Origin of the sequence: Massilia agilis (genome assembly GCF_024756255.1) — a bacterium.
GTDB classification, from domain to species: domain Bacteria; phylum Pseudomonadota; class Gammaproteobacteria; order Burkholderiales; family Burkholderiaceae_D; genus Telluria; species Telluria agilis.
Genome location: NZ_JANUHB010000007.1, coordinates 113481 through 170327 on the forward strand (window position 1 = coordinate 113481; position 56847 = coordinate 170327).

General features: G+C 66.2%; 50 protein-coding genes and 1 tRNA gene. 32 read left to right on the forward strand and 19 right to left on the reverse strand.

Translation table 11 applies throughout. The features are described from left to right. The first annotated feature begins 181 nt into the window (after positions 1-181). The 3 genes from NX774_RS22040 (at position 182) to NX774_RS22050 (ending at position 3204) form a co-directional block, all read left to right on the forward strand. Positions 182-1297 carry a Re/Si-specific NAD(P)(+) transhydrogenase subunit alpha gene (locus tag NX774_RS22040; RefSeq protein WP_258824440.1) on the forward strand — a complete coding sequence of 372 codons (1116 nt, stop codon included), beginning with the start codon at positions 182-184 and terminating at the stop codon, positions 1295-1297. 117 nt (positions 1298-1414) lie between these two features. Then, on the forward strand, positions 1415-1750 hold the full coding sequence (locus NX774_RS22045) for an NAD(P) transhydrogenase subunit alpha part 2 (protein WP_258824441.1): 336 nt from the start codon (positions 1415-1417) through the stop codon (positions 1748-1750). Next, positions 1747-3204 carry an NAD(P)(+) transhydrogenase (Re/Si-specific) subunit beta gene (locus NX774_RS22050; protein WP_258824442.1) on the forward strand — a complete coding sequence of 486 codons (1458 nt, stop codon included), beginning with the start codon at positions 1747-1749 and terminating at the stop codon, positions 3202-3204. The genes NX774_RS22045 and NX774_RS22050 overlap by 4 nt, the downstream gene beginning before the upstream one ends. A 488-nt stretch (positions 3205-3692) precedes the next feature. On the opposite strand, the gene NX774_RS22055 is transcribed toward NX774_RS22050, so the two are convergent. The 6 genes from NX774_RS22055 to NX774_RS22080 form a co-directional block, all read right to left on the reverse strand. Further along, positions 3693-4688, reverse strand: coding sequence for a TRAP transporter substrate-binding protein (locus tag NX774_RS22055; protein ID WP_258824443.1), 996 nt, complete (start codon positions 4686-4688; stop codon positions 3693-3695). A gap of 82 nt (positions 4689-4770) precedes the next feature. After that, complete coding sequence (locus NX774_RS22060; RefSeq protein WP_258824444.1) at positions 4771-5577, reverse strand: HpcH/HpaI aldolase/citrate lyase family protein; 807 nt, start codon at positions 5575-5577, stop codon at positions 4771-4773. A gap of 3 nt (positions 5578-5580) precedes the next feature. Continuing rightward, on the reverse strand, positions 5581-6945 hold the full coding sequence (locus tag NX774_RS22065) for an MmgE/PrpD family protein (RefSeq protein WP_258824445.1): 1365 nt from the start codon (positions 6943-6945) through the stop codon (positions 5581-5583). Positions 6946-7109: 164 nt separating this feature from the next. Then, the gene (locus tag NX774_RS22070) at positions 7110-8288 is read right to left on the reverse strand and encodes a CaiB/BaiF CoA transferase family protein (protein WP_258824446.1); all 1179 of its coding nucleotides are present in this window, start codon (positions 8286-8288) and stop codon (positions 7110-7112) included. 10 nt (positions 8289-8298) lie between these two features. Further along, complete coding sequence (locus NX774_RS22075) at positions 8299-9456, reverse strand: acyl-CoA dehydrogenase family protein (RefSeq protein ID WP_258824447.1); 1158 nt, start codon at positions 9454-9456, stop codon at positions 8299-8301. 34 nt (positions 9457-9490) lie between these two features. Continuing rightward, positions 9491-10351 (reverse strand): HTD2 family dehydratase, encoded by an 861-nt coding sequence (locus tag NX774_RS22080; protein ID WP_258824448.1) that lies wholly within the window; start codon positions 10349-10351, stop codon positions 9491-9493. A gap of 146 nt (positions 10352-10497) precedes the next feature. Between NX774_RS22080 and NX774_RS22085 the strand changes: the two genes are divergently transcribed. Then, the gene (locus tag NX774_RS22085) at positions 10498-11391 is read left to right on the forward strand and encodes a LysR family transcriptional regulator (protein WP_258824449.1); all 894 of its coding nucleotides are present in this window, start codon (positions 10498-10500) and stop codon (positions 11389-11391) included. Between the two features lie 110 nt (positions 11392-11501). Here the strand turns inward: NX774_RS22085 and NX774_RS22090 are convergent, their stop codons facing one another. Genes NX774_RS22090 through NX774_RS22105 form a run of 4 tightly spaced genes read right to left on the reverse strand, consistent with a single transcriptional unit; the run spans position 11502 to position 15796 of the window. Beyond that, positions 11502-12683 (reverse strand): UbiH/UbiF/VisC/COQ6 family ubiquinone biosynthesis hydroxylase, encoded by a 1182-nt coding sequence (locus NX774_RS22090; protein ID WP_370660468.1) that lies wholly within the window; start codon positions 12681-12683, stop codon positions 11502-11504. After that, entirely contained in the window at positions 12683-14014 is a 1332-nt protein-coding gene (pepP, locus tag NX774_RS22095) for a Xaa-Pro aminopeptidase (RefSeq protein WP_258824451.1), read from the reverse strand. The genes NX774_RS22090 and pepP overlap by 1 nt, the downstream gene beginning before the upstream one ends. Next, a complete protein-coding gene (gene murU, locus NX774_RS22100; protein WP_258824452.1) occupies positions 14011-14727 on the reverse strand; it encodes an N-acetylmuramate alpha-1-phosphate uridylyltransferase MurU in 717 nt (238 codons plus the stop codon). Before murU ends, pepP begins: the two co-directional genes overlap by 4 nt. A 10-nt stretch (positions 14728-14737) precedes the next feature. Further along, entirely contained in the window at positions 14738-15796 is a 1059-nt protein-coding gene (locus NX774_RS22105) for an aminoglycoside phosphotransferase family protein (RefSeq protein WP_258824453.1), read from the reverse strand. A 95-nt stretch (positions 15797-15891) separates the two neighbouring features. Here NX774_RS22105 and NX774_RS22110 point away from each other — a divergent pair, with 95 nt between their 5' ends. From NX774_RS22110 to rsmA, 4 genes are read left to right on the forward strand one after another with little or no spacing between them, the layout of a single operon-like run. Then, positions 15892-18153 (forward strand): LPS-assembly protein LptD, encoded by a 2262-nt coding sequence (locus NX774_RS22110; RefSeq protein WP_258824454.1) that lies wholly within the window; start codon positions 15892-15894, stop codon positions 18151-18153. Positions 18154-18178: 25 nt separating this feature from the next. Beyond that, complete coding sequence (locus NX774_RS22115) at positions 18179-19582, forward strand: peptidylprolyl isomerase (protein WP_258824455.1); 1404 nt, start codon at positions 18179-18181, stop codon at positions 19580-19582. Positions 19583-19586: 4 nt separating this feature from the next. Next, entirely contained in the window at positions 19587-20633 is a 1047-nt protein-coding gene (pdxA, locus tag NX774_RS22120) for a 4-hydroxythreonine-4-phosphate dehydrogenase PdxA (RefSeq protein WP_258824456.1), read from the forward strand. Positions 20634-20654: 21 nt separating this feature from the next. Further along, complete coding sequence (gene rsmA / locus NX774_RS22125) at positions 20655-21425, forward strand: 16S rRNA (adenine(1518)-N(6)/adenine(1519)-N(6))-dimethyltransferase RsmA (protein ID WP_258824457.1); 771 nt, start codon at positions 20655-20657, stop codon at positions 21423-21425. Positions 21426-21678: 253 nt separating this feature from the next. On the opposite strand, the gene NX774_RS22130 is transcribed toward rsmA, so the two are convergent. After that, positions 21679-22308 (reverse strand): hypothetical protein, encoded by a 630-nt coding sequence (locus tag NX774_RS22130; RefSeq protein ID WP_258824458.1) that lies wholly within the window; start codon positions 22306-22308, stop codon positions 21679-21681. Positions 22309-22341: 33 nt separating this feature from the next. Then, the gene (locus tag NX774_RS22135) at positions 22342-22932 is read right to left on the reverse strand and encodes a hypothetical protein (protein WP_258824459.1); all 591 of its coding nucleotides are present in this window, start codon (positions 22930-22932) and stop codon (positions 22342-22344) included. Positions 22933-23125: 193 nt separating this feature from the next. Between NX774_RS22135 and NX774_RS22140 the strand changes: the two genes are divergently transcribed. The 4 genes from NX774_RS22140 to NX774_RS22155 all read left to right on the forward strand — a co-directional run bounded on the left by NX774_RS22140 (position 23126) and on the right by NX774_RS22155 (position 27054). Beyond that, the gene (locus NX774_RS22140; protein WP_258824460.1) at positions 23126-23839 is read left to right on the forward strand and encodes an HAD family hydrolase; all 714 of its coding nucleotides are present in this window, start codon (positions 23126-23128) and stop codon (positions 23837-23839) included. A gap of 61 nt (positions 23840-23900) precedes the next feature. Next, positions 23901-24914, forward strand: a complete 1014-nt coding sequence (gene hrcA / locus NX774_RS22145; protein WP_258824461.1) for a heat-inducible transcriptional repressor HrcA — start codon at positions 23901-23903, stop codon at positions 24912-24914. A 157-nt stretch (positions 24915-25071) separates the two neighbouring features. After that, complete coding sequence (locus NX774_RS22150; protein WP_258824462.1) at positions 25072-25764, forward strand: RNA polymerase sigma factor; 693 nt, start codon at positions 25072-25074, stop codon at positions 25762-25764. Between the two features lie 87 nt (positions 25765-25851). Next, complete coding sequence (locus tag NX774_RS22155; protein ID WP_258824463.1) at positions 25852-27054, forward strand: c-type cytochrome; 1203 nt, start codon at positions 25852-25854, stop codon at positions 27052-27054. Positions 27055-27142: 88 nt separating this feature from the next. Here the strand turns inward: NX774_RS22155 and fur are convergent, their stop codons facing one another. After that, positions 27143-27571, reverse strand: coding sequence for a ferric iron uptake transcriptional regulator (fur, locus tag NX774_RS22160; protein ID WP_258824464.1), 429 nt, complete (start codon positions 27569-27571; stop codon positions 27143-27145). Between the two features lie 79 nt (positions 27572-27650). Between fur and NX774_RS22165 the strand changes: the two genes are divergently transcribed. The 3 genes from NX774_RS22165 to NX774_RS22175 are packed head-to-tail and all read left to right on the forward strand — an operon-like array spanning position 27651 to position 29388. After that, entirely contained in the window at positions 27651-28241 is a 591-nt protein-coding gene (locus tag NX774_RS22165; RefSeq protein ID WP_258824465.1) for an outer membrane protein assembly factor BamE, read from the forward strand. Between the two features lie 9 nt (positions 28242-28250). After that, entirely contained in the window at positions 28251-29057 is an 807-nt protein-coding gene (gene dapB / locus NX774_RS22170; protein WP_258824466.1) for a 4-hydroxy-tetrahydrodipicolinate reductase, read from the forward strand. Between the two features lie 4 nt (positions 29058-29061). Then, complete coding sequence (locus NX774_RS22175) at positions 29062-29388, forward strand: barstar family protein (protein WP_258824467.1); 327 nt, start codon at positions 29062-29064, stop codon at positions 29386-29388. A gap of 4 nt (positions 29389-29392) precedes the next feature. On the opposite strand, the gene NX774_RS22180 is transcribed toward NX774_RS22175, so the two are convergent. Further along, positions 29393-29833: a hypothetical protein gene (locus NX774_RS22180; RefSeq protein WP_258824468.1), complete on the reverse strand. Its 441-nt coding sequence runs from the start codon at positions 29831-29833 to the stop codon at positions 29393-29395. A gap of 149 nt (positions 29834-29982) precedes the next feature. On the opposite strand from NX774_RS22180, the gene leuS reads away from it, so the two are divergent. From leuS to NX774_RS22235, 11 genes are all read left to right on the forward strand, one after another. Then, entirely contained in the window at positions 29983-32628 is a 2646-nt protein-coding gene (gene leuS / locus NX774_RS22185; RefSeq protein ID WP_258824469.1) for a leucine--tRNA ligase, read from the forward strand. Between the two features lie 3 nt (positions 32629-32631). Next, positions 32632-33180 carry an LPS-assembly lipoprotein LptE gene (locus NX774_RS22190; protein ID WP_258824470.1) on the forward strand — a complete coding sequence of 183 codons (549 nt, stop codon included), beginning with the start codon at positions 32632-32634 and terminating at the stop codon, positions 33178-33180. Between the two features lie 9 nt (positions 33181-33189). Continuing rightward, the gene (holA, locus tag NX774_RS22195) at positions 33190-34203 is read left to right on the forward strand and encodes a DNA polymerase III subunit delta (protein WP_258824471.1); all 1014 of its coding nucleotides are present in this window, start codon (positions 33190-33192) and stop codon (positions 34201-34203) included. Positions 34204-34321: 118 nt separating this feature from the next. Beyond that, on the forward strand, positions 34322-35587 hold the full coding sequence (locus NX774_RS22200; protein WP_258824472.1) for a glutamate-5-semialdehyde dehydrogenase: 1266 nt from the start codon (positions 34322-34324) through the stop codon (positions 35585-35587). Positions 35588-35603: 16 nt separating this feature from the next. Beyond that, complete coding sequence (locus tag NX774_RS22205; protein ID WP_258824473.1) at positions 35604-36014, forward strand: CopD family protein; 411 nt, start codon at positions 35604-35606, stop codon at positions 36012-36014. 163 nt (positions 36015-36177) lie between these two features. After that, positions 36178-37392 carry a THUMP domain-containing class I SAM-dependent RNA methyltransferase gene (locus tag NX774_RS22210; protein ID WP_441294964.1) on the forward strand — a complete coding sequence of 405 codons (1215 nt, stop codon included), beginning with the start codon at positions 36178-36180 and terminating at the stop codon, positions 37390-37392. Between the two features lie 3 nt (positions 37393-37395). After that, a complete protein-coding gene (locus tag NX774_RS22215; protein WP_258824474.1) occupies positions 37396-38676 on the forward strand; it encodes a multidrug effflux MFS transporter in 1281 nt (426 codons plus the stop codon). 186 nt (positions 38677-38862) lie between these two features. Continuing rightward, positions 38863-41016 carry an HDOD domain-containing protein gene (locus NX774_RS22220; RefSeq protein WP_258824475.1) on the forward strand — a complete coding sequence of 718 codons (2154 nt, stop codon included), beginning with the start codon at positions 38863-38865 and terminating at the stop codon, positions 41014-41016. A gap of 8 nt (positions 41017-41024) precedes the next feature. Beyond that, positions 41025-43238, forward strand: a complete 2214-nt coding sequence (locus tag NX774_RS22225) for a putative bifunctional diguanylate cyclase/phosphodiesterase (RefSeq protein ID WP_370660466.1) — start codon at positions 41025-41027, stop codon at positions 43236-43238. A gap of 2 nt (positions 43239-43240) precedes the next feature. Next, positions 43241-44845, forward strand: a complete 1605-nt coding sequence (locus NX774_RS22230) for an SEL1-like repeat protein (protein WP_258824476.1) — start codon at positions 43241-43243, stop codon at positions 44843-44845. Between the two features lie 39 nt (positions 44846-44884). Continuing rightward, positions 44885-46252: a UdgX family uracil-DNA binding protein gene (locus NX774_RS22235; protein ID WP_258824477.1), complete on the forward strand. Its 1368-nt coding sequence runs from the start codon at positions 44885-44887 to the stop codon at positions 46250-46252. A 1-nt stretch (position 46253) separates the two neighbouring features. Here NX774_RS22235 and NX774_RS22240 read toward each other — a convergent pair whose 3' ends face one another. Next, positions 46254-47003, reverse strand: a complete 750-nt coding sequence (locus NX774_RS22240; RefSeq protein WP_258824478.1) for a CPBP family intramembrane glutamic endopeptidase — start codon at positions 47001-47003, stop codon at positions 46254-46256. 157 nt (positions 47004-47160) lie between these two features. Between NX774_RS22240 and NX774_RS22245 the strand changes: the two genes are divergently transcribed. The 3 genes from NX774_RS22245 to NX774_RS22255 all read left to right on the forward strand — a co-directional run bounded on the left by NX774_RS22245 (position 47161) and on the right by NX774_RS22255 (position 49087). After that, positions 47161-47234 (forward strand) — tRNA-Gly (locus NX774_RS22245). A gap of 675 nt (positions 47235-47909) precedes the next feature. After that, positions 47910-48482, forward strand: coding sequence for a hypothetical protein (locus NX774_RS22250; protein ID WP_258824479.1), 573 nt, complete (start codon positions 47910-47912; stop codon positions 48480-48482). 14 nt (positions 48483-48496) lie between these two features. Further along, positions 48497-49087, forward strand: coding sequence for a YajG family lipoprotein (locus NX774_RS22255; protein WP_258824480.1), 591 nt, complete (start codon positions 48497-48499; stop codon positions 49085-49087). Between the two features lie 251 nt (positions 49088-49338). Here the strand turns inward: NX774_RS22255 and NX774_RS22260 are convergent, their stop codons facing one another. The 3 genes from NX774_RS22260 to NX774_RS22270 all read right to left on the reverse strand — a co-directional run bounded on the left by NX774_RS22260 (position 49339) and on the right by NX774_RS22270 (position 51193). Continuing rightward, positions 49339-49551: an HP1242/YdcH family protein gene (locus NX774_RS22260; RefSeq protein ID WP_258824481.1), complete on the reverse strand. Its 213-nt coding sequence runs from the start codon at positions 49549-49551 to the stop codon at positions 49339-49341. Positions 49552-49653: 102 nt separating this feature from the next. Next, entirely contained in the window at positions 49654-50310 is a 657-nt protein-coding gene (locus NX774_RS22265) for a glutathione S-transferase family protein (RefSeq protein ID WP_258824482.1), read from the reverse strand. Between the two features lie 94 nt (positions 50311-50404). Further along, positions 50405-51193: a LytTR family DNA-binding domain-containing protein gene (locus NX774_RS22270; RefSeq protein ID WP_258824483.1), complete on the reverse strand. Its 789-nt coding sequence runs from the start codon at positions 51191-51193 to the stop codon at positions 50405-50407. A 124-nt stretch (positions 51194-51317) separates the two neighbouring features. On the opposite strand from NX774_RS22270, the gene NX774_RS22275 reads away from it, so the two are divergent. Next, the gene (locus tag NX774_RS22275) at positions 51318-51809 is read left to right on the forward strand and encodes a nuclear transport factor 2 family protein (RefSeq protein ID WP_258824484.1); all 492 of its coding nucleotides are present in this window, start codon (positions 51318-51320) and stop codon (positions 51807-51809) included. Between the two features lie 175 nt (positions 51810-51984). After that, the gene (locus tag NX774_RS22280; protein ID WP_258824485.1) at positions 51985-53463 is read left to right on the forward strand and encodes a vanadium-dependent haloperoxidase; all 1479 of its coding nucleotides are present in this window, start codon (positions 51985-51987) and stop codon (positions 53461-53463) included. Between the two features lie 3 nt (positions 53464-53466). Here the strand turns inward: NX774_RS22280 and NX774_RS22285 are convergent, their stop codons facing one another. Beyond that, on the reverse strand, positions 53467-54168 hold the full coding sequence (locus tag NX774_RS22285; RefSeq protein WP_258824486.1) for a glutathione S-transferase N-terminal domain-containing protein: 702 nt from the start codon (positions 54166-54168) through the stop codon (positions 53467-53469). A 187-nt stretch (positions 54169-54355) separates the two neighbouring features. Between NX774_RS22285 and NX774_RS22290 the strand changes: the two genes are divergently transcribed. Beyond that, complete coding sequence (locus tag NX774_RS22290; protein ID WP_258824487.1) at positions 54356-56770, forward strand: FG-GAP-like repeat-containing protein; 2415 nt, start codon at positions 54356-54358, stop codon at positions 56768-56770. Positions 56771-56847 lie beyond the last annotated feature (77 nt).

The window sequence follows — 56847 nt, forward strand, 5'->3', positions numbered from 1 at the left end:
CCCCGGCCGGAACCGTGCAGGTTAGCTTGATTTGATACAAAAAACCGTGGGATATGACTGCAGTTGAATCATGTTTGGCCTGAAAATGGCAGATTCAGCCATTACCAACATTGATACTTGGATAACAAGAGGTTTTCAGGTGTAAGATGGTGTGCATACATTCAACTGATCGGAGGGATTGATGAGAATTGGTATTCCGGCTGAAACCCGGCCGGGCGAGACCCGCGTCGCCGCGACCCCTGAAACGGTCAAGAAACTGGCTGCGCGGCACCAGGTGGTGGTGCAGGCCGGGGCCGGGCTGTCGTCGTCGGTGACCGACGCCGCGTTCGAGGCCGCCGGCGCCACCATCGGCAGCGCTGCCGACGCGCTCGGCGCCGACCTGGTGCTCAAGGTCCGCGCACCCGACGAGCACGAGCGCGGCCAGATGAAGGCGGGCGCGGTGCTGGTGGGCATGCTCAATCCTTTCGACCAGGACAACCTGGCCGCGATGGCCGGCGCGCGCCTGACCGCGTTTGCGCTGGAGGCCGCGCCACGCATTACCCGTGCGCAATCGATGGACGTGCTCTCGTCGCAAGCCAACATTGCCGGCTACAAGGCGGTGATGATGGCGGCCAATACCTACCAGCGCTTCATGCCGATGCTGATGACCGCGGCCGGCACCGTCAAGGCCGCGCGCGTGCTGATCATGGGCGTGGGCGTGGCCGGCCTGCAGGCGATCGCCACCGCCAAGCGGCTGGGCGCGGTGATCGAGGCGTCCGACGTGCGCCCGCCGGTCAAGGAGCAGGTCGAATCGCTCGGCGCCAAATTCATCGACGTGCCCTACGTTACCGACGAAGAGCGCGAGATCGCGATGGGCACCGGCGGCTACGCGCGGCCGATGCCCGCCGACTGGATGCGCCGCCAGGCCGAGCTGGTGGGCGAGCGCGCCAAGCTGGCCGACATCATCATCACCACCGCGCTGATCCCGGGCCGCAAAGCGCCGGTGCTCATTACCGAGGCGATGGTCAAGGCCATGAAGCCGGGCTCGGTGATCGTGGACATGGCGGTCGAGCAGGGCGGCAACTGCGAGCTGTCCGAGCCAGGCAAGACGGTGGTCAGGCACGGCGTCTCCATCATCGGCGAGCCGAACCTGGCCACGCTGGTGGCGGCCGACGCCTCGCAGCTATACGCGCGCAACGTGCTCGACTTCCTCAAGCTCATCATCGATAAGGAAGACAAACTGGTCATCGACCGCGAGGACGAGATCGTGCGCGCCACGCTGATGTGCGTGGATGGCGAGCTGCTGCGCAAACAATAACGTAGGGTGGGCAAGTCTCTTGCCCACGCGTCCAACGCACGCAAGCACGATGTGAACGCGTGGGCAGCGAAGCTGCCCACCCTACGGGTTACCGATTACAGAATAGGGGTGGAGGCAATGGAAGTCAGTCACATCATCATCAACCTGGTCATCTTCGTGCTGGCCATCTACGTGGGCTACCACGTGGTCTGGAACGTCACGCCGGCGCTGCATACGCCGCTGATGGCGGTCACCAACGCGATCTCCGCGATCATCATCGTCGGCGCCATGCTGGCCGCCGGCCTCACTGAAGGGCTGGCCGGCCAAGTCGCCGGCACGCTGGCCGTCGCACTGGCTGCGGTGAACGTGTTCGGCGGCTTCCTCGTCACCCAGCGCATGCTGGAGATGTTCAAGAAGAAGGAACCCAAGGCCGCGCCCGCCGCTGCTGCCAAAGCCAAGGAGGAAATGGCATGAGCGCGATCAGCATGAACATGGTCACCCTGCTGTACCTGGTCGCGTCGGTGTGCTTCATCCAGGCGCTCAAGGGCCTGTCCTCGCCCGCCACGGCGCGCCTCGGCAACGTGTTCGGCATGAGCGGCATGGCCATCGCGGCCGTGACCACCATCGCGCTGATGATGAAGCTGCGCGAGCAGCTGGCGCAGGGCGGCATGGGCTTTGGCCTGGTGCTGCTGGGTGTGGTGGTGGGCGGCGCGATCGGTGCCTACGCCGCGAAAAAGGTCGAGATGACCAAGATGCCGGAGCTGGTCGCGGCCATGCACTCGCTGATCGGCCTGGCCGCGGTGTGCATCGCGATCGCGGCGGTGTCCGAGCCGTGGGCCTTCAACATCGTCGAGCGCAATGGCGTTCTCCCGTTCGGCAACAAGCTCGAGCTCTTCATCGGCACCTTTGTGGGCGCGGTGACGTTCTCCGGTTCGGTGATCGCGTTCGGCAAGCTGTCGGGCAAGTACAAATTCCGCCTGTTCCAGGGCGCCCCGGTGCGCTTCGCCGGGCAGCACATGCTCAACCTGGCGCTGGCGATCGCCATCATCGCGCTGGGCCTGATGTTCTGCTTTGCCGACGCGGGCGGCGTGCACTGGACGCCGTACATCCTCATGGCCGCGCTGTCGTTCCTGCTGGGTGTGCTCATCATTATCCCGATCGGCGGCGCCGACATGCCGGTGGTGGTCTCGATGCTCAACAGCTATTCGGGCTGGGCGGCGGCGGGTATCGGCTTTTCGCTCAATAACGCGATGCTGATCATCGCCGGCTCGCTGGTCGGCTCGTCGGGCGCGATCCTGTCGTACATCATGTGCAAGGCGATGAACCGCTCGTTCTTCAACGTGATCCTCGGCGGCTTTGGCGGTGAAGCGGCGGCGGCCGATACTGGCGGCGCCAAGGAGCAGCGCCCGGTCAAGTCCGGCTCGCCCGAGGATGCGGCCTTCCTGCTGCAGAACGCCGAGTCGGTGATCATCGTGCCGGGCTATGGCCTGGCGGTGGCGCGCGCGCAGCACGCGGTCAAGGAACTGGTGGACAAGCTGACTGAACACGGCGTGACGGTGCGCTATGCGATCCACCCGGTGGCCGGCCGCATGCCGGGGCACATGAACGTGCTGCTGGCCGAGGCCGAGGTGCCGTATGACCAGGTGGTCGAGATGGAAGACATCAACAGCGAATTCAGCCAGACCGACGTGGCGCTGATCCTGGGCGCGAACGACGTGGTGAACCCGGCGGCCAAGGACCCCAAGTCGCCGATTGCCGGCATGCCGATCCTGGAGGCGTACAAGGCCAAGAGCATCATCGTGAACAAGCGCTCGATGGCCTCGGGCTACGCGGGGCTGGACAACGAGCTGTTCTACCAGCCGAACACGATGATGGTGTTTGGCGACGCGAAGAAGGTGATCGAGTCGATGGTGAAAGCCGTCGAGTAAGCCAGACGATGTTCTTCTTCCGGCATCCGCGGCCTGTATGGGATACCCGTCCGGTAGCCGTACAGGTCGCGCAGCAAAAAGCCAGGACCGACGTGAACACATTGGTCCTGGAGGTGAAGGACGCGCGGGAAGGTGCGAAGGGCGGCGCCGTACCCGATCCAGAATCGGGCGACGGCGCCGCCAAGTGAGGCGCCTTACTTGCCCGCCACCGCCTTCTCGATCGCCTGCCTGCCCACACGTCCCTCCATCTGCTCGACGGTCAAGGCCGTCGAATAAACCTCCGTCCTCAAAACCGTCGTCCCGGCGAAGGCCGGGACCCATGCTGAATCTCCGAAGTAGCATGCTCAGTATGGATCCCGGCCTTCGCCGGGATGACGCTTGCTGATTGTGACACTGCGCTGAGGCCTCGGGCTTCGGGAAGTCAGCATGGGTCACGGTGGGGACGCCCAGCCTTTCGCCGGGGCGACGGTGACTGACGTAGCGGTGGCTTATTTGCCGGCCACCGCCTTCTCGATCGCCTGCAACGCCTCCTTGCCCACACGTCCCTCCATCTGTTTGTACACCGGCGCCATCGCCGTGCGCCACTGCGCCTTCTCGGCCGGCGTGAGCGTGTAGACGGTGGTCTTGCCCGCCTTCCTGATCCCCTCCACCGCCTGCTCGTTTTCCTCGCTGGCGATCTTATTGGTGTAGGCGGTCGCCTCCTTCAGTGCGCCTTCGAGCTCGGTGCGGATATCGCCCGGCAGCTTGTCCCAGAAGTTCTTGTTCACGATGACCGCGTAGCCGATGTAGCCGTGGTCCGAGATCGTCATGTGCTTTTGCACCTCGTGGGTCTTCTGCGTGAAGATGTTCGACGGCGTGTTCTCGGTGCCGTCCACCACGCCGGTCTGCAGCGCCTGGTACACCTCGGAGAAGGCCATCACCTGCGGATTGGCGCCCAGCGCGCGGAACTGCGCATCGAGCACCTTGGACGACTGGATGCGCATCTTCATGCCGCGAAAGTCCGCCGGCACGCGCAGCGGCTTGTTGGCGGTCATGTCCTTGAAGCCGTTGTCCCAGTACGCCAGGCCGTGGATGCCCTTGGCTTCAAGCTTGTTGAAGAACCACTTGCCCACCGGTCCCGAGGTCACGCGGTACAGCGCCTGCTTGTCCGGGAAGATGAACGGCATGTCGAACGCTTCGAACTCCTTCACGCCCAGTGGCCCGAACTTGGCCAGCGACGGCGCCAGCATCTGCACGGAGCCCATCTGCAGCGCGTCGATCTCTTCCTTGTCCTTGTACAGGGTGCTGTTCGGGTACACCTCGACCTTCACGCGGCCGTGGGTCGCCTTCTCGGCGAGCTCCTTGAACTTCAGCGCGCCCTGGCCCTTCGGCGTGTCGTTGGCGACCACGTGGCTGAACTTGATGACGATCGGCTCCTGCGCGAAGGCGCTGGCGCTGACGAGGGCGGCGGCCAGCAGCGCCGCATGCATAGGCTTGAATTTCATAGAATGTCTCCAGATGGTTGTAAGTAATGCGGCTTGGTGTGTGATCGCGCCCGATGCCGCTTCAGGCACGCGATTTGTTATTTCATGCGCGGCCGCGACGCCGTGCTTCGTCCAGCATTTGCTGCGCGATGCGCACCACGGGGCGGTCGACCATCCTGCCGTCCACCGCCACCGCGGCGCCGCGTGCCGCGTCGTTTGCCGCCAGCACGCGCCCGGCCCAGGCCAGCTCATCAAGCGTTGCGACGAAGGCGTCGTTCACGGTGACGACCTGCTTTGGATGAATGCACAGCTTGGCGCCGAAGCCAAGGCCGCGCGCGCGCAGCGTGTCGGCGCTCACCAGGTCAAGGTCGTCGAACGCCGTGGTCACGCCATCGACCGGCGCCGCAATGCCCGCCACGCGCGAAGCCAGCACCAGCTGCGAGCGCGCGTACAGCAATTGTTCGTGCCCTTCCCGGATGCCCAGGTCAAGGCAGAAATCGATCGCGCCGAACACCAGCCGCTCGACGCGCTCCATGCGCGCCAGCACCGAGCAGTTCCACAGCCCGAGCGCGGTCTCGACCAGCGGCAGGATGGCCGGGGCACCGGCCGCGGCGAGCGTGGCCAGGTCGGCCGTCCGCTCGGCCTTGGGCAGCACGACGCCGGCCACGCCAGGCATGGCACACAGGGTCAGGTCGTCCTCGAACCATTCGCTGTCGGCGCCGTTGATGCGCACCAGTACCCGGCGCTCGGGCGACAGCCATGCGGCCAGTTCCGCGCGCGCCGCCACCTTGTCCGCGGGGGGCACCGCATCCTCCAGGTCGATGATCACCTGGTCGGCGCCGGCCGCGCAGGCCTTGTCGAAGCGGTCCGGCCGGTGGCCGGGCACGAAGAGATAGGAACGCGACAGCATGGATCAGCGCGCGGCCAGCAAGGTGTCGATCCGGTCGCAGTGCTCCAGGTCCCAGATGCGCGCAAAGGCGGCGCGTAATTCGGCAGGGCTGGCGGCGTCCGAGAACTGCGCCAGGCGCAGTGCCTTCGCTTCGAGTTCTTCGCGCGACAGCGTATTGCCCGGGTCGCCCTTCGGCTCGTCGACGCGGCCATCGAAGCTGCGGCCGTCATTGGTGCGCACCGTGACCTTGCCGATCCAGCGCGCCGGGTAGGCGTTGTCCACTTCCTCGTCCAGCACCATCTCCACCTTGTCGCGGAACGCGATCACGCGCGGGTCGCGGAACGATTCGTCGAACTCCTTCAGCCCCGCACTGCCGAACACGGCGGCCAGGCCAAGCACGGTCCCCATCGAGAACTTCGCCTGGTGCACGGTCTTCGGATCGACCACCGGGCCGAGCACGTCGATCGCGCCCTGGTGCACGCGGGTGGTCACCTGCGCGACGTCCTCCGCCGTCAGGCCGTGCGCGGCCAGCACCTGCAGCAGCGCGTCGGCCGCGGGATGGGTGTGGCGGCACGAAGCGTGGAACTTGAACGAGGTTTCCGCCAGCGTCCAGCGCTGGCCCAGGCCCGCGACCAGCTTTGCCGGGTCGGCGTCGCGCGACATGCCGGCGCCCATGCCCTGCGCGCCTTCCAGGATGCGGCGCGCGCCGGTGAAGCCTTCGCTGGCGATGTAGGCCGCCATCAGGCCGGTGCTTGCCGCGTGCGCGGTGTGCAGCTGCTTGGAGTCGGCGGCGTCGCGCAGGAATTCCCACAGTCCCGCGGCCTGCGTGCCGGCCGAACCGAAGGCATGCAGCATTTGCTCGGGCGTGAGCTTGAGCAGGCAGCCGACGGTCGCAGCGGCGGCAAGGCTGCCGGCGGTGCCGGTGGTATGGAAGATCTTGTAGTGCGAGCGGCCGAGGAATTCACCGACGCGGATGCCGACCTCGTAGCCGGCGACGGAAGCGGCCAGCAGCTCGCGCCCGCTGGCGCCGGTCGATTGCGCCACCGCCAGCGCCACCGGGAACACCACGGTCGCGGGGTGGAACACCGAGCCATTGTGCACATCGTCCTGCTCGACATAGTGTGACGAAGCGGCGTTGACCATCGCGGCGAACAGCGGGCTGGTCTTGCGGCGCAAGGCCAACACTTCGGACGGGCCGTCCTGCGGACCCATGCGGCGCGCGAACGATTCGATGATCTGCACCGGTTTGCCGGTCTTGCCGGCGAGGGCGGAGCCGAACCAGTCCAGGAACAGGTCCTCGGCGCGGCGGATCACCGGCGCGGGAATGTCTTCGAAGCGCAGGCCGGCGGCGAAGGTGGCCAGTGTCAGGCTGGGGTGGTCGTCATGCATTCAAATGTCTCCTCAAATTCTTTTCGCTACCCTCAATACCGTCGTCCCCGCGAAGGCGGGGACCCATGCTGAGGCTGGGTCGCAGCAAACGTGCGCCGCGTGGCCGCAAGCTCAGCATGGGTTCCCGCCTTCGCGGGAACGACGGGCAGGGGGGCACACTTTTTTCAAACAGCCTTCTGCTCGCGCAGCGCCGCGATGTCCTTGTCCCCATACCCCAGCTCCGCCAGGATCGCCTCCGTCTGCGCTCCCAGCGCCGGAATCGGGTCCATGCGCGCGCTCCAGGTATTGGGCACGCCGGGCGGCACCAGCGCGGGCAGGGGGCCGGCGGGCGAATCCACCTCGGCCCAGCGATTGCGCGCCCTGAGCTGCGGGTGCTCCCAGATGTCGTGCATCGTGTTCACGTGCGCGTTTGCGATCTGTGCCGCGTCGAGCCGCTCGATCAGCTGTTCGGCGCTCAGGCTGGCGAAGGTTTCGTTGATGATTGCGCGAAGTGCGTCGCGCGAAGCGTTGCGCGCCGAGTTCGAGTTGAAGCGCGGGTCGGTCGCCAGCTCCGGCTGCAGCAGGACCTTGGCGCAGAACAGCCCCCATTCGCGCTCGTTCTGCAGCCCGAGCATCACGATACGGCCATCGCCAACCGGGAACGGCCCGTACGGGTAGATGGTCGCGTGCGCCGCGCCCGCACGTGGCGGCGGCGAGGCGCCGTCCATGCTGTAGTAGAGCGGGTAGTTCATCCACTCGGCCATGCACTCCAACATCGACACGTCGATCTCGCAGCCCTGGCCGGTTTTGCCGCGCTGGATCAGGGCCGCCAGGATGTTCGAGTACGCGTACATGCCGGCCGAGATGTCCGCGATCGAGCAGCCGGCCTTGGCCATCTCGTCGGCCGTGCCGGTGATCGACAGGAATCCGGCTTCGCTCTGGATCAAGAGGTCGTAGGCCTTCTTGTCGCGGTACGGACCATCCGAGCCATAACCCGAGATATTGCAGACGATCAGGCGCGGAAAGCGCTCGCGCAGGGCTTCGTACGACAGGCCAAGGCGCGCGGCGGCGCCCGGCGCCAGGTTCTGCACCAGCACGTCCGCGCCTTCGAGCAGCTTGCCGAGGATGGCCTGTGCCTGTTCGTGCTTGACGTCCAGCGTCAGGCTTTCCTTGGAGCGGTTGGTCCACACGAAGTGCGAGGCCAGGCCGCGTGCGCGCTGGTCGTAGGCGCGCGCAAAGTCGCCGACGCCGGGGCGCTCGACCTTGATGACGCGCGCGCCGAGGTCGGCCAGCTGGCGCGTGCAGAACGGCGCGGCGATCGCGTGTTCCAGCGTGATGACGGTGATTCCATCCAGTGGTCGCATGGCGGTCTCCTCAGAACGAGCGCGGCATGCCGAGCACGTGCTCGCCGATGTACGCGAGGATCAGGTTGGTCGAGATCGGCGCCACCTGGTACAGGCGCGTCTCGCGGAACTTGCGCTCGACGTCGTACTCGCAGGCGAAGCCGAAGCCGCCGTGGAACTGCAGGCAGGCGTTGGCCGCCTCCCACGACGCGTCCGCCGCCAGCATCTTGGCCATGTTGGCCTCGGCGCCGCAGTTCTTGTGGGCGTCGAACAGCGCCGCCGCCTTGTAGCGCATCAGGCTGGCCGCTTCCACGTTCACGTAGGCTTTCGCGATCGGGAACTGCACGCCCTGGTTCTGGCCGATCGGGCGGCCGAACACCTCGCGCTCCTTCACGTATTTGGTCACCTTGTCGATGAACCAGTAGCCGTCGCCGATGCATTCGGCCGCGATCAGCGTACGCTCCGCGTTCAGGCCGTCGAGGATGTACTTGAAGCCCTTGCCTTCTTCGCCGATCAGGTTCTCGGCCGGGATCTCCAGGTTCTCGAAGAACAGCTCGTTGGTCTCGTGGTTGACCATGTTCAGGATCGGCTGCACGGTCAGGCCCTTGCCGATCGCTTCCTTCAGGTCGACGATGAAGATCGACATGCCCTCGGATTTTTTGGTCACGTCCGACAGCGGCGTGGTGCGCGCCAGCAGGATCATCAGGTCCGAGTGCTGCACGCGCGAGATCCACACCTTCTGGCCGTTGATGACGTAGCGGTCGCTACGGCGCACGGCCGTGGTCTTGATCTTGGTGGTGTCGGTGCCGGTGGTCGGCTCGGTCACGGCCATCGACTGCAGGCGCAGCGCGCCGCTGGCGATCTGGGGCAGGTAGCGTTCCTTCTGCTCCTTCGAGCCGTGACGCAGCAGGGTGCCCATGTTGTACATCTGGCCGTGGCAGGCGCCCGAGTTGCCGCCTGCGCGGTTGATCTCTTCCATGATGACCGATGCTTCGGTCAGGCCCAGGCCCGAGCCGCCGTATTCCTGCGGGATGAGGGCGGCCAGCCAGCCGGCCTGGGTCAGCGCGTTGACAAATGCCTCGGGGTAGCCGCGCTCTTCGTCGATCTTGCGGAAGTACTCGGCCGAGAATTCGCCGCACAGGGCGCGCACCGCATCGCGGATGTCTTCGTAGTTGTCGTGGTGGTTCATTGGTGTCTCCAAAAATTATTCTTGGTCTGGCGCGTCAGGCCAGCGTGGCCTCGGCCTGCATGGCGAGCTCGCCGCGCATGTTCTGCGCCCACAGGTGCACCGTGCGGCCATCGGCGTCGGGCCGGCCGCACAGGGTGAAGGGCTCGATGTCGAACAGCGAGCCAACCGCGCGGAACGAGAACGTGGCCATGCGCGCATCGGGCATGTGCCGGCGCAGCAGGTCGGCCAGCAGGGTGGCGATCAGCGGGCCGTGCACGATCAGGCCGGGATAGCCCTCGACCTTGGTCACATATCTGCGGTCGTAGTGGATGCGGTGGCCGTTGAAGGTGAGCGCCGAGTAGCGGAACAGCAGCACCGGGTCGGGCGTGACGATGCGCGACCAGGCTGCGTCAAGCGGGGCCATCTTCGGGGCCGGGGCAGCCGCGCCGGGCGTGGGCAGCGGACGGTAGACGATGTCGTGTTCCTCGGTTACGCACACGCGGCCGGCATGCGCCAGCTCGTGCTTCACGGTGACGAACACCAGGCTGCCGCTTGCGCCGCTCTTGGGCGTCACGCTCATCACCTGCGAGGTGCGCGTGGCCATGCCTTCGACCGGCAGCGGTTCGGCAAAGCTCAGGCGGCCGCCGGCCCACATGCGGCGCGGCAGCGGCACCGGCGGTAAAAAGCCGCCACGCCTCGGGTGGCCGTCCGGACCGATTTCCGATTGCGGCGCGGCGGACCAGAAGTAGGCCCAGTGCCACAGCGGCGGCAGGGCGTCGCCTTCCTTGAACGTGTCGGCACGGTCGAGCGTGGCCGCCATCGCGTTGGCGGTTGCCGCGCCGACCCGGGTGTCGAGCGTCTCGGTCTTGCCGACCCATTGTTGCAGTAAGGAATTGTCGAGGGCGTCAGCAGTCATGGATGTCAGGGTCATCAGTAACAAGGTGGCCAGTGTGGGGCGGGGACCCCGAACGCACAATCTGTGCTTTTGGAAGGGGGGCTACGGTTTCGGCGTAGGCAAGGCGCTTGGGCTAGAATGCCTTAGTGAAATAAGGAAGTGGCCACATGCTTTTCGACCTGACCGACCTGCGCCTGTTCATCTTCGTCGCAGAACTAAAGAGCCTGACCCGCGCCGCCGAACGGATGCACTTGTCGCTGGCGGCGGCCAGCAACCGGATCAAGGAACTCGAATCGCGCTTTGGCATGCGCCTGCTGTATCGCGAGAACAAGGGCGTGAGCCTGTCGCCGGCCGGCGAGACGCTGCTGGCGCACGCGCAGCGCTTCATGCAGCAGGTCGAGCTGCTCAAGAGCGACATGCAGCAGTACAACAACGGCATCAAGGGCCATATCCGCATCTTCGCCAATACGACCGCGGTGACGGAATTCATGCCGCACGTGCTCGGCACCTTCCTCGCGTCGCACCCGCAGGTGAACGTGGCGCTGGAAGAGCGGCTGAACCACGACATCGTGCGCGGCGTACAGGAAGGCACTGCCGACATCGGCGTTGCCGCCGGCACGGTGCAGGGGCAGGGGCTGGAGATCATCAATTTTTCCACCGACCGGCTGGTGCTGGCCACGGCCGCAGGCCACCCGCTGGCGAAGGCCGGCAGCATCGGCTTTGCCGAGACGCTGGAATATCCCCACATCGGCCTGCACGAGGGCAGTACGCTGCAGCACTTCCTGAACCGGGTGGTGAGCGACAGCGGGGACCGCCTGAACCTGCGCATCCAGGTGCGGGGCTTCGACGCCATGTGCCGCATGGTGGAGGCGAACGTGGGTATCGGCATCCTGCCGCAGTCGGCGGCGCGGCGCCACAGCCAGAGCATGAAGCTGGCGCTGGTGGAGCTGTCCGACGACTGGGCCGTGCGCGAGCGCAGTGTGGTGGTGCAGAAGCTCGACGCGCTGCCGGCGTATGCGCGCGAGCTGGTGGAGATGATCAGGCTCGAGGCGTCGGGTTAGCCGACAGCCTCAAACCGTCGTTCCCGCGCAGGCGGGAACCCATAGGCCGCGTGAACGGACGTTCAGTATGGGTCCCCGCCTTCGCGGGGACGACGTTTTTGGGTTGCGGGCTAAGGGGTCTGCGTATAGCGCGGCGCGCGCCCGCCGCGGTGGCCGAACATCATCAGCTCGGCCAGCAGCATGCGCGCCGGCTTGACCGTGTCCAGCACCGCCAGCGACAGCCCGAACAGCGATTGCAGCGGCCCGGTGTCGGTGAAGATGCGCGCCATCGCATCGGTCACGCTGATGGTCAGGCGCCGGTCATGCTGGCGCTCGTCCACGAAGCGCTGGACCGCATGCGGGCCCGCTCCTTCAGTGGCCAACACGCGCGCCAGCACCGCGGCGTCGCGCAGGCCCAGGTTCATGCCCTGTCCCGCCACCGGATGCAGCGTCTGCGCCGCATTGCCCACCGCGACCGTGCGCGCGGTGGCGCGCGCGTCCGCGTTCAGCCCCAGCGGATACGCCACCCGCGTCGATGCGGCGGTAAAGCGTCCCAGGCGCGACCCGAAGGCGTCGCCCAGCTGCGCCAGGAAGTGCTGGTCGTCCAGCTCCAACAGCTGCGCCGCGCGCTCGGGTTTGACGCACCATACCAGCGCGTACTGGTGGCCATCGGCGCCGTCCTGCGGCAGCAGCGCCAGCGGCCCTTCCTCGGTGAAGCGCTCGAAGGCGCGATGGGGAATCGGGTTGCTGGCGCTGATGCGCGCGATCACGCCGGTCTGCCCGTAGTCGCGCTTGATCGAGCGGTCCTGCTGCTGCCCGAAGATGCCGCCTTCGGCCTGCACCGCCACCAGCGCGCGGATGGTGCGGCCGTCGTCCAGCGTAAGGGTGACGCGGTCGCTTTGTTCGTCCACGCCCACCACGCGCGCCGGCCGGATCACGGTCACGCCCGCACGCTCGCAGGCACGCGCCAGCGCATCGACCACGTCGCCGTAGCGCGCCACGTAGCCCAGCGCGGCCAGCTTGTGCTCGGCACGGTCCATCAGGCTGCGGCCAAGTCGCCCGCGCCGGCTCACGTGGATCTGGTGGATCGCGGTGGCCGGCAGCGGCCAGGCGCCCAGTTCTTCCAGCAGCAGGCGGCTGCCCCAGGCCAGCGCGATCGAGCGCGGGTCCGAGATCGCCTGTCCCAGCGATTTGGCATCGACCAGCGCAATGCGCTTGCCGGGCACGCCGCGCTTGGCCATCAGCGCGGCCAGCGCCATGCCCACCGGGCCGGCGCCGCAGACCGCCACGTCCACTTGCAGTTCTTCGTTCATCATGGTTTGCGCATCAGTTCTTCAATCTCGGCCACCTGCTTGGGCGCGGCGCCGGTCAGGATGCGGCAGCCGCCCTCGGTGACGACCACGTCGTCCTCGATCCGGATGCCGATGTTCCAGTATGCCTCGGGAACGCCCTGGGCCGGGCGCACATAGATGCCCGGTTCCACGGTCAGCACCATCCCCGGCAGCAGGCTGCGCGAGGGCTTGCCCTCGCGCGCGGTGTCGCGGTAGCGGCCCACGTCGTGCACGTCCAGCCCGAGCCAGTGCCCGGTGCCGTGCATGTAAAACTCCTGGTAGGCGCGCTCTGCCACCACATTGTCCACGCTGCCATACTTGCCCTTGTCGAGCAGGCCCAGGTCGAGCATGCCCTGCGCCAGCACCCGCACCGCCGCGTCGTGGATGTCGCTGTACGGCCGGCCAGGGGCGACCGCATCGAGCGCGGCCTGCTGCGAAGCCAGCACCAGTTCGTACAGCGAGCGCTGCGCGGGCGAAAAGCGGCCGTTGGCCGGGTAGGTGCGCGTGATGTCGGCCGCGTACGAATCCAGCTCGCAGCCGGCGTCGATCAGCACGAGCTCGCCGTCGGCAACCTGTGCGTTGTTGGCGATGTAGTGCAGCACGCAGGCGTTCGCGCCGCTCGCCACGATCGGCGTGTAGGCCGGAAACTGCGCGCCGCAGCGCCGGAATTCGTGCAGCAGCTCGGCCTCGATCTCGTACTCGAACATGCCGGCTCGCGTGGCGCGCATCGCGCGTGCATGGGCGTTGCCGGAGATGGTCCCGGCGCGCAGCATCGTGGCCAGCTCGGTCTCGTCCTTGTGCAGCCGCATCTCGTCGAGCACGGGCAGCAGGTCGTGCGCGGCCGGCGGCGCGGTGATGCCGCTGCGGCTTTGCGCGCGCACCGCGGCCAGCCAGCCGGCCAGGCGCTGCTCGACCGGCAGACCGCGCCCGAGCGGATACCAGACGGCCGGGCAGTCGGCCAGCAGGCGCGCCATGTGCGCATCGAGCTCGCCGATCGCATATGCCTCGTCCAGGCCGAAGGCGTCCTTCGCGCCCGGCGGGCCGTAGCGAAAGCCGTCCCAGATCTCGCGCTGCACGTCCTTTTCGCGGCAGAACAGGATCGAGCGCGCCGGCTTGTCGCCCTGCGCCGCCACGATCACGAGCGCGCTTTCGGGCTCGGTAAAACCGGTGAGGTAGTAGAAGTAACTGTCGTGGCGGTAGGGATAATCGCTGTCGCCGTTCCTCGGCGCTTCAGGTGCGGTGAACAGCACGGCCACCGCGCCCGGCTGCATCGCTGCGGCCAGGCGCGCGCGGCGAGCAGCGAACTGTTTCATGACGCAGCCTTCGCAAACGGCGCGTTCAGCTCCTCGAGCTGGCTGGCCACGCCCACGTTGACCCATTGGCCGTTGTAGATCTCGCCGCCCACCCGGCCCTGGTCCACGTACTTGCGCACCAGCGCGCCGAACTTGACGAAGTCGCCCGGCTTGATCGCCTCGAACATCTCCGGGCGGTACACGCCGATGCCGGCGTAGTTCCACATCGGGCTGCCCTCGTTCGCCACCTCGAACATCGTCAGCGCGAAGTCGCCTTTCGGGTTGTGCCACGGGTTCGGCGCCAGGTACAGCCAGGCGATGTCGCGTTCGTCCTTCGGGTACGGGTTGCCCAGCACGTCCGCGTCCTTGAGCGCATCGAGCGCCAGGGTGAAATCGAAGTAGGGCGCGTAGATGTCCCCCGAGACCGCGAGGAAGGGTTCGTCGCCCAGCAGGGGCAGCGCATTGGCGATGCCGCCCGCCCATTCGAGCGGCGTGGGCTCGTGCGAGTACACGATGCGCGCGCCATGGCGGCTGCCGTCGCCCAGCTCGGCCTCGATCATGTGGCCCAGGTGCGAGTGGTTGATCACGATGTCGGTGATCCCCGCGCGCACCAGGTTCAGCACATGCCAGGTGATCATCGGACGGCCGCGCACCTTGAGCAGCGGCTTGGGGCAGGTGTCGGTCAGCGGGCGCATCCGCTCGCCGCGGCCGGCGGCCAGAATCATGGCTTTCATCGGGAATTCTTCAGAAGGTGTAGCCGACCTTAGGCGCTTCGCCCTCGAACGCGTCGAGCAGGCGCAGCAGCGGCTTGAGTTCTTTGTAGCGGTTGGCGGTCTTGCGCACGTAGTCCATCACGGTCGGCAGGTCGCCCATGTAGATGGTCTTGCCGTCGCGGTAGTTCAGGCGGCAGAAGATGCCGAGGATTTTCAGGTGGCGCTGCAGGCCCATGAATTCAAAGTCGCGGTAGAACGCGTCGATGTCCGGGTTCACCGGCAGGCCCAGCTTCTTGGCGCTTTGCCAGTAGCGCACCACCCAGTCCAGCACCAGTTCCTCGTCCCACTGGATGTAGGCGTCGCGCAGCAGCGAGGCCAGGTCATAGGTGACGGGGCCGTACACCGCATCCTGGAAGTCCAGCACGCCGGGGTTGCCTTGCTCGAGCCACATCAGGTTGCGCGAGTGGTAGTCACGGTGCATGTACACCTGTTGCTGGGCCAGCACGTTGGCGCAAATCGCGTCGAACACCTGGTCCAGCTGCGCCTTTTGTTGATCCGTCATGGTGATGCCCAGGTGCTTGCCGACATACCATTCCGGGAACAGGTTCATCTCGCGCAGGGCGAACGCGCGGTCGAACTCGGGCAGCACGCCTGGCTGGCTGGCCAGCTGGAACTTGAGCAGGGCGTCCACCGCGCTTGAATACATGAAGGCGGCGTTGTCCGCGTCCAGGCGCTGCAGGTAGGTAGTGGTGCCAAGGTCCGACAGCAGCAGAAAGCCGCGCTCCACGTCGCGCGCAACGATCGCCGGCACCGTCACGCCGGCGGCCATCAGCAGGCCGTCCACGTGGATAAAGGCCGGCACGTTCTCGCGCTCGGGGGGCGCGTCCATCGCGACCAGGGTGTCGCCCAGCTTGTCGCGCATGGGCTCAAGCACGTCCAGCCGGAAGTAGCGGCGAAAGCTCGCATCGGAAGAAGCCGGGCGCCGCGAGCCCGCGTCCACCAGGCCGAGGCCCGCCAGCCACTCGGTCAGGAGGGCCAGGCGCGCATCTTTTTCAGCGGAAGTGGGGGAATTTTGAGACAGAGAAGACATGAAGCGGGCTGGGGAATCCGGTTGATTGTGAAGTTCCCATATAATAAGGGATTCAATCCAAAAAATCGCCTGTTTATGGTGCAGCAAGTCGTTTCATGAGCTGGTTTTCGGCCCTTCCACCTTCGCGCAAAGGCGCCTTCGCGCTGACCGCGCTCGTCACCGTGGCCACGGGGCCGCTGCACGCACAAACGGCGCCAGCCGCCAAGCCGCCAAGCACCGATGAACAGGACCAGCCGGTCACCATCCGCGCCGAGGAAATCACCGGCCGCCCCGACCGCGAACTGAATTTAAAAAGCAACGTCGAGATCACCCGCGACGGCACCGGCATGACCGCCGATACCGCCTGCTACATGCGGGTCGAGGACGAAGTGACCGCGCAGGGCCACGTGACGATGTGGCGCTTCGGCGACCGCTACAAGGGCGACGCGCTGCAGCTCAATCTGGAGACCGGCAAGGGCTGGGTGCTCAATCCCCAGTACCACATGCAGCTGAATAACGCGCAGGGCCGCGCCAACCGCATCGATTTCCTGTCCGAGGAAGTCGGCGTGGTCTCGGATGGCACCTACAGCACCTGCGAGGGGCCGGACCCCGACTGGTACCTCAAGTCGTCCAAGCTGCGCCTGGACCAGGGCCGCGACGTCGGCACCGCCGCCAACACGGTCATCTACTTCAAGGGCGTGCCGATCATCGGCACCCCGGCGCTGTCGTTCTCGCTGTCGGGCGCGCGCCGCTCGGGCTGGCTGCCGCCGTCGATCGGCGCGGGCTCCAAGGGCAATGCGGAACTGATGGTGCCGTACTACGTCAACATCGCGCCCAACCGCGACCTGACGCTGTTCCCGCGCGTGATCTTCAACCGCGGCGTGCAGCTGGGCGCCACCTTCCGCTACCTTGGCCTGACCGACCGTGGCCCGTACAGCGGCGAGACCCACGTCGAGGCGCTGCCCAACGACCGCATCCGCCACCGCAACCGCTGGCTGGTGCAGTCGCTGCACAACCAGACCGTCGCCCCGGGCTGGACCTACGGCTGGACCATCCACGCGGCGTCCGACGACAACTACCCCAGCGACTTCTCGCGCACCGTGGCCGCGTCGGCCGAGCGCCAGCTGCTGCGCGAGCTGCGCACCGATTACGGCACCCAGTACTGGAGCCTGTCGGCGCGGGTGCAGAACTACCAGGTGCTGCAGGACCCGGCCGCCATCGGCCCCACCGGCAACCCGGCGCTGTTCGTGCCGCGCCCGTACGACCGGCTGCCGCAGCTGAACTTCCACGCCGGCCGTTACGACGTGCTGGGCGGGTTCGACTGGGCAGTCGATGCCGAGGCGACGCGCTTCTCGCAGCCGGGCGATATCGTGCAGGGCAACCGTTTCGTGTTCGTGCCGCAGGTCAGCCTGCCGTTCGTGCGCCCGGGCTACTTCATCACGCCCAAGCTGATGCTGCACGCGACCAAGTACGACCTGACCGACAACCGCGACCAGCTCGGCCGCCCCGCGCCCAATGAACAGGATCGCGCGGTGCCGACCTTCTCGCTCGACAGCGGCCTGATCTTCGAACGCGAGGGCAGCCTGTTCGGCCGCCCCGCCACCCAGACGCTCGAGCCGCGCCTGTTCTACGTGCGCACGCCGTTCCGCGACCAGACGCAGATCCCGAACTTCGACACGGCGATCGCCGGCTTCAACTACGCCCAGCTGTTCACCGAAAACCGCTTCGTCGGCGCCGACCGCGTGTCGGACGCCAACCAGCTGACCGCGGCCGTGGTGTCGCGCTTCATCGAGAGCAATGGCGCCGAGCGCCTGCGCGTGGCGGTGGGCACCCGCTATTACTTCAGCAACCCGCGCGTGACCCTGACGGCCAACGACGCCAAGAACCAGAGCCGGTCGGACGCGCTGTTTGCCGCCGGCGGGCGCATTTCCGATCACTGGAACTTCGATACCGGGGTACAATACGACGCCCAGGGCCACAGCCTGTACAGCTCGAACGCTGGCTTGCAATGGCAGCCGGCCCCGATGAAGGTGGTCAACGCCGAGTACCGTTACCAGCGTGACAGCTTCCGCAACGCCGACCTGTCGGGCCAGTGGCCGCTGTCGGCGCGCTGGTATGGCGTGGGCCGGGTCAGTTATTCGCTGAAGGACAAGAAACTGCTCGAAAGCCTGGTCGGCCTGGAGTACAAGGCCGATTGCTGGGTGTTCCGGTTCGGCGCCTCGCGCTTCGTGACCGCCGCCCAGACCACCTCGACGCCGATCTTCTTCCAGATCGAGCTGAACGGACTGTCGCGCCTCGGTTTCGGCAACCCGCTGGAATCGTTTAACAAGAGCATCCCCGGCTACACCCGGCTGAACACGAACGTCGGCCGCCCCTGACCGGTGAGCAATGGATCAACCTGAAATGAGTGCTTCCCAGATGATGCGTACTACCCGTTTGCAACAGATCTCGCTCGCAGCGGCGCTGCTGTGTGCGCTCACCGCCGGTTCCGCGCATGCGCAAGCCGGCAAGACGGACGCGGCCCCGAAGGCCAGCACTGGCGGCTTCCTGCCGCCGGCATCCGCCGACGCCAAGGTGATCGATTCGATCTACGTGGTGGTCAATGACGACGTGATCACCAAGAACGAGGTGAAAGGCCGGGTCGACCAGGTGGTGCAGCGCATGCGCGCCCAGGGCGCGCAGGTGCCCGACCTGGCCGACCTGCAGCGCCAGGTGGTGGAGGCGATGATCGTCGAGCGCGCCCAGATCCAGCTGGCCAAGGAATACGGCGTCAAGGTCGCCGACATCGAGCTCGACCGTGCCATCGCGCGCATCGCCGAGAACCAGAAGATGTCGGTGCAGGACATGCGCAACCAGATGGAAAAGGAAGGCCTGCCCTTCAACCAGTTCCGCGAAGAGATCCGCAACGAGATCATGCTGCAGCGCCTGCGTGACCACGAGGTGGACGCCAAGATCCAGGTCTCCGAGGCCGAGATCGACACCTACCTGGCCGCCGAGAAGGCCGCCGCCGCCGACAAGGTCGAGATGAACATCTCGCAGATCCTGGTCGGCATCCCGCAGAACGCCTCGCCCGAGCAGATCGCCGCCCGCAAGGCGCGCGCCGACGAAGTGATGCGCCAGCTGCGCACGGGCGCCGACTTTGGCAAGATGGCCGCCACCTATTCGGACGCGCCGGACGCGCTCAAGGGCGGCGAGATCGGCTGGCGCGACCCGGACCGTCTGCCGCCGCTGTTCACCAGTGAACTGCGCAAGCTCAAGCCGGGCCAGACCACGCCGGTCATCAAGTCCAGCACGGGTTTCCACATCATCAAGCTGGTGGACCAGCGCAAGCCGGCCGACAACAAGGACGCCAAGGCAGCCGAGGAAACCCAGACCCACGCGCGCCACATCCTGATGAAGGTGACGCCGACCATGACCGAAGCCGAGGTCAAGCGCAAGCTGCTGGAGCTGAAGGAAAAGATCGACAACAAGGCCGCCACCTTCGAGGAGCTGGCCAAGCAGTACTCGCAGGACGGCTCGGCGGCCAAGGGCGGCGACCTGGGCTGGCTGGCGGCGGGCGACACGGTGCCCGAGTTCGAGAACCCCATGAGCCAGTTGAAGCCGGGTGAAATCTCGGGCGTGGTGCAGACCCCGTTCGGCTTCCACCTGATCCAGGTCATCGAGCGCAAGACCGAAGACCTGTCCAAGGAAAAGGAGCGCAGCGTGGCGCGCCAGGTGATCCACGAGCGCAAGCTGCAGGAAGCGACCGAGGACTGGGCACGCGAAGTGCGCGACCGCGCCTACGTCGAGTTCCGCGAGGACAAGTGATCCGATGAACGCAGTGGCGCGCCGTCCGACGCTCGCAATCACGACCGGCGAGCCGGCCGGGATCGGGCCTGAAATTTCGATTCGCGCGGCGTGGGCGCTGCGCGCGCAAGCCAACTGCGTGCTGGTCGGCGATGCGGCGTTCCTGTCGATGACGGCAGGCGCCATCGACCCGGCGATCCGGCTGTCGGCCGTGTCGCTGCAGGCGCTGCGCTACAGCGGCCTGCCGCACTTCGGCCCCGACCGCATTGCGGTGGTGGATGTGCCGCTGGCCGCGCACGTGGTGCCCGGCCAGCTTGATGCCGACAACGGCCGCGCCGTGCTCGATATCCTCGACGCCGCAATCGAAGGCGTACAGGCGGGCTGGTTCGACGCGATCGTCACCGCGCCCCTGCAAAAGAGCACGATCAACGACGCCGGCGTGCCGTTCTCGGGCCACACCGAGTACCTCGCCGAGAAAACCAACGCCCCCAAGGTGGTGATGATGCTGGCCGGCTCGCCCGGCGAGCACCAGCCCTACCTGCGCGTGGCGCTGGCCACCACCCACCTGCCGCTCAAGGACGTGCCGGGCGCGATCACGCAGGACTCGCTGGCGCAGGTGCTAAACATCATCGACCACGACCTCAAGACCAAGTTCGGCATTGCCGCACCCGTCATCCTTGTCACCGGCCTGAACCCGCACGCGGGCGAAAACGGCTACCTGGGGCGCGAGGAGATCGACGTGATCGAGCCGGCGCTCAAGGCCGCGCAGGCACGCGGCATCGACGCCCGCGGGCCGTACCCGGCCGACACCCTGTTCCAGCAAAAGTACCTGAAGGACGCCGACTGCGTGCTGGCCATGTACCACGACCAGGGCCTGCCGGTGCTCAAGCACGCCACCTTCGGCCGCGGGGTCAACATCACGCTCGGCCTGCCGCTGATCCGCACCTCCGTGGACCACGGCACGGCGCTCGACCTGGCCGCGCGCGGCCTGGGCCTGGCCGACTGCGGCAGCATGGAAGAAGCGGCGCGTGTGGCCATGCACATGGTGCAGGCACGCCGCGCCCATCCCTGATTTAAAAAAAACACAACAAGCATGAAACACGTTGCCCGCAAGCGCTTCGGCCAGAACTTTTTGACGGACGACCACGTCCTGCACAACATCATCGACGCCATTGCGCCACGCCGTGGCGAGGTGATGGTCGAGATCGGCCCGGGCCTGGCGGCGATGACCGCGCTGCTGCTCAAATCCCTGGACCACATGCACGTGGTCGAGCTGGACCGCGACCTGGTGGCGCGGCTGGAGAAAACCTACCCGCGCGAGCGCCTGACGGTGCATTCGGGCGACGCGCTCAAGTTCGATTTCGGATCGATCCCGGTGCCCGAGGGGCAGAAGCTGCGCGTGGTCGGCAACCTGCCGTACAACATCTCGAGCCCGCTGCTGTTCCACCTGGCGCAGTACGCGCAGCAGGTCGAGGACCAGCACTTCATGCTGCAAAAGGAAGTGGTCGAGCGCATGGTGGCCGAGCCGGGCACCAAGGCCTACTCGCGCCTGTCGGTGATGCTGCAATGGCGCTATGACATGGAACTGCTGTTCGTGGTGCCGCCGACCGCCTTCGACCCGCCGCCGCAGGTCGATTCCGCGATCGTGCGCATGATCCCGCACCGCCAGCCGCTGGCCGTGGACGGCGCGCGGCTGGAAAGCGTCGTGCAGAAGGCGTTCTCGCAGCGCCGCAAGGTGATCCGCAACTGCGTGGCCGGCATGTTCACCGAGGCGCAGCTGGTCGAGGCCGGCATCGACCCCGGCGCCCGTCCCGAGGCCGTGAGCCTGGAACAATACGTGGCGTTGGCAAACCTCAAAGGCTAGGGTCCCACGAACGGTAGGGTGGGCTCTTGAGCCCACGCGTGTACCTGCTGCGTCTGTTCCCGGCGTGGGCTCGAGAGCCCACCCTACAAACATCCCGGCTGTCGTGACTCGGAAATAAAAAAAAGCCCGCCGGGAGGCGGGCTTAAATCCAATTCTTTTCTGAGGAGAGTTGGAGGAGACAGGTGCAGTATGCTGCGCCACAGCATATTCGTCCAATTTCCTTTTGGAATGCTCTCCATCACATGGCTGAATATCAGGCCGACGGCACGCAGGTGACCGCAATGTTGGCCACGTCCGCGTCCTGCATGGTGCCGGCGCCGTTGGCCACGGTGCAGAACAGGCCGGTCGGGTTCGACAGCACGGTCACGCCGTAGGTCTGGCCGTAGGTGACCGTGTTGGCAAACGTGAACGTGGTAGCGCCCGATGCCAGGGGCAGGGTACCGCCGCCATTGACCAGAACCAGGCCGTCCGCGGTCAGGCCCGACACCGAGCCCCCAACTGCATGCGCTTGCAGGAAGCAGTTGACCGGGACGTTGATGACTGCCCGGTGGCCGACGGTGTCGTGCTCATAGCCTTGGGGAATGCTGCAATTCTGGTGCGGCGGCTGCTGCTTGAATGTGACCACATACTCGTCACCGTATTCAAGCTGCTTGGGGAACTCGAAGGTGACCGCGGGCACCTTGGACGCGTCGTAGACCGGCGGCACGAGGGTGGAGGACGGGTTGACCGTCACGTCCATACCGTTGGTGGTCAGCACCAGCGGACCATACTGCAGGTTGCTCACGGTGCCCGGAATGGTATAGGTAGCCTTGCCGCCGCCGCAGGCGGTCAGGGTCAGGGCCAGGCCCAGTGCCAGCAGGCTGCGCATCGAAGTGAACTTCATTGACTGTTTCTCCAGGAAAGTGGCTCGGCCGCGTCAGGGGGTGCAGGTGACCACGACGTCGGTCTTGTCGGCGTTACCCATGATGCCGCTTGCGTTGCTCGCGACGCAGCTCTGGTTGGCCGGGCTGCTCAGTACCGTGATGCCGTAAGGCTGGTCTTCGCCCACCTCGGTCATCTGGAACGTCGTTGCGCCCGCCGGGACCGTCACCTTGTCGGTGCCGTTGACCAGCACCAGGCCATCGCCCTTCAGGTTGCTGATGGTCCCGCCCAGCTTATGGGTCTTGAGCGCGCAAACGATCTGGATGTTGGTGACGTTGAAGGCCGAGCGGCCGGTGCCGTAATTGACCGTGCAGCCCGTCACGTTGGACGGGTAGCTCTTGACGGTCACCTTGTACGCCTCGTCGATGCCGATCAGGTCCGGGAAGTAGAACGTGCCGCCCGCGCCCAGCATGGACGGCGTGATCGTGTAGTCATGCGCGCCGTTGTTCTGCAGCACGATCTGTTCCTTGGTCAGGCCATAGATCGTGCCGCCCAGCGCCAACTGGCCGCTGCTGCCGCCGCAAGCCGACAGCCCCAGCGCGCATGCCAGCGCGGCAACGCCGGCGCGCAGGTACGTACTTTTCATATTTTCTCCAATGCGGACAGGAAAGGCGCCAAAGCCGAGTGCGCCTGAAAGACAAATAGCCGCCATTTTAGTCGATTTGTCAGCTTGCTGAACCATTACCCTTGTATCACGGTGTAACCGCTGGGCCAGGATTGCTTTTCACCGCCGCCGTCGCTATTCTTGGCTGGCCCGCCTTTCTCTTCCCCCGATTCACATGACAACGACGCGCCGCGCCTGGCCCAAGGCCATCCTGTTCGACCTGGACGACACCCTGTGGCCGATCGCGCCGGTGATCGTGCAGGCCGAGCAAACGCTGCATGCCTGGCTGGCCGACAATGCGCCCGGGGTGGCGCGCCGCTTCTCGATCGACGAGTTGCGCCAGGCGCGCATGGCGCTCCTGGCCCAGAACCCGGCGTTCGCGCTCGACCTGGGCGCGCTGCGCCGGGCCGGGCTGGTGGCGGCGTTCGAGCAGGCCGGCGAGGATCCGGCCAAGGTCGAACACGCGATGGTCGAATTCTTCGCTGCGCGCAATGCGGTGGTTCCCTACGACGACGTGCTGCCGGGCCTGTTGCGGCTGAAGGACCGGGTGCTGGTCGGCTCCATTTCCAACGGCAATGCCGACCTGAAGGCGATCGGCCTGTCGCACCATTTCAAGGTCTCGGTCGCCGCGCACCAGCTCGGCTGCGCCAAGCCGGACGCGGCCATCTTCCACGCCGCCTGCAAGGAACTGGGCGTGGCGCCGGAGGACGCCGTGTACGTGGGCGACGACGTGCTGCTCGACGTGCAGGGCGCCCAGCGCGCCGGCCTGCGCGCGGTGTGGATGAACCGCACCGGCAGCACCCGTCACCTGGAGCACGAGGTGGTGCCGGACGCGATCGTCAGCAACTTCCACGAGCTGGTCGATTGGCTGCAGCGCGAGCACGGATGACTGCACAGCAGCGGGCCGAACGTGCATAATAGGAGGGCAACCCGGTGCCCACCGCAAAATCATGCAACTCGATAATCGTGCCCAAACCCTGCTCAAAGCCCTGGTCGAACGCTACATCGCGGACGGTCAGCCGGTAGGGTCGCGCGCGCTGTCCCGGATCTCCGGGCTCGACCTGTCGCCGGCCACGATTCGCAACATCATGGCGGACCTGGAGGAAATGGGCTACGTGGCCAGCCCGCACACCTCGGCCGGGCGGGTGCCCACGCCGCGCGGCTACCGCCTGTTCGTCGATACCCTGCTCACGGTCCAGCAGATCGACGAGCACAGCGTCGAGGCCAGCATGCGCCTGCCGGCGCACCAGCCGCAAAAGGTGATCGCCAACGCGGCGCAGATGCTGTCCTCGCTGTCGCACTTTGCCGGCGTGGTGCAAAGCCCGCGCCGCGAATCGGCGTTCCAGCAGATCGAATTTTTGCGCCTGTCCGAAAAGCGCATCCTGCTGGTCATCGTGGACCCGCGCGGCGACGTCCAGAACCGCCTGCTGCTGACTGACGTGGACTACTCGCCGTCGCAGCTGATCGAATCGGCCAACTACCTGAACCAGAACTACGCCGGGCTCTCGTTCGACGAGGTGCGCATGCGCCTGACCGGCGAATTGCGCCAGCTGCGCGACGACATGGGCCGGCTGATGCAGGCCGCCGTCGAAGCCGGCAGCGAGGCGATGGCCGAGGGCGACGACATGGTCATCGCCGGCGAGCGCAATTTGCTGTCGGTGTCCGACCTGTCCTCCAACATGAGCTCGCTGCGCCAGATGTTCGAAATGTTCGAGCAGAAGACCGGGCTGATGCAGCTGCTGGACGTCTCCAGCAAGGCCGGCGGCGTGCAGATCTTCATCGGCGGGGAATCGAAGCTGGTGCCGCTGGACGAAATGAGCGTGGTCACCGCGCCCTACGAAGTGAACGGCAAGATCGTCGGCACCCTGGGCGTGATCGGCCCCACCCGCATGGCCTACGAGCGCGTGATCCCGATCGTGGACATCACCGCCAAGCTGCTTTCCAACGCGCTGAGTCATTCCTGACGGGCAGGCCTGCTGGCCTGGGTTGGACGCATGGGCAGGAAACGCGGCGTCGCTTGCGTAGGGTGGGCGGGTCTCCCGCCCACGCGTTCAAGCTGCGCGGGAACGCCACGCGCGCTGGCGTCATCCAATGCGGCGATTGTCCACACCGGGGAGAGCCATGCGCACCGCAACCAGCACCAACGACGACGCCTCACTGACCGACGCCGGCCTTGCCGCGCGCATCGCAGCGGGCGACCAGCACGCCTTCGCGCTCCTGATGCGGCGCCACAACCGGGCGCTGTTCCGCGCCGCCCGCAGCATCCTGCGCGACGACGCCGAAGCCGAGGATGCCCTGCAGGACGCCTACCTGCAGGCCTACCGCGCCATCGGCAGCTTCCGTGGCGACGCCAAGCTCTCCACCTGGCTCACCCGCATCGTCGTCAACGAAGCGATCGCGCGCAGCCGCAAGAGCCGGCGGCGCGGCAACATCACCCCGCTTTTTCCCACCGTTGAACCCGGCAACAGCGCAGCGGAGGCCGCCATGGACGAGGAGCGCACGGATTCTCCCGAGCAAGAGGCGATGCGCGCCGAAGCGCGGGTGTTGCTGGAACGCGCGCTCGACGCGCTGCCCGAGGCATTTCGCACCGTTTTCGTGCTGCGCGCGGTGGAGGAGCTGAGCGGCGAGGAAGTTGCGGCCTGCCTCGGCATCCCGGAGGCGACCGTGCGCTCGCGCTTCTTCCGCGCCCGCGCCATGCTGCGCGCCGCGCTGGCCAGCCAGTTCGACCTGGCGCTGGGGGACGCATTCTCGTTCGACGGGTCGCGCTGCGACCGCATCGTGGCGGCGGTGCTCGCGCGGCTCCCGGCGTCCTGAGCCGCGCTTGCGCTGGCTGAAGATCAGTTCAGTTGGCGAGGTGTACCGTAGAAATCAGGCGCCCTGTCGCGCCCGAAGGAGGACACCATGCTCGCCAGAAAGCTTTGCCTGCCGCTGCTCGCGGCCGCCGTGCTTGCCGCCTGTGCCGGCCACCACCGCGACGACGATGAGCCCGATCCATTGCTGGTCGCCAAGGGCCGCCAGATCTTCCGCTACGATACCTTCGGCGACGGCGCCAAGTGGACCGACCAGCTGCGCATGCACGAGGTGATCGCCAGTTCGGTCAGTCCGGCCGCCGCGCTCTCGCTCGGGATCAAGGTGGACGTGGACGCGCTGCCGCCGGCCGTGCGCGAAGGCATCAGGAACGGCAGCATCGACCTGAACAGCCCCAGGACCACCGTGGCCCTGCTCAAGCTGGGCGCAGTGGTCGGCATCGTGGGCCGGGTGGAAACGGTGCGGGGGCAGGACGTGCTCAAGCGTGTGGGCATCACCTGCGCGCTGTGCCACTCCACCGTGGACAACTCGTTCGCTGCCGGCATCGGCAGGCGCCTGGACGGCTGGCCCAACCGCGACCTGAACGTGGGCGCCGTGATCGCGCTGTCGCCCGCACTCACCGCGGCGCAGAAGGCGGTGTACAACTCGTGGGGCCGGGGGCGCTACGACCCGCGCTTTAACATCGACGGCAAGAACGGGCCGGTGGAGATCCCGCCGGCCTATGGCCTGGCCGGCATCCACAAGATCACCTACACCGGTGACGGCGACGACGTCACCTACTGGAACCGCTACGTGGCCGTCACCCAGATGGGCGGGCTGGGGCATTTCGAGGATGATCGCATTGGCGTGGACGTCACCAACGGCAGCATCGACCTGGTGCGGCCGGCGCTGCCGGCGCTGCGCGCCTACCAGCTGTCGCTCAAGGCGCCGCCCCCGCCGCCGGGCAGTTTCGACTACGACGCGGTGGGCCGCGGGCGCGCGCTGTTCGTCGGCAAGGGGCGCTGCATCACCTGCCACCTAGGATCGAAGTTCACCGACGCCAACCTCGGCCTGCACGCGCCATTCCAGGTGGTGAGCGAGCCCGAGCCGAACGGCGCGCCGAGCTACGCCTCGCGCAGCGCGACCAAGCTGTACCGCACCTCGCCGCTCAGGGGCGTGTGGCAGCACCCACCGTACTTCCACAACGGGAAGGCGGCGACGCTGAAGGAGGTGGTGGAAATCTACAACCAGCGCAAGGCGCTGGGCTTGAGTCCGGCCGAGGTGTCCGACCTGGCCGAGTACCTGAAGGCGCTGTGAGTGTGTGATGTAGGATGGGCTCTCGAGCCCACGCGGTTGGTCACGCGACGCGTACCACAGCGTGGGCACAAGTGCCCACCCTACACGGTCAGTGCCGGTGCGGGCAGTTCTGCTTGGTGCAGTTACCGTAAATGGCGAGCGCGTGCTCGGCGATGCGAAAGCCGCGTTCTTCGGCGATGCGGTGCTGGCGCGCCTCGATCTCTTCGTCCACGAATTCCTCGACGTGGCCGCAGTCCAGGCACACCAGGTGATCGTGGTGCGTGCCTACGTTGAGCTCGTAGATCGCCTTGCCCGTTTCGAAGTGGTTGCGGTTGATCAGGCCCGCCTGTTCGAACTGGGTGAGCACCCGGTACACTGTCGCCAGCCCCACGTCCATGTTCTCCGTGAGCAGGGTCTTGTAGACGTCCTCCGCCGTCAGGTGCCGTACCTCGCTGTTCTGGAAGATTTCCAGAATTTTGAGTCGCGGCAGCGTCGCTTTCAGCCCGCTGGCCTTCAGGTCGGTTGGGTTATTGCTCATGTTTTGATACTCGTGAATGGGCAGAGTGCTTTATGATATAGCGTTTTGGAGCTCCTGCTCAAACGTTTTGAGGACCCCTATGCGCGTCAAGATTGCCGTAAATTACCGTTTTCGTGCGCTGGCAGCCGCTGCCGGCGGCCTGGCGTGCGCGCTGGCGCTGTCCGGCTGCTCGAGCCTGCGCAGCCAGCCGACCGCCCCGGCGAACGCCTCGCCCGAGGCCGTTGCCGCCGACGCCAGCCGCTCGGCCGCCGCTGCCAACGCCGGCGCCCAGACGACCACGGTGACCAAGCTGCAGAAGTTCCTGTGGATCTTCACGCCCTACCGTCCGGACATCCAGCAGGGCAACTTCGTCTCGCAGGAGATGCTGGAGCAGCTCAAGCCCGGCATGACGCGCGACCAGGTCAAGTTCGTGCTCGGCACGCCGCTCCTGACTGACATGTTCCACGCCGACCGCTGGGACTACCCGTTCTACCTCGCGCGCGGCAACGGCGAGCTGACCACCAGCCGCGTGACCGTCTTCTTCAAGGACAACAAGGTCGATCACTTCGACGGTGGCCACCTGCCGACCGAGAAGGAGTACATCGCCCGCATCGCCGGCACCGTGGCCGCGCCGCCGCCGGACGAGCGCAAGTCGCTCGAGGACGTGCGCCAGCGCAAGGAAGGCAAGTAAGGAACCAATATGAGCATCAAGATCGCGATTGCGGGCGCCAGCGGGCGCATGGGCCGCATGCTGGTGGAGGCGGTGCAGGCCTCGCCTGACGCCGAGCTGGTCGGCGCGCTGGGCGTGGCCGGTTCGCCGGAAATCGGCACCGATGCCGGCGCCTTTTCCGGCCAGCTGACCGGTGTGGTGATCCAGTCCGACCTGGACAAGGGCCTGGTCGGCGCCGACGTGCTGATCGACTTCACCCGTCCCGAAGGCACGCTGCGCCACCTTGAATACTGCGCCGCCCACGGCATCAAGATGGTGATCGGCACCACCGGTTTCGACGACGCCGGCAAGGCTGCGATCAGCAAAGCCGCCGAGAAGACCGCGATCGTGTTCGCCCCGAACATGAGCGTGGGCGTGAACGTGACGCTCAAGCTGCTCGAAATGGCGGCCAGGAGCTTTGCCGAAGGCTACGACATCGAGATCATCGAGGCGCACCACCGCCACAAGGTGGATGCGCCATCCGGCACCGCGCTCAAGATGGGCGAGGTGATTGCCGATGCGCTGGGCCGCGACCTGAAGGAATGCGCCGTGTACGGCCGCGAAGGCGTGACCGGCGAGCGCGATCCGTCCACCATCGGCTTTGCCACCGTGCGTGGCGGCGACATCGTGGGCGACCATACGGTGCTGTTTGCCGGCATCGGCGAGCGCATCGAGATCAGCCACAAGTCCAGCAGCCGCGTCACCTACGCCAACGGCTCGCTGCGCGCCGCCCGCTTTTTGGCGGACAAGGCGAGCGGCCAGTACGACATGTTCGACGTGCTCGGGCTCAAGGCTTGATGCCATGGCCACCGCTGAACTGAACGGCGCCGCCATCACCGACGAGGCGAGCTTCCACGCCGAATGCAAGCGCGCGTTCGGCTTCCCCGACTCGTACCAGGCGACCATGGACGCCTGGGTGGACTGCCTGAGCTACCTGCGCGACGAGGACGGCATGTCCAAGTACCGTCTCAAGGACGACGAGGTGCTGCGCATCGTGGTCAAGGACGCGGAAAAGATGCGCGGGCAGGCCGAGGACATCCTCGAGGAGATGGCGTTCTGCATCATCGGCATCAACGAGCGCTACGAGGACTACGGCGAGAAGCCGGCGCTGGAGCTGGTGCTGGGCTGAGCGGCTAGCGGAAGTAGAGCCCGACCAGCATTGCCACCATCACGCCGTTCGCCCACCACTGTGCGCGAAACCGTGCGTTCATTTTCGCTTCCAGCCGGTCGATCCTGCGTTCGAGATCGGCTCTGCAAATGGCCAGGTCTTTCTCGATTTTGGCCGTTATGCGCACTTCAAATTCGTTGACTTGCGCAGTCAAGCGGGCTTCAAGCTCCTTCATTTCGCCAGTCAGGCGGGCTTCAAGTTCCTTTATTTCCGCGCGAAGCGTCACTGCCACTTCCGAGATCTTGAACTCAAGCTCGCTCTTGAGCCTGGCATTGTCCATAGCCGCCGACAGGCACTTCTCCAGCACCCCCGCCATTGCCTGGGCATGAGCTTCAGCCTGGGCCGTCGGTACACCGACTGCCTCTAGCTGGTGCGCGTAGTCGAGCGCGTTGAAGTGATTGGTCATGTTTCTTTGACAAGCGACAGCCGCGACAGTTCATCGCGGCGTAGCTTCTTTTGCGAGCTGGGCGCCTGCTGCACCCCGCCCACGCCGCAGTGCAAGATGAACCAGTATAATGTTCTGCTCCACCCCTAATTTTTGCCCGCAGAAACATCATGCAAGAGAAATATAGTCCCGCCGAAGTCGAACAGGCCGCGCAAGCGTATTGGAAATCGATCGACGCCTACAAGGCCGTCGAGAACGATCCGCGCTTCCCGAAAGGCAAGTACTACGCGTGCTCGATGCTGCCTTACCCGTCCGGCAAGCTGCACATGGGCCATGTGCGCAACTATACGATCAACGACGTGATGTACCGCTACCTGCGCATGAACGGCTACAACGTGCTCATGCCGATGGGCTGGGACGCGTTCGGCATGCCGGCCGAGAACGCCGCCATGGCCAACGGCGTGCCGCCGGCCGAGTGGACCTATTCGAACATCGCCCACATGCGCGGGCAGATGGAGTCGATGGGCCTGGCGATCGACTGGTCGCGCGAGATGACCGCTTGCCGCCCCGAGTACTACAAGTGGAACCAGTGGATGTTCCTGAAGATGCTCGAAAAGGGCATCATCTACCAGAAGACCGGCACCGTGAACTGGGACCCGGTGGACCAGACCGTGCTGGCCAACGAACAGGTGGTGGACGGCCGCGGCTGGCGCTCGGGTGCGCTGATCGAAAAGCGCGAGATCCCGATGTACTACGTGCGCATCACCGAATACGCCGACGAGCTGCTGGACTACGTCGAAAACAAGCTGCCGGGCTGGCCCGAGCGCGTGCGCGTCATGCAGGCCAACTGGATCGGCAAATCGACCGGCGTGCGCTTCGCCTTCCCGCACCAGATCAAGAACGACGCCGGTGAGCTGATCAACGATGGCAAGCTGTTCGTCTTCACCACCCGCGCCGACACCATCATGGGCGTGACCTTCTGCGCCGTGGCGCCGGAACACGCGCTGGCCCAGCACGCCGCCAAGGACAACCCGGAGCTGCAAGCCTTCATCGCCGAGTGCAAGAAGGGCAGCGTGATCGAAGCCGACATGGCGACGATGGAGAAGAAGGGCATGCCGACTGGCTTGAGCGTCACCCACCCGGTGTCGGGCGAGCAGGTGCCGGTCTGGGTTGGCAACTACGTGCTCATCACCTACGGCGACGGCGCCGTGATGGGCGTGCCGGGCCACGACGAGCGCGACTTCGCGTTCGCGCAAAAATACGATCTGCCGATCAAGCAGGTGGTCGAAGTCGAAGGCGAAACGTTCTCGCTGGAAGGCTGGCAGGAGTGGTACGGCGCCAAGGAAAACATCCGAATCATCAACTCGGGCAAGTACGACGGCCTCGATTACACCGGCGCCGTCAACGCGGTGGCTGGCGACCTGGCGGGCATGGGCCTGGGCGACAAGAAGGTCACCTTCCGCCTGCGCGACTGGGGCATCTCGCGCCAGCGCTACTGGGGCACGCCGATCCCGATGATCCACTGCGAGGACTGCGGCGCCGTGCCGGTGCCGGAAAAGGACCTGCCGGTGGTGCTGCCCGAAGACCTGGTCCCGGACGGCACCGGCAACCCGCTCAACAAGGATGAACGCTTCCTCAAGTGCGACTGCCCGAAATGCGGCAAGCCGGCGCGCCGCGAGACCGACACGATGGACACCTTCATTGACTCGTCGTGGTACTACATGCGCTATACCTCGCCCGGTTCGAATGACGCGATGGTGGACAAGGCCCGCAACGACTACTGGATGCCGATGGACCAGTACATCGGCGGCATCGAGCACGCGGTCATGCACCTGCTGTACGCGCGCTTCTGGACCAAGGTGATGCGCGACTTCGGCCTGGTCAAGTTCGACGAGCCCTTTGTCAACCTGCTCACCCAGGGCATGGTGCTCAACGAGACCTACTACCGCGAGGACGCATCCAGCAAGAAGACCTGGTTCAACCCGGCCGACGTCGAACTGACCTTCGACGACAAGGGCCGCCCGGTGTCGGCCGTGCTCAAGGCCGACGGCCAGCCGGTGGCGATCGGCGGCACCGAGAAGATGTCCAAGTCGAAGAACAACGGCATCGACCCGCAAGCCCAGATCGAACAGTACGGCGCCGACACCGCGCGCCTGTTCACGATGTTCGCTTCGCCGCCGGAGCAGACCCTGGAGTGGTCCAACAGCGGCGTGGAAGGCGCAAGCCGCTTCCTGCGCCGCGTGTGGGCCTTCGCCTACGCCCAGCGCGAAGCCGTGGCGCGCGCGCTGGCCGGCCAGCAGCAGGGCAGCTTGTCGGACGCGCAGAAAGCCGTGCGCCGCGAAGTGCACAAGCTGCTGCAGCAGGCCGACTATGACCTGAAGCGCATCCAGTACAACACGGTCGTCTCGGCCTGCATGAAGATGCTCAACACGCTCGAGTCGAGCAAGTTGGAAGAGGGCGCGGCCACCGATGCGGTCATCGCCGAAGGCTTGTCGATCTTCCTGCGCCTGTTGAACCCGGTCGCGCCGCACATCACGCACGCGCTGTGGCAGGACCTGGGCTACGGCGCCAAGTACGGCGACATCCTCAACGTGCAATGGCCGGAGGTGGACACGGCGGCACTCGAACAGAGCGAGATCGAACTGATGATCCAGGTGAACGGCAAGCTGCGCGGCTCGGTCAAGGTGCCGAAGGACCTTGATAAGGCCGCCATCGAGAAGGCGGCGCTGGCGTCGGAAGCGGCCCAGAAGTTCGTCGAAGGCACGCCGAAAAAGGTCATCGTCGTGCCCGGCAAACTCGTCAACATCGTGGTGTAAGCCATGAACGCGGCCCGTCTCCCTTTTGCGCGCCTGTTCACGGCGCTGTTCATCGTCGCACTGCTGGCGGGCTGCGGCTTCAAGCTGCGCGGCTCGAATGGCACCTACAACATGCCGTTCCATAGCATCTACGTCGGCTTCCCGGACACGTCGCCCTTGGGCACTGAGCTCAAGCGCAACCTGCGTGCGGCCGATTCGGTGGTCATCGCCGACAAGCCGGAGGGCGCGGACGCCCAGCTGGTGGTGATGTCCGAGGCGCGTGGCCGCCAGATCCTCTCGCTGAACAACCTGGGCCGGGTGCGCGAATACCTGCTCACCTACACCTTCACCTTCCGCGTCACGGATGCCAAGGGCGCGCAGCTGCTGGGCCCGACCGAGATTCGCCTGTCCCGCAACATGGCGTTCAGCGAGCAGGAGGTGCTGGCGAAGGAAGCCGAAGCCAACCTGCTGTACCGCGACATGCAGAGCGACCTGGTGCAGCAGATCCTGCGCCGCCTGGCCGCGATGAAGCCGGCCGCGCCGGCGGCATCGCCCGCGCCGGCCGCGTCGTAAAGGAGCGCGATGCAGCTGCGGCCTGAGGCGCTCGATGCCCAACTCGCAAAGGGCCTGGCGCCGCTGTACGTGATCACCAGCGACGAGCACCTGCTCGCGCTGGAAGCGGCCGACCGCATCCGCCGCGCCGCGCGCGCGCAGGGCTATTCCGAGCGCGAGGTGCTCACCGTCGAGCGCAGCTTCAAGTGGGGCGAGCTCCTGGCCGCGAACCAGGCGCTGTCGCTGTTCGGGGACAAGAAGCTGATCGAGCTGCGCATCCCCAGTGGCAAGCCGGGCAAGGACGGCAGCGCCGCGCTGCAAAGCTACGTCAAGGACCTGGGGCCCGACAACCTGACCCTGATCACCCTGCCCAAGCTGGACTGGCAGACCGCCAAGTCGTCGTGGGTGGCCAGCCTGCAGCAGGCTGCGGTGTACGTCGAGATCCCGAATGTCGAGCGCGCGCAGCTGCCGGGCTGGATCGGCATGCGCCTGTCGCAGCAGGGGCAGAGCGCGGACCGCACCAGCCTGGACTTCATTGCCGACCGGGTCGAAGGCAACCTGCTGGCGGCGCACCAGGAGATCCAGAAGCTGGGCCTCTTGTACGAGCCGGGCAAGCTCAGTTACGAGCAGGTGCACGATGCCGTCATGAACGTGGCGCGCTACGACGTGTTCAAGCTGTCCGAGGCGATGCTGGCGGGCGACCCGGGGCGGCTGGCGCGCATGCTCGAAGGGCTCAAGGGCGAGGGCGAGGCGCTGCCGCTGGTGTTGTGGGCGGTGGCCGAGGAAATCCGCACGCTGCTAAAATTGAAGGCCGGGATGGCGCAGGGGCGGCCACTGCCGGCCTTGCTGAAGGAATACCGGATCTGGGGTCCGCGCGAGCGGATGATGGAGCCGGCGCTGCGTCGCGTTTCGCTGGGCACGCTGGAAGCGGCGCTGCAGGACGCGGCGCAGGTGGACAAGATGGTCAAGGGCCTGCGCAGCAAGCAGTTCGGCGGCGACGCCTGGGACGCGATGCTGCAGCTGGCGCTAAAGGTTGCCCGCTGACGTGAGCCGTAGGGTGGGCACCTGTGCCCACGCCGTGATACGTGCCGCGTCCGACCGCGTGGGCACTTGTGCCCACCCTACGGCAATTGCCCCCTGTTTGAAACTGAGCATACGAATCATGGACATCACCGCACACATGCAACAACTCGGCCGCCAGGCCCGCGCGGCTTCGCGCGCGATGGCGCGCGCGAGCACGGCCACCCGCAACAAGGCACTGCTGTTGATCGCCGACGCGATCGAGCGCGACGCCGCCGCCCTGAAAGCGGCCAACCAGCAGGACCTGGACGCCGCCCGCGCGGCCGGCCTGGCTCCCGCGCTGCTCGACCGCCTCGCGCTGTCCGACAAGGCCATCGCGACGATGGTCGACGGCCTGCGCCAGATCGTTGCGCTGCCCGACCCGATCGGTGAAATCAGCAACATGAAGGTGCGCCCGAGCGGCATCCAAGTCGGCCAGATGCGCGTGCCGCTGGGCGTCATCGGCATCATCTACGAAGCGCGCCCCAACGTGACCGTGGACGCGGCGGGCCTGTGCATCAAGAGCGGCAACGCCACCATCCTGCGCGGCGGCTCGGAAGCCATCCACTGCAACCGCGCACTGGCCCAGCTGGTGGCCGAAGGCTTGGCCGGGGCCGGCCTGCCGGCGCATGGCGTGCAGGTGGTGGACACCACCGACCGCGCCGCAGTCGGCGCCCTGATCACCATGCCCGAGTACGTGGACGTGATCGTGCCGCGCGGCGGCAAGGGCCTGATCGAGCGCCTGATGAAGGAAGCCACGGTCCCGATGATCAAGCACCTGGACGGCATTTGCCACGTCTACATCGACAGCAAGGCCGATATCGACAAGGCACTACGTATCGCGCTTAACGCCAAGACCCACCGCTACGGCACCTGCAACACGATGGAGACGCTGCTGGTCGCGCGCGACATCGCACCGACCGTGCTGCCGCGGCTGGCCGAGCTGTACGCGGCAAAAGAGGTCGAGCTGCGTGCCGATCCCGCGTCGTACGAGATCCTGCGCGGCTACCCGAACCTGGTCGAAGCGGTCGAAGAAGACTGGCGCACCGAATACCTGGCGCCGATCCTGTCGGTCAAGGTCGTCGCCGGCATCGATGAGGCGATGGAGCACATCAACACCTACTCGTCCAAGCACACCGAAGCGATCGTGACCGAAGACTACAGCGATGCGATGCGCTTCTTGCGCGAGGTGGACTCGGCGTCCGTCATGGTCAACGCCTCGACGCGCTTTGCGGACGGTTTCGAATACGGCCTTGGCGCCGAGATCGGCATCTCCAATGACAAGCTGCACGCGCGCGGGCCGGTGGGGCTGGAAGGATTGACTTCACTGAAGTACGTCGTGTTCGGGCACGGCGAGATTCGCGAATAACAAAAGAAAGCACCGCATGCTCTGGATTAAGGCCTTCCACATCGTCTTTATCGCTTCCTGGTTTGCGGGGCTGTTCTACCTGCCGCGCATCTACGTCAACCTGGCCCAGGAGACCAACGCCGCGGCCACCGACCGCCTGCTCGGCATGGCGCGGCGGCTGTACCGCTTCACCACCATGCTGGCCGTGCCGGCGGTGCTGCTGGGGATCTGGCTGTGGCTGGGCTACGGTTTCAAGGGCGGCTGGCTGCATGCGAAGCTGGCGCTCGTCATTGTCGTGATCGGCTACCATCACGCCTGCGGTTCGCTGCTCAAGAAGTTCGAGCGCGGCCAGAACCAGCGCAGCCATACGTGGTACCGGTACTTCAACGAAGTGCCGGTGCTGCTGTTGATGGCGATTGTGATTCTGGTGGTGGTGAAACCTTTTTAACCACCAAACTTCGAACCGTCGTCCCCGCGCAGGCGGGGACCCATGCCGCGCACGCCACGGAGTCAACGGCTGCCTTGGCGCACAAGTTCTATGGGTCCCCGCCTGCGCGGGGACGACGTGCAAACGGTATTAGTCTTTACTTAAACGGACAAAGGGAACACCGATGACTTCATTTTTCTGCCCCTGCCCGCGCGGCATGGAAGCGGCGCTTGCCGAAGAACTGGGCGAGATCGCCCAGCAAAGCACCACGCTCAAGGTGCACAACCAGGTGCCCGGCGGCGTGCACTGCTCCGGCTCGCTCGTCGATTCGTACCGCATCAACCTGCACTCGCGTATCGCCTCGCGCGTGCTGATGCGCGTTGCGATGTCGAGCTACGACAACGAAAATGACATCTACGACCTGGTGCTGGCCCAGCCGTGGGAAGACTGGTTCAACTGGGACCAGACCATCCGCGTGGACCTCACCGCCGTCAAGTCGCCGCTCAAGAGCCTGGAATTCACCACGCTCAAGATCAAGGACGCGGTGTGCGACCGTTTCCGCGACCAGTTCGGCAAACGCCCGTCGGTCAACACGCGCACGCCGGACATGCGCATCTTCGGCTTCCTCGACCAGCGCAACTTCACGATCTACCTCGACACGTCGGGCGAGGCGCTGTTCAAGCGCGGCTGGCGCGAGGAGACGGGCGACGCGCCGCTGCGCGAGAACCTGGCTGCGGGCCTGTTGCGCGTGGCCGGCTGGAAGCCGGGAATCCCACTGTTCGACCCGATGTGCGGCTCCGGCACGATCCTCATCGAGGCGGCCCAGATGGTGCAGGGCATTCCGCCAGGCGCGCGCCGCCGCTTCGCGTTCGAAAAATTCCGCGACTTCGACCGCGACGCCTGGCAGCAGATCAAAACGGCGATCAAGCCAAATGCGCTGCCGGCCGAACCCACCATCTTCGGCTCGGACATTTCGGGCGACATGGTGGCGATGACGCGCCATAACTTGCGCCGTGCCGGCATTTTGTTCGAAGTGCCGCTCAAGCAGATCGAGGCGCAGCAGGTGCAGCCGCCGGTGGCCACGCCGGGCATCCTGCTGACCAACCCGCCGTACGGCGAGCGCATCGGCGTGCGCGGCGACCGCACGCTGCCGCAGGACGAGATGGCCAACCAGTTCTACGCCAGCTTCTCCACCACGCTCAAGCAGCGCTTTGCCGGCTGGACGGTATTCCTGTTCACGGCCGACCTGGCCCTGCCCAAGCTGCTGCGCCTGAAGGAGGCGCGCAAGACGCCGTTCTTCAACGGCGCGCTCGAGTGCCGCCTGTTCCGCTTCGACATGGTGGCCGGCTTCAACCGCCGCGAGGAAGCCAAACCCAAGCAGGCCTCGCCGCAATCTTGATCCATGCTTCCGACAGAGCCGCCCAACCTGCCCAAAGATCCGGTAACGCCCGTCCCGCTGCCCACACCCCACAAGGTCACGATGCTCAGCGCCGGCGGCCTGGCCACGCTGCTGGCCGGCCTGTCGATGCTGGGGCCGTTCTCGATCGACGCCTACCTGCCAGCCTTTCCGCGCATCGAGGCCAACCTGCACGCGTCCAGCATCGAGGTGCAGCAGACGTTGACGGCGTACATGCTGGCCTTCGCCGGCATGGTGCTGTGGCATGGCGCGCTGTCGGACGCCTACGGCCGCCGCAACGTGATCCTGACCGCGCTGGTGGTGTTCGCGCTGGGCACCTTCGGCTGCGCCGCCTCGCATTCGGTGCACTACCTGTGGGTGTTCCGCATCCTGCAGGGCGTCTCGGCGGGGGCCGGCGTGGTGGTCGGCCGCGCCATCATCCGCGACCTGTATTCGGACGCGCCGGCCGCGCGCCTGCTGTCGATGGTGACGATGATCTTCTCGATCGCGCCGGCCATCGCGCCGGTGCTGGGCGGCTGGATCGTGACGCTGTTCGACTGGCGCGCCATCTTCCTGTCCCTGTTCGCCTACAGCCTGGTGCTGTGGTGGGTCTGCTGGCAGCACCTGCCCGAGACCATGCCCAGGGAGAAGCGCCAGCCGTTCAACCCGCGCTTCGTGGCGCACAGCTACGGCGCGATCTTCAGCTCCTTCCTGTTCCACATGAAGTCGGGCGTGGTGGCGCTGAACTTTGCCGGCCTGTTCCTGTACATCTCGGCCGCGCCGGTGCTCATGCCGGTGCACCTGCACCTGGGACCGTCGCAGTTCGCGTGGCTGTTCATCCCGTCGGTGTCGGGTATCTTCCTGGGCGCGCTGACGGCCAACCGCATGGCCGGCAAGATGAGCTTTGCGCGCCAGATCGGCATCGGCTTCGGTTTCATGCTGTGCGCGGTCACGTTCAACGTGGGCTACCACCTGTTCAACCCGCCGGCGCTGCCGTGGACCGTGCTGCCCATGTTCTTCTTCACCTTCGGCAGCTCGATCATCGCACCGGGCGCCACGCTGCTCGCGCTCGACCTGTTCCCGCACATCCGCGGCACGGTCGCCTCGTGCCAGTCGTTCGTCTCCACGCTGCTGGGCGCGATCGTGGCCGGGGTGATCTCGCCGGCGCTGTCGCACTCGGTGCTGGCGCTGGCGCTGGGCCAGGCCGGCTTTGCGCTGGCGGCGCTGGCGTGCTGGCTGGTGTCGCGCTGGTACCGCTACCGCCAGGCCGCCAATGGGGCCATGTAAACGGCAGGAACGTGGCAAACATGAGAATCTGTGCGGAAACTGTTGTGTTGGAATCACAACTCGTGTATATATGCTAAGCTAAAGTATTTCAGCGGGGAAATGGAACAAGAAACATTTCCATACTCGCAAGATCAGTATTGACAGCAGCTAACCGCCGCCCGCCCTGGGTGGCCCAGCCCGAGACCAATGCACCAACCTGACCAGGACATCCGCAATCGCCTGCTGATCGCGCGCCTGCCGGCCATGCCGCAGATTTTGATCAAGCTGATCGGTCACCTGCAAGCCGACGACCTGGGCATGCCGGAGCTGGCAGCGCTGATCGCGCAGGATGCCGGCATGACCGGCAAGATCCTCGCCGTGGCCAACAGCTCGGCCTACCACCGCGGCACGCGCAGCGCCAACCTGGAGCAGTCGCTGGTCTCGCTCGGCACCGACATGATCAAGACGCTGGTGATCAGCGAGTCGGTGTTCCAGACCTTTAACAACTTCCCCCATTCCGGCAGCACCGACCTGCGCGCGTTCTGGAAGAATTCGCTGACCGCGGCCGTGGTCGCGCGCGAGCTGGCGCGCCGCACCGGCTACGGCTCGCTCGAGGAAGCCTACCTGGCCGGCCTGCTGCACAACGTGGGGCGGCTTGCGCTGCTGGCCACCGCGCCGCGCGAATACGCCTTCAATTTCACCGCGCGCGACGACGAGGACCTGTGCGCGGTCGAGCAGCGCACGCTGCAGATCACCCACACCGAGGCCGGTGCCTGGCTGATCGAGCGCTGGCAGCTCGACTCCTTCCTTGCCGATTCGGTGCTGTACCACCACGAGGCCAGTTCCCGCCTGGAGTCGGCCCATCCCTTGATCCGCATCGTGCGCCTGGCGCACCTGATGGCCGCGCACGCGGACGACGAGGCGGCGCTGCTCGAAGGCGCGGGCCTGTGCGGCCTGGCCCGCCCCGACCTGGACGAGATCCTGGCGCTGGCCGAGCGCCAGGTCATGCAGTCGGCCGAGCACCTGGGCATCGACCTGGCGGGCGCCGACGACATCCCGGCCCCGAGCGCGCAGGCGCCGGCCCAGCTGGACCCGGTCGCGCAGCGCCTGTCCGACGAGATGCGCAACCTGGTGCTGGTCTCCGAGATCGGCCAGGCATTCGCGCGCCAGCAAGGAGAAGCGGGCCTGCTCGAATCGATGGTGCGCTCGGCGCGCATGCTGTTCGACTTCGAGTCGGCGCTGGTGCTGCTCGAGAACCCGACCGGCCAAGCGCTGGTTGGCGCACCGGTTGGCGGCGTGGCCCGCCTGGCCGAATTTTCGATCCCGCTCGCGCGCGGCGGCGTGGTGGCGCACAGCGCGCTGGCGCGCCAGACCGCATTCGTGCGGCGCGACGACCAGGGGCTCGGGCTGGCCGAAGAGCAGCTCTTGCGCATGCTCGGCAGCGACAGCATGGTGTGCGTGCCGCTGGTGGCGGGCGCGCGTTGCCTGGGCGTGCTGGTGGGCGGCTTGCCGGCGTGGCAGTTCGGCGCCGTCAAGAAGCGCGAGCATTTCCTCAAGTCGTTCGGCGCGCAGGCCGCCACCGCGCTCGAGAACACCCTGTCCGAACGCGGCCACGCGCGCCGCCAGCTGGCCCAGGTGGCCGAGGAATACCGCGAAGCCTCGCGCCGCGTGGTGCACGAGGTGAACAACCCGCTCTCGATCATCAAGAACTACCTGTCGGTGCTGGACGAGAAGCTTGCGCGCCAGGAGCCGGTCTCGGGCGAGATGTCGATCCTGAACGAGGAAATCGACCGCGTCGGCCAGCTGATCAACGGCCTGGCGGACCTCAAGCCCGCCGCCACCAGCCCGGACTCGGTGCAGGTGGCCAAGGTCGCGAACGAAGTGCTGCGCCTGTTCCGCACCACCGGCTTCCTGCCTGCGAACGTGGACGTGGTGCTGTCGGTGCAGGACGACGCACGCATCGACGGCGACGCGGACATGCTCAAGCAGGTGCTGGTCAACCTGGTCAAGAACGCGGTCGAGGCACTGGAAGCGACCGGCGGGCGCATCGAAATCACCAGCCGGGGCCTGGTCAACCGCGACCGCACCCTGTATGTGGAGCTGGCCGTCGCCGACACCGGCCCGGGCCTGCCGCGCGACGTGCTGGCCAATCTGTTCTCTGCCGTGAAAAGTACCAAGGACGGCGCCCATCATGGTCTGGGCCTGTCCATTGTCCACAGCCTGGTGAAGAAGCTGCGCGGGCACATCGCCTGCCGCAGCGGCAGCACCGGCACTGCATTTGAAATCCTGCTGCCGGCCGCCACCAGCGCCGGCGTGAGCGCGCCGCCGGCCCTGCCGGCGCGTGTTCTCGGATCAGCCTGAAAATGACCATGACACCGAATACCGCCAGCACCGCCACCATGCTTCACGGCGGCGCCGCCCCGTTCGACGCCGACATGCAGCCGCGCCTGCTGCTGGTGGACGACGAACCGCGCCTGCTGGCGTCGCTCCACGAACTGCTGCGCGACCGCGGCTACCATCTCGTCACCGCCAGCTCCGGCAGCGAGGCGCTGGCCCAGCTGTCGCGGCTGCGCTTCGACCTGGTCCTGCTCGACCTGCGCCTGCCCGACATCGGCGGCCACGAGATCATGGACTTCATCAACGCCAAACAGATCGACGCCGACGTGATCGTGATGAGCGGCGAGGTCGGGATCGACGCGGCCATCGGCGCCGTCAAGCGCGGCGCCTACGACTACCTGCGCAAGCCCTACAGCCGTGAAGAGCTGCTCAAGACCGTGGCCAACGCGCTCGCGCAGCGCCGCCTGAAGCTGGAGAACGAGCGCATCGCCCAGCAGCTGGAAAACTCGGAAAAGATGTACCGCTACCTGGTGGACAGCTCGCCGGACATCATCTACACGCTCAACCACGAAGGCCGCTTCACGTTCGTGAACGACCGCGCCTCGCAGCTGCTGGGCTACACGCGCGAAGAGCTGATCGGCAAACACTACTCGGTGGTGGTGCACGAGGAAGACCTGGAACGCGCGCGCTACGTGTTCAACGAACGCCGCTCCGACGACCGCGCCTCGCGCAACGTCGAGCTGCGCCTGAAGTGCCGTACCGGCAGCGGCCACGAGCGCACCTTCAACAACACGTTGATGACGATCGCGCTCAATTCGATCGGCATGCACGTGCCCGACCACGACGTGAAGAAGCACGAGTTCTTCGGCACCTACGGCGTGGCACGCGACATCACGGACAGGAAGCGCGCCGAGGAACTGATCTCGTACCAGGCCTACCACGACATCCTGACCGACCTGCCGAACCGGATCCTGTTCAAGGACCGCCTGGGCCTGGCGCTGATCCAGGCCAAGCGCAAGGGCACCGAGCTGGCCGTGATGTTCATCGACCTGGACCGCTTCAAGCTGGTCAACGACACGCTCGGCCACGTCAAGGGCGACGAGCTGCTGCAGCAGGCCGCGCTGCGCCTGAAGGAATGCCTGCGCCGCGGCGACACGCTGGCGCGCCAGGGCGGCGACGAATTCACCATCGTGCTGCCGGAACTGCGCGACCGCGCCGACGCCTGCATGGTGGCCGACAAGTTCCTCGAGTGCCTGCACCAGCCGTTCGACCTGGACGGCCACCAGGTGCACATCTCGGCCTCGATCGGCATTGCGATCTATCCGGGCGACGGCGAGACCATCGACGAGCTGCTGCGCCACGCCGACATCGCCATGTACCAGGTCAAGGGGCTGGGCAAGAACGGCCACAGCTTCTACCACGCGTCGATGCAGGATGTATCGACCCAGAAGATCGAACTGGAACGCAGCCTGCGCAACGCGCTCGAGAACGACGAGCTGGAGATGTACTACCAGCCGCAGATCGACGTGGTCACCGGCCGCATCGTCGGCGCCGAGGGCCTGATGCGCTGGAACCACCCGCAGCGCGGGCTGCTGTCGGCCGGCGAGTTCCTGCCGTTCGCGGAGGAGAACGGCCTGATGCTGCCGATCTCGGACTGGATGATCGGCGCGCTGTGCCGCGACATGCTCAAGTGGAACCAGGCCGCGACCGGGCCGGTGCGCCTGTCGCTCAACGTGTCGCCGCAATACCTCGACCGTGGCGACTTCTTCGAGAAGATGCGCGGGGCGCTGGCGCGCTACGGCATCGCGCCCGCCCAGATCGAGGTCGAGATCACCGAGAACATCTGCATCCGCAACCCGCAGTACGCCATCGAGCAGCTCAACAAGCTGTGCCAGCTGGGCGTGTCGGTGGCGATCGACGACTTCGGCACCGGCTACTCGTCGCTGTCGTACCTGCACCGGTTCCCGATCCACACCATCAAGATCGACCAGTCGTTCGTCAAGGAGATCCATGACGAGCATGGCCACTACCCGGTGATCCTGGCGATCATCTCGATCGCGCGCGGGCTGGGCATGAACCTGGTGGCCGAAGGCGTCGAGACCGAGGCGCAGGCGCGCTACCTCGAGGCCAACGGCTGCGCCACCATGCAGGGCTACCTGTACTACCGGCCGATCGCGCTGCCCGACTTTATCGGCGCGCTGCGCGGCCAGGCAGGCGGCCAGGGCGCCGTCGCGATCCAGGCGTAGCGATGGGCGAGGCGGCCAGCATCCACGAAGCCACGGCGGCGGGCAACCAGCGCCCGAGCGCCGAGTTCGTGCGCATGAAGGCGCTGGCCGAGGCGGGCAACGCCAACGCCCAGCACAGCCTGGGCTTCATGTATGTCAACGGCCAGGGCGTGCCGAAGAATTACGAGATGGCCGTCGCGTGGTATCGCATGGCGGCCGCGGGCGGGCTGGCGCAGGCCCAGTACAACCTGGGCGTGATGTTCCAGAAGGGCCAAGGTGTGGCGCAGGACTACCAGCAGGCCTTCTACTGGTACCAGCGCGCGGCCGAGCAGGGCTATGCCGCCGCCCAGTACAACCTGGGCTGGCTGTACGCCAAGGGCCTGGGCGTGGCGGCCGACGTGCAACAGGCGCTGCACTGGTTTGGCCTGGCGGCAGCGCAGGGCGACCCCAACGCGCAGCACAACCTGGGCCTGATGTACGAAGCCGGCCGTGGCGTGCCGCAGGACCAGGACCAGGCCATGCAGTGGTACCGGCGCGCGGCCGAGCAGGGCCATGCGCGTGCCCAGTTCAGCCTGGGCCTGCGCTACGACGGCGGGCAGGGCGCCGCGCGCGATCCGCAGCAGGCCCTGGGCTGGTTCCGCAAGGCCGCCGAGCAGGGCTATGCGCCGGCCCAGTTCAACCTGGCGCTACGCTACGACAAGGGCATCGACCTGGAGCAGGACTCCACGCGCGCCATTCGCTGGTACCTGCGCGCGGCCGAGCAGGGACACGCCAGCTCGCAGTTCAACCTGGCGCTGATCTACGACAGCGGGCATGGCGTGGCGCGCGACGAGGAACAGGCGCTGGCCTGGTTCCGCAGGGCCGCCGAGCAGGGCCACGCCGGCGCGCAGGACAATCTCGGTTTGCGCTACGAGCTGGGCAAGGGTGTGGCGCAGGACCACGCGCAGGCCGCGCACTGGTACCGCCAGGCCGCCGAGCAGGGCCTGCCCGGCGCGCAGTACCACCTGGCGCAACTGTATGACAGCGGCACCGGCGTGCCGGCCGACCCGGCGCAGGCGATCGCCTGGTATGCCAAGGCGGCCGAGCAGGGCTACCTGCGCGCCCAGTTCGACCTGGGACTGCGCTTCGAGAACGGCATCGGCGTGGAGCAGGACCTGGCACGCGCGCTGCACTGGTACCGCCGCGCCGCCGCGCAGGAATACGCGCCGGCGCAGTACATGGTCGGCGCGCTGCTCGACCGTGACGAGGACGGCGGCCACGACCCGCTCGAAGCGTGCGACTGGTACCGCAAGGCCGCCGGGCAGGGCCACGCCCTGGCCCAGTTCGCGCTGGCGCTGCGCCACGACTGCGGCGGCGCCGGCCTGGAACAGGACTACGAGCAGGCCCACGGCTGGTACCTGGCCGCCGCGCGCCAGGGCCACGGGCGCGCACAGTTCAACCTCGGCGTGATGTACGCGAGCGGGCAGGGCGTGGCGCGCGACCTGGTCGCGGCCTGGTGCTGGCTGCAGCGCGCGGCAATGTCGAATGCCCCGGGGGCGGCGCGCTACGCCGAGCGCATCCGCCTGCGCATGGAGCCCGACCAGCTCGAACGCGCGCAGCGCCTGCTGGCCGGCGCGCACACCGCCTAGCGGACGCCAGCCGTCTCGCCGCCGGCTTATACTGTATGCATGTACAGTATCGAGCCAATCCGTCCAGGTCCCGTCCCGCCGCCCGCAGCGCCACGCAGCTTTGCCGAATGGCGCGAGGCCGCGCGCGAGCTGCTGGCTGCCGGCGTTGCGCCCGATGCGGTCGATTGGGCCGCGCCGTTCTCGGGTGCGCCAGCCGCCCGGCCCGCGCCGCATAATGCGTCCATTCAACTGAACAAGCCCGCCCCGGCGCCGGTCTTGCCGCGCTGGCTGATGGACCTGCTGCATGCCGCCGCCTGTTGCCGCGCGCCCGACCGCTGGGCGCTGCTGTACCGGCTGGTGTGGCGCTGGCAGCACGGCGAGCAGGCCGCATCCGACCGCGACCCGGACTGGCAACGCCTGCACGCGATGGTGGCGGCAGTGCGGCGTGAGGAGCACGACATGCAGGACAAGATCCGATTCCACGAGCGCGCGGCAGATGCGGGGCCGCCACGTTTCGTCGCCTGGTACGCGCCGGCGCACGACGTGCTGCCGCAGGTGGCCGAGCACTTCGTCAGCCGCATGGGGCGCGTGAGCTGGATGATCGCCACGCCGGACGCGAGCGTGCTGTGGGACGGCGCCACGCTGCACAACTGCGGCCCGCTGGTGGCCGACGCGGCCGAGCTGACCGGCGACGGCATCGCGCCTTGGCTCGACTACTATCGCAGCGTGTACCCGGCCGGGCCGGGGCAGGGGGCGCAGCGCGTGATCCCGCTGCTGGCCGCCGGCACGCGGCGCGGTTCCGGCGCGGCTGGCGATGATGCGGCCGGCGGCGATCCGGGCCAGCACCCGGCAACGCTCGACGAATGCCGCCGCTGCGACTTGTGGCAGCACGCCACCCAGCCGGTGGGCGGCGCGGGCAGCAAGCGCGCGCGCATCATGCTGGTGGGCGAACAGCCGGGCGACCAGGAAGACATCGCCGGCGCGCCCTTCGTCGGCCCGGCCGGCAAGCTGCTCGACCGCGTGTGCGAGGCGGCCGGCGTGGACCGGCGCGCCGTGTACGTCACCAACGCGGTCAAGCACTTCAAGTGGGAGCCGCGCGGCAAGCGGCGCATGCACAAGACGCCGGCCCAGCGCGAGATCGAGGCGTGCAGCTACTGGCTGGAAAAGGAGCTCGCGCAGGTCAAGCCGCAGGTTATCGTCGCCATGGGCACCACGGCGCTCAAGTCGGTGCTCGGCACCAGCCATGTCACGCTGAAGGACATGCTCGGGCGCGCGCTGCGCCACGAGGGGCGCTGGGTAGTGACCATCTACCACCCCTCGTACGCGCTGCGGGTGCCGGACGAGGCCGCGCGCAAGCAGGCGTTTGCGACCATGGTGGAGGGCCTGCGGATGGCGCAGGAGCTCGTGGACAAGCCCGGCGCCGCCTGAATCAGCTGGCGGCCGCTTGCAGCGCAGGGCTGGCGCCGCGGGCGCGCGCGCCGACCCACAGCAGCAGCAGCGCCATCACCACGAAACGCGCGACGATGCCGACTAGTCCCGCTTCCGGGCCGTAGCTGCCGCCGGTCAGCCAGGCCGGCCCCAGGTCGTGCACCTGCTGCAGGCCGCCCGCGTCCATGCCGCTGACGGGAAAGCCGAGCAGCGGGCCCTGCACGAAGTTCCACGCGAAGTGCAGCCCGATCGGCAGCCACAGGTTGCGCGCCAGCACGAATGCGCCGCCATAGATGACGCCGCCAAGCGTATTGCCCAGCACCGACAGCAGGCTCGCGCCCGGATTGGTCAGGTGGATGCAGCCGAACGCCAGCGCCGACAGGCCCACCGCCAGCGCGGCGCGGCCGCGCAGCACCATGAGCAGGCCCGTCAGCAGCAGGCTGCGCATCATGATCTCTTCCTTGAGCGTGAACGCCAGCTTGACGGGGGCCAGCACCAGCAGGCTGGAACCGGCCGTGGCCGGCGCGGTGGTGATCGCGCCCAGGCCCAGTTCGGCAACGAAGACGCCTCCCATCGCCAGCCCGGTGATCGCCATGCCGGCCAGCAGGTCGCGCCCGGCGGTCGGGCCCCAGCGCAGGCCGAGCAGGTCGAGCACCGGTTCGCCCGCGCGGCGCGCACGCACGATCGCCGCGATGCCCAAAGCCAGCGCCGTCAGCGCCATGAAAATTTCGACCGCCATCCTGAGCGCCATGTCCGCATCCCGTTGTTAATTTGGCGGCAACTGTAGTGGGGATGCTGCCTCTTTGTCAACGTGCAGACGTGACCGCTGGGTACGTGCCAGGTCAAGCGTGCTCCACCAAAAATTTGTCAGCTGAGCACAAAGGCGCGTAGAATGCCGGGTGTCCTTCGCGGGTGTAGCTCAATGGTAGAGCAGAAGCTTCCCAAGCTTACGACGAGGGTTCGATTCCCTTCACCCGCTCCAATAAAGTCAAAGACTCACGTCTTCCCCCCCTTTTTTTCCGCAGAATTCCCGCTCAGCCTGCCTTTCTGGCGTCGTCCTCACGAAGCTTGAGTTCCGGGTGTAGGCACCTTCGCTGAGATCGTCTTGCCCCCTTGTACGAAGTCTTAAAAGCAAAATTAGCTAAGCCGCTCATCTTTTGGGCCCCGTGCGCCCGGCCATTGACCGCCGACCTAAGCGAGCAAAAATGGTTTTTTTGATCATTCGGTGACGTGCGTAAGCTTTTTCTAGATCAAGGGCTGGGAACGTCTATAGAGAACTTCACTTCCCCTGAGGGCGACAGAAGCGCAGACACTGAGCCTAAAAATAGGGGCCGCTATCGGCCAGAAGCGGTCATTCTGCATAAGCGTGGATGAATGATGCGATTGGTCATTCAGGTATCGCGCTTAAGCGACTTGGTTGCCATTGACCGTAAGCAGTGCTTTACGCAATTCCAAATAGAGCCTCTGAAGCTGCTGGGCGGTGACCTCCCGGGGATCATCGGCTAGTTCGAAACACAGCTGGACACCACGATCGGGGTGGAGGACATCGTCACAGTTTCGCGCGACATCTGTGGCACATTTCCCCGTCGCATATTCATTAATATATTGGTAATATCTTCTTAAGCGGTTGCTTGCCGCTTCTGATTAGGAGTATTTCATGCGCAACACTCTCAGGTGCCCAGCTAGCGGAGTCCTCAAATGTCTAATCACTGCTGCAGCCGCATTACTGCTGCACGGGTGCATCACTATCCAACCGGTGACGCCACGTGCCGAAATCCCGAGGGCTGACAGAGGCTACGTGGCTGGCGTCTTTGTTCCCACGTTAGAGGAGTTCGGACTGGGCATCACCAACATGAACGGGGGCGAAGAGACCGTGTTGCCCTTCACGGACCCAAGCCAGAAGTTTCAGCTTGGCGAAAGGCTAACAATGATTCAATTGCCTCCCGGTCGTTATCGCATCTCGAGTTGGCTGACTTACAACAGTTTTTACAAGGAGAAATCGACTCGTAAAGAGCTTCCTCAGTCGGAAAAATTGCAGTTCACGGTGACACCGGGGCGCGTTGCATATCTGGGCAAGTTTTCAGCGTCAAAATCGTTTTCCGGGTTTACTATTCATTTCAAGATCAAGCCGCTGGCAATTACGTTACAGGATCTAACACTCCTGGCGGAAACGTATTACCCCAATTTTGGGATCGCATTATATGACCCGCAACCGGGTTCCCTCTACTAAATCCAGCTGCGATTATGATCCGACTATTCGCTCTCCTCATTGCGCTATCGCTGCTTACCGGTTGTGCGCACACGATTTCGATCACGCCAGGCCTCACTGATATCGAGCCGCCGCCGACGGCGTCTAGGTCGCCTAAAACCGTCGCCCTGTATATTTCCAACGACCTTCGAAACAAGGAAGTGACCACACCGGGCGGCGGCGGCGAAAGCGTCACCTACAAGCCCTATCAAGATCTGGAGCTTAACCTGATTAGGCTTCTCAAAAACAACTTTGCCAGTGCGAAGGTCTTGACGGCACCGCCTGACACTGCGGAGCTGAAACGCCGCGGCGTTGACTTTCTTATTGCGCCTCAGATTTCTACGAACTCATCCTCCGCCGTATGGGCAATTTGGTGGCCCACTGACTTCACAATGACGCTGCAACTTTCGCTGGTTGACTTGAGTTCCGGAGCCACGATTACTAAAGAGGTGACTGGCAACGGACGATTCGTTTTCTCGGAACAACCGCATCCTGCTACGTTCGCCTCGGAGTCGGGTATCCGGGCGGCACGCGAAGCGCTACTAAAAATGCAACGCGTACTTCTTGAAGCCTCGGACTTACGCTGAGTTCGCTCAGCAACACAATTGTTCGATTGCGCAACTTCATGCGGCTGCAATCACTTATATCTACTCCCGGTGGACGCACTGGGCTGTCTACGGATTATTTCTCATCGCGGTGCCCGTGCGATCGATCTAACGGACAAGGTTGAGCCGCCAGGAAGCCCATCGGTAGTCTGCTGATGCGGCCGCTGCCTCCAGCCCAAAAAGCAAAAAGCGGCGCATCGCGCCGCCTTTTCGTGAAACTACGCCTGCTCTCTTCAGGCAGCAGCGCTGGCCTTGCGCAGGATGGCGTACAGCTCATCCTTGAGCACGAGTTTCTGCTTTTTCAGGTCTTCGATCTCGGCCTCGGACACATGCGCTTCCTTGTTCTTGATCTGCTGGTCCAGCTCGTTGTGCTTGTCGAACAGGTTTTGGAAATGGTGGTCCGTCGTCTTCAGTTTCGTGATCAGGTCGCGGTATTCCGGAAACATGATGTACTCCCTCGGTTAATGAATATTGTTGACAAACTCATTCTACGCCCATGGATGAGCACCAGAAAGCATTGAAAAGCCGAGCCCCGGCCCGCGACACATTCAGCCCGGTTTCCCCTGATGCCCGATGTTGACCGCCAATTGCGCGGCAAACGCGCGCTGGTAGGCCGGCCGCGCTTCGCCGCGCGCGACGTAGGCGGCCAGGTTGGGATACGCGTCCAGCAGGCCCGACGCCCGAAGCCGCAGCAGCACCGACACCATCATCAGGTCGCCCGCGCTGAACGTGCCGTCGAGCCAATCGGCATCGCCCAGGCGCGCCGACAGCTGGGCGAGCCGCGCGCGCACGCGCTCCTCGACCAGCGGCATGCGCTCCTTGCTCCACGGCTTGTCCGCTTCGAGAATTCTTGCGGTAACCAGTTCCAGGATCGGTGGCTCGACCGTGTTGACGGCGGCGAACATCCAGCTGATCGCGCGCGAGCGCCCGTTGGCGTCGGCCGGCAGCAGGCCGGCATGGCGCTCGCCGATGTGCAGGACGATCGCGCCGGTTTCGAACAAGGCGAGATCGTCTTCCTCATAGGTCGGTATCTGGCCGAAAGGATGAAGGGCCAGGTGCGCGGGCGCTTTCATCGCCGCAAACGACACCAGGCGCACCTGGTAAGGCTGGCCCACTTCTTCCAGCGCCCAGCGTACGCGCGTGTCGCGCGCCAGCCCCTTGCCGCCATCGGGCGAACGTTCAAAGGCGGTGATGGTGATGGTCATCGTCAAGCTCCTCCAGATAAGTGTCAGGGATACAGGTATGGACGAATGGCCGCAGCCGAATTCGACAACGCGGTGCGTGCCGCGCCTGGCCACATCAGCGTTCGATTGCAGCCGCCTCGAACGGAGCCGCGCGCACGGCCGCCTGGTAGGTCCGGCTCACGGGCACCTGCATCCCGTTGGATAGTTCCAGCACGGTCTTGCCGGCGTCGCGCTTGACCGCGCATACCGCACGGTGCGCCACCCACCAGCTGCGGTGCACCTGCAGCCCGGGTTCGCCCTCCAGCTCGCGCAGGGCGTCGGCCATGCGCATCAGGATCAGGTCGGAACCTTGCGCCGTGATCACGCGCAGGTAATGGTCTTCGGCCTGCAGCGCGAGCAGCTCGCCGCCAAGATGGGCGGGAATCCGTGCAAGGAACGGTGGCGGGACGGGATCAGGTTCGGCCTGCGGGGGCATGTCGGCCGGCACCGGCGATCGGCTGGACACCAGCGGCAGTCCCGCCGGCTGCAAGCGGGTCAGCAACAGCAGCACCACCAGCTGGACCACGGCCACGCTCCCGTACACGCGCGGCATCACCGCCAGCGCCACCGGGTGCCCCAGCCGCAGCAGCGACTCGGCCCACGCCACCGCGAACGAGGTCGGCACTGCCGACAGCAGGGTGACCAGCGGGATGCTCCAGCGCTGTCCCCAGCCGGGCCGGAACCGGGCCAGTGCATGGGCGCACAGCACGATGTTGAGGTAGCCAACCAGCACCAGGCCGACCCAGTAGGCGTAACGCGCAGTGGCGCCAAGCTCGCCGTAGGTGCCGAACGGGCCAATGATCGCAAACATCACGCCCAGCCCGGCGGCAATGGCCAGCTGCGCGAGCATGCGGTGCAGCTTCATTTCGCGATTCGTGGATTGCATCTGTCCGGGCACTGGCGTAAGGCGGTGTCGATTGGCGAATTTGCGCTTGGGCACGTCTCGCGGATTGGCTAAGGTGGCCATTTTAACCACAACAGGAGCCACCATGACCAATCCCTTCCGCCGTTGCCTGATCGCCTTTGCCTTGCTGTCGTCCGCCGTGCTGGCCGGGCCCGCCGCTGCCGACGACGTCGTGCTGCCCGCCGGCATGGCCGAGCTGGCACGCGGCGCCGACGATGCCTGGAACCGCCGCGACGCCGCCGCCATGGTGGCGTTCTATGCCGGAGACGCGACCAGCACCATCGGCAAGACCGAGCTGAAAGGCAAGGCCGCGCTGCTCGACTACTTCACCGGCTCGTTCCGCAATTTGCCGCCCGGACTGACCCACCGCACCGTCGTGCGCCGGCTGGAACGGATCGGCGAACTGGTCGCCACCGACAACGCCGTGTACATCGAAGCGCCCGATGGCGCGCAGGGCAAGCGCGTGCTGCGCGAATTCTTCACCTTCTCGCTGTTGCGCCCGACCGCTGGCGGATGGGAGTTCGTTGCGGTCCGTGCCACGCCGCTGGCACCGCCAGCACCTGCCCCCAGCCGTTAAGGCGCTGCCGGCTTTCAATAATGAACCGCGTGGAACAGCGCGTTTCAGCTGGCGCAAACTTTGTCACGGATGGGCTTGCGCCGGGTAGAACGCCTTCCTAAGCTCCGAGCGAGCTCATACGTTGAGCGTCGCCGGCGCCAGCGCCCGGGCTCGCTTTGCCAAACGGAGCGACGCCATGAAATTGCTGATTGGATGTTTATTGAGTGTGGCCGCGTTCATGGCCGCGCCACCGGCTGCACAAGCCCAGGCCGAGGCCGGCGCGCACGGCCGCGGGGCGACACCGGCCACGCAGCGCGTCATCTACTGGAACAATGCCTTGATCCGGGCGGTGGAGCTCGACCACGTGCCGGCGGCGCCCGGCGAAAACCGGGTCGCGGGCCAGCATGCCGGGCCCACCCACAGCAGCCGCGCGATGGCGATGGTGCAGCTGGCCGTGTTCGACGCCATCAACGCGATCGAGCAGAAGTACCCGAGCTACGCCGGAGTGCCACGCGCGCCGTCGGACACCTCGCCCGATGCCGCCGTCGCCCAGGCTGCGCACGACACGCTGGCCGCGCTGTGGACGGCGCAGCGGGCGCGCTTTGACAAGTGGCTGGCGGACGACCTGGCGGCCATTCCTAACGGGCGCGCCAAATATAACGGCATCGCGGTCGGCCGCCAGGCCGCAGCTGCGGTGCTGGCCCTGCGCGCGGGCGATGGCGCGGACAATACCGACCGCACCGTCGGGGTGGACTATTTTCCCAGCAATGCCCCCGGCCACTGGCGGCCCGATCCGGTCAGCATGAGCACCGTCGCGCTGGGCGTAACCTGGGGTCAGGTGCGTCCATTCGTGGTGCCGTCGGTGGGCCAGTTCCAGGTGCCGCCGCCGCCGGCGCTCACCAGCGCGCAATACACGTCAGCGTTCAACCTGGTCAAGCGGCTGGGCGGTGACGGCAAGGTCACGCCAACGGCGCGCACGCGCGAGCAGACCGTGACCGGCATCTTCTGGAGTTACGACGGCTCGCCGTGGATCGGCACGCCGCCCTGCATTTACAACAGAATCGTGGTCGAGATCGCGCGCAAGCGCACGCGCGACCCGGTCGAGCTGGCACGCCTGCTGGCGCTGGTGAACGCGGCGATGGCCGATGCAGGCATCGCCGCGTGGAACGACAAGTGGCATTACGACTTCTGGCGCCCCGTCACCGGCATTCGCGAAGCGGACGAAGGCACCGGCCCGACCGGGCTGGGCGACGGCAATCCGGCCACGCGCGGCGACCCCGGCTGGACCCCGCTGGGTGCCCAGGCCACCAACACGCGCCGCCCGGACTTCACGCCGCCGTTCCCGGCCTATCCGTCCGGGCATGCCTCGTTCGGCGGCGCCATGTTCCAGATGCTGCGCCGCTTCTACGGCACCGACCGCATCGCCTTCAGCTTCTTGTCCGACGAATGGAACGGCGTCAGCCGCGACAACCAGGGCTGGGTGCGGCCGCGCATCGTGCGCAGTTATGCGAGCCTGAGTCAGGCCGAACTGGAAAACGGCTACAGCCGCATCTACCTGGGCGTGCACTGGCAGTTCAACCTCGAAGGCATCGAGCAGGGCAACGCCATTGCCGATTACGTGTTCGAGCATGGCCTGGTTGCCGCCAACCAGGCCGCCGGCTGTCCCTGCCACTGAGGCTTACTGGCCGGGCACCTGCAAGCCCTGGGCCACGGCCGGGCGCTGGACAAAGGCATCGAGCGCGCGGGCGACGTTCTTGTAGTTGTCGAATTCGACCAGTTCGCCCGCGCCATAGAAACCGACCAGGTTGCGAATCCACGGGAAGGTCGCGATGTCGGCGATCGTGTACTCGTCGCCCGCGATCCAGGGTTGGGCCGCCAGCAGCCTGTCGAGCACGCCGAGCAGGCGCTTCGATTCGGCCACATAGCGGTCGCGCGGGCGCTTGTCTTCGAACTCGCGGCCGGCGAATTTGTGGAAGAAGCCCACCTGGCCGAACATCGGGCCGACGCCGCCCATCTGGAACATCAGCCACTGGATGGCCTGGTAGCGCGCGGCCGGGTCGCGCGGGATGAACCGGCCCGTCTTTTCGGCCAGGTAGAGCAGGATGGCGCCGGATTCGAACAGCGGCAGCGGCTTGCCGCCGGGGCCGTCCGGATCGATGATCGCGGGGATCTTGTTGTTCGGGTTGAGCGACAGGAATTCGGGGCTCAGCTGGTCATTGGTGTCGAAGGAAACGCGGTGCGCCTCGTAGGGCAGGCCGGTTTCCTCGAGCATGATCGAGACTTTGACACCGTTGGGGGTGGGCAGCGAGTAGAGCTGGATGCGGTCCGGATGCCGGGCCGGCCATTTGGTCGTGATCGGGAAGGAGCTGAGATCGGTCATCGTGGGCAGTCGTGGTCAAGGTGGCGAACCGCGCAGCGGCGCGCGGGCTGGATCTTGCAACGATACCAAACAACGGCGGACCGCGCAGGGCAGCTGGTGACGCCGTCTTCCCAGTCGCTCGCGCTGCCGCTACGTTTCTGATAGGGAACCTATATACTCGCTGGTTTTTGAACAGACGACCCAGCGCATGGACTACCGCGGCACGCCAAACGACGACGACATCGACCAGCAAAAGCTTGGAATCCCCGACGGCACGCCGATTTTTGGCGATGCCGGCAACGACACGATTGCGGTGTCCGGGGCGCTGGCCATCGGCGGCCGCGGCAACGATACGCTGGTGGCCAAGGCCGGTTACGCGACCGTGGCCTACTGGGATTCGCCCTCGGGCGTGCGGGTCGACTTGGGCACGGGCGTGGCCGAGGATGGCTTTGGCACCGTCGACAAGCTGGTCGGCTTCAAGGTGGTCCAGGGCTCGCCCTGGGACGACACGCTGATTGGCGGCAGTGCCGACGAATTTTTCTATGGCGGCGCCGGCAACAACGTGGTCATCGGCGGCGCCGGCTTCGACGAGGTCGATTACTTCTTTGAAAAATCGACCGCAGCCGACGTCAGCTACGACGCCGCGAGCGACACCTTCACCGTCGTCAAACACTTTACCAACGGCGACAAGGGTACCGACAAGCTCAGCGGCGTGGAAGCGATCCGGTTCACCGGCGAAGGTGCGGATGGTGTGCTGATCCTGCGCTCCGCGTTTGTCGGCGATTTCCGCACCAGCAAGACGATGGTGCAGGCTCCCGTGCCCGCGGGCTCGGGCGTCACGCAATTCAAGGCTGGTGATTTCAACGGCGACGGACACACCGACTTGGCGTTCGTGACGCAAACCGGCACCGGCACCGCGCCCGCGCCCACCTTCGTGTTCGCTGGCGACGGCAAGGGCGGCTTTGCCGACGCCACCGCCAGCCTGCTGGGCAGCGTGCCGATGAAGGTCGTCGGCGGCGGGCGCAGCATCGTCGCGGACTTCAACAATGACGGGCGCAGCGACCTGTTCCAGCTCGACTTTGGCAACGACGCGCCGCCGTTTTCCGGCGGTCAGAACAGCTTGTACCTGTCATCGCCCGGCACACCGGCGCTGGCGGACGTGAGCAACACCCTGCCGCGCCGCGATGACCTCAACCATGGCGGCAGCGCCGGCGACGTCGACGGCGATGGCGATATCGACGTGCTGGTGAACACCCTCGACAAGGGCGACTTCCTGCTCATCAACGACGGCACGGGGCATTTCCGCGAGATGCCCTCGCTGCTGCCGCGTCCCACCACCGAGCTGGGCGGCGTCGAGTACCACGAGACCCACACCTTCTCGGGCATGGTCGATGTCAACGGCGATGGCGCGCTCGACCTGATCCTGGGCGCTTGGGACGGCAATATCGTGGACAGCGGCACCAAGCTGCTGCTCAACGACGGCCACGGTAATTTCACCGGCACCGCGCCGATCACACTGCCGGCCAGTTGCATCGCCAAGGAGATCGTGCTCGAAGTGGAGGCGATCGACCTGAACGGCGACGCCTTCCCCGACCTGATGCTCAGCGTGACCAATGGTGGCGAGCGCGACCTGTTCTATCACACGGACTACATCCAGCTGCTGGTCAACGACGGCACCGGCCACTTCCGCGACGAAACGGCCGCACGCTTACCGCAGAGCAAAGACAGCACCGACCCCGGCTGGCTGATGTCGCTCACCTCGGTGGACTTCAACCATGACGGCTTTGCCGACATCCTGGCCGAGTCGGCGGGCTGGCCGATCACGTCCAAGGTGTACCTGAACCAGGGCGACGGCACCTTCAGGCTGGACTGGGAGTCCGGCACCGGCCAGCGCGCCATCGTGGCCGACGTGGACAGCGACGGCATGGCCGACGTGGTGACCGCCACCGACCAGGGCGCGGTCACGATCTCGCTCAACAAGCTGGCCAACGGCCACATCTACAAGGCCAATTTCGGCGGCGACAGCCTGCTTGGCTCGAGCGGCAACGATAGCTTCATCGCGCGCCCGGGCAGCGATGTGTTCGACGGCGCCGGCGGGTTCGACACCGTCGTGTTCGAGGGCAAGCGCGCGGGGTATGCCGTGTCCACCTACGGCCCCGGTTTCAAGCTGGCCGCCGCCAGCGGCAGCGCCGTGATTGCCAACATCGAGCGCGCCGTGTTCAGCGACGGCGCGCTGGCGTTCGACCTGTCCGGCGCGGCCGGGCAGGCCTACCGCGTCTATCAGGCCGCGTTCGACCGCGCCCCGGACGAGGCGGGCCTGGGCTACTGGATCGGCGCCATGGACAAGGGCCTGCCGCTGCTGGACGTGGCGGCGCAGTTCGTCGCCAGCGCCGAATTCACCGACCGCTACGGCAAGCTCGACGGAGCGGCGTTCCTGACCACGGTCTACCACAACGTGCTGCACCGCGAGCCGGACGCGAAGGGGCTGGAGTTCTGGGTCAACTTCATGGACGGCGGTGGCAGCCGCGCCGAGTTGCTGGCGCAATTTAGCGAAAGCCACGAGAACCAAGTCCAGGTCATCGGCGCGATCGCGCACGGGATTGCTTTCCTGCCTTACCATTGAGGCCGGCGGCCGTAGGCTATAATCCCGCCGTCTTTTTCTTCCCGCGATCCCATGTCCTCCGATACCACGAACAACGG

Coding starts and splice junctions, on each gene's coding strand:
- NX774_RS22060 (WP_258824444.1), bottom strand. CDS start 5,577: ATGCTGTCGCGTTCCTATCTCTTCGTGCCCGGCCACCGGCCGGACCGC.
- pepP (WP_258824451.1), bottom strand. CDS start 14,014: ATGAAACAGTTCGCTGCTCGCCGCGCGCGCCTGGCCGCAGCGATGCAG.
- NX774_RS22275 (WP_258824484.1), top strand. CDS start 51,318: ATGACCAATCCCTTCCGCCGTTGCCTGATCGCCTTTGCCTTGCTGTCG.
- NX774_RS22140 (WP_258824460.1), top strand. CDS start 23,126: ATGACAACGACGCGCCGCGCCTGGCCCAAGGCCATCCTGTTCGACCTG.
- NX774_RS22215 (WP_258824474.1), top strand. CDS start 37,396: ATGCTTCCGACAGAGCCGCCCAACCTGCCCAAAGATCCGGTAACGCCC.
- NX774_RS22130 (WP_258824458.1), bottom strand. CDS start 22,308: ATGAAGTTCACTTCGATGCGCAGCCTGCTGGCACTGGGCCTGGCCCTG.
- NX774_RS22200 (WP_258824472.1), top strand. CDS start 34,322: ATGGACATCACCGCACACATGCAACAACTCGGCCGCCAGGCCCGCGCG.
- NX774_RS22290 (WP_258824487.1), top strand. CDS start 54,356: ATGGACTACCGCGGCACGCCAAACGACGACGACATCGACCAGCAAAAG.
- NX774_RS22155 (WP_258824463.1), top strand. CDS start 25,852: ATGCTCGCCAGAAAGCTTTGCCTGCCGCTGCTCGCGGCCGCCGTGCTT.
- NX774_RS22090 (WP_370660468.1), bottom strand. CDS start 12,683: ATGAACGAAGAACTGCAAGTGGACGTGGCGGTCTGCGGCGCCGGCCCG.
- NX774_RS22135 (WP_258824459.1), bottom strand. CDS start 22,932: ATGAAAAGTACGTACCTGCGCGCCGGCGTTGCCGCGCTGGCATGCGCG.
- NX774_RS22065 (WP_258824445.1), bottom strand. CDS start 6,945: ATGCATGACGACCACCCCAGCCTGACACTGGCCACCTTCGCCGCCGGC.
- dapB (WP_258824466.1), top strand. CDS start 28,251: ATGAGCATCAAGATCGCGATTGCGGGCGCCAGCGGGCGCATGGGCCGC.
- NX774_RS22220 (WP_258824475.1), top strand. CDS start 38,863: ATGCACCAACCTGACCAGGACATCCGCAATCGCCTGCTGATCGCGCGC.
- NX774_RS22240 (WP_258824478.1), bottom strand. CDS start 47,003: ATGGCGCTCAGGATGGCGGTCGAAATTTTCATGGCGCTGACGGCGCTG.
- NX774_RS22150 (WP_258824462.1), top strand. CDS start 25,072: ATGCGCACCGCAACCAGCACCAACGACGACGCCTCACTGACCGACGCC.
- NX774_RS22260 (WP_258824481.1), bottom strand. CDS start 49,551: ATGTTTCCGGAATACCGCGACCTGATCACGAAACTGAAGACGACGGAC.
- pdxA (WP_258824456.1), top strand. CDS start 19,587: ATGAACGCAGTGGCGCGCCGTCCGACGCTCGCAATCACGACCGGCGAG.
- fur (WP_258824464.1), bottom strand. CDS start 27,571: ATGAGCAATAACCCAACCGACCTGAAGGCCAGCGGGCTGAAAGCGACG.
- NX774_RS22230 (WP_258824476.1), top strand. CDS start 43,241: ATGGGCGAGGCGGCCAGCATCCACGAAGCCACGGCGGCGGGCAACCAG.
- NX774_RS22110 (WP_258824454.1), top strand. CDS start 15,892: ATGAGCTGGTTTTCGGCCCTTCCACCTTCGCGCAAAGGCGCCTTCGCG.
- NX774_RS22165 (WP_258824465.1), top strand. CDS start 27,651: ATGCGCGTCAAGATTGCCGTAAATTACCGTTTTCGTGCGCTGGCAGCC.
- leuS (WP_258824469.1), top strand. CDS start 29,983: ATGCAAGAGAAATATAGTCCCGCCGAAGTCGAACAGGCCGCGCAAGCG.
- NX774_RS22045 (WP_258824441.1), top strand. CDS start 1,415: ATGGAAGTCAGTCACATCATCATCAACCTGGTCATCTTCGTGCTGGCC.
- NX774_RS22175 (WP_258824467.1), top strand. CDS start 29,062: ATGGCCACCGCTGAACTGAACGGCGCCGCCATCACCGACGAGGCGAGC.
- NX774_RS22205 (WP_258824473.1), top strand. CDS start 35,604: ATGCTCTGGATTAAGGCCTTCCACATCGTCTTTATCGCTTCCTGGTTT.
- NX774_RS22070 (WP_258824446.1), bottom strand. CDS start 8,288: ATGCGACCACTGGATGGAATCACCGTCATCACGCTGGAACACGCGATC.
- NX774_RS22180 (WP_258824468.1), bottom strand. CDS start 29,833: ATGACCAATCACTTCAACGCGCTCGACTACGCGCACCAGCTAGAGGCA.
- NX774_RS22105 (WP_258824453.1), bottom strand. CDS start 15,796: ATGTCTTCTCTGTCTCAAAATTCCCCCACTTCCGCTGAAAAAGATGCG.
- NX774_RS22270 (WP_258824483.1), bottom strand. CDS start 51,193: ATGAAGCTGCACCGCATGCTCGCGCAGCTGGCCATTGCCGCCGGGCTG.
- NX774_RS22190 (WP_258824470.1), top strand. CDS start 32,632: ATGAACGCGGCCCGTCTCCCTTTTGCGCGCCTGTTCACGGCGCTGTTC.
- hrcA (WP_258824461.1), top strand. CDS start 23,901: ATGCAACTCGATAATCGTGCCCAAACCCTGCTCAAAGCCCTGGTCGAA.
- NX774_RS22085 (WP_258824449.1), top strand. CDS start 10,498: ATGCTTTTCGACCTGACCGACCTGCGCCTGTTCATCTTCGTCGCAGAA.
- NX774_RS22255 (WP_258824480.1), top strand. CDS start 48,497: ATGATCCGACTATTCGCTCTCCTCATTGCGCTATCGCTGCTTACCGGT.
- NX774_RS22235 (WP_258824477.1), top strand. CDS start 44,885: ATGTACAGTATCGAGCCAATCCGTCCAGGTCCCGTCCCGCCGCCCGCA.
- NX774_RS22040 (WP_258824440.1), top strand. CDS start 182: ATGAGAATTGGTATTCCGGCTGAAACCCGGCCGGGCGAGACCCGCGTC.
- NX774_RS22115 (WP_258824455.1), top strand. CDS start 18,179: ATGAGTGCTTCCCAGATGATGCGTACTACCCGTTTGCAACAGATCTCG.
- NX774_RS22285 (WP_258824486.1), bottom strand. CDS start 54,168: ATGACCGATCTCAGCTCCTTCCCGATCACGACCAAATGGCCGGCCCGG.
- holA (WP_258824471.1), top strand. CDS start 33,190: ATGCAGCTGCGGCCTGAGGCGCTCGATGCCCAACTCGCAAAGGGCCTG.
- murU (WP_258824452.1), bottom strand. CDS start 14,727: ATGAAAGCCATGATTCTGGCCGCCGGCCGCGGCGAGCGGATGCGCCCG.
- NX774_RS22250 (WP_258824479.1), top strand. CDS start 47,910: ATGCGCAACACTCTCAGGTGCCCAGCTAGCGGAGTCCTCAAATGTCTA.
- rsmA (WP_258824457.1), top strand. CDS start 20,655: ATGAAACACGTTGCCCGCAAGCGCTTCGGCCAGAACTTTTTGACGGAC.
- NX774_RS22225 (WP_370660466.1), top strand. CDS start 41,025: ATGACACCGAATACCGCCAGCACCGCCACCATGCTTCACGGCGGCGCC.
- NX774_RS22265 (WP_258824482.1), bottom strand. CDS start 50,310: ATGACCATCACCATCACCGCCTTTGAACGTTCGCCCGATGGCGGCAAG.
- NX774_RS22050 (WP_258824442.1), top strand. CDS start 1,747: ATGAGCGCGATCAGCATGAACATGGTCACCCTGCTGTACCTGGTCGCG.
- NX774_RS22280 (WP_258824485.1), top strand. CDS start 51,985: ATGAAATTGCTGATTGGATGTTTATTGAGTGTGGCCGCGTTCATGGCC.
- NX774_RS22080 (WP_258824448.1), bottom strand. CDS start 10,351: ATGACTGCTGACGCCCTCGACAATTCCTTACTGCAACAATGGGTCGGC.
- NX774_RS22075 (WP_258824447.1), bottom strand. CDS start 9,456: ATGAACCACCACGACAACTACGAAGACATCCGCGATGCGGTGCGCGCC.
- NX774_RS22055 (WP_258824443.1), bottom strand. CDS start 4,688: ATGAAATTCAAGCCTATGCATGCGGCGCTGCTGGCCGCCGCCCTCGTC.
- NX774_RS22210 (WP_441294964.1), top strand. CDS start 36,178: ATGACTTCATTTTTCTGCCCCTGCCCGCGCGGCATGGAAGCGGCGCTT.